This is a genomic window from Novilysobacter viscosus (assembly GCF_046600715.1).
Classification (GTDB): Bacteria; Pseudomonadota; Gammaproteobacteria; order Xanthomonadales; family Xanthomonadaceae; genus Lysobacter_C; species Lysobacter_C viscosus.
Genome location: NZ_JBJMAV010000004.1, coordinates 164,963 through 221,674, shown reverse-complemented (window position 1 = coordinate 221,674; position 56,712 = coordinate 164,963). Strand labels below are relative to the sequence as shown.

53 protein-coding genes (2 of these 53 only partly in view) are annotated in these 56,712 nt (G+C 67.5%); 42 read left to right on the top strand and 11 right to left on the bottom strand.

Annotation, left to right across the window (positions count from 1 at the left end):
• On the bottom strand, positions 1-668 hold the 5' portion of the coding sequence (locus ACJQWL_RS08570; protein WP_411300835.1) for a FecR family protein. Its footprint begins 322 nt before the window's first position; only the first 668 of its 990 coding nucleotides appear in the window; it begins with the start codon at positions 666-668; its stop codon lies off the left edge, out of view.
• Positions 665-1,210, bottom strand: coding sequence for an RNA polymerase sigma factor (locus tag ACJQWL_RS08565; RefSeq protein WP_411300834.1), 546 nt, complete (start codon positions 1,208-1,210; stop codon positions 665-667). The genes ACJQWL_RS08570 and ACJQWL_RS08565 overlap by 4 nt, the downstream gene beginning before the upstream one ends.
• A gap of 331 nt (positions 1,211-1,541) precedes the next feature.
• Here ACJQWL_RS08565 and pyrH point away from each other — a divergent pair, with 331 nt between their 5' ends.
• The 13 genes from pyrH (at position 1,542) to rnhB (ending at position 15,117) form a co-directional block, all read left to right on the top strand.
• Positions 1,542-2,264, top strand: coding sequence for a UMP kinase (pyrH, locus tag ACJQWL_RS08560; protein ID WP_330969669.1), 723 nt, complete (start codon positions 1,542-1,544; stop codon positions 2,262-2,264).
• Between the two features lie 55 nt (positions 2,265-2,319).
• Positions 2,320-3,225 (top strand): cation diffusion facilitator family transporter, encoded by a 906-nt coding sequence (locus ACJQWL_RS08555; protein WP_411300833.1) that lies wholly within the window; start codon positions 2,320-2,322, stop codon positions 3,223-3,225.
• Between the two features lie 138 nt (positions 3,226-3,363).
• Positions 3,364-3,921: a ribosome recycling factor gene (frr, locus tag ACJQWL_RS08550; RefSeq protein WP_330969671.1), complete on the top strand. Its 558-nt coding sequence runs from the start codon at positions 3,364-3,366 to the stop codon at positions 3,919-3,921.
• A 16-nt stretch (positions 3,922-3,937) separates the two neighbouring features.
• Entirely contained in the window at positions 3,938-4,705 is a 768-nt protein-coding gene (uppS, locus tag ACJQWL_RS08545) for a polyprenyl diphosphate synthase (protein WP_330969672.1), read from the top strand.
• Complete coding sequence (locus tag ACJQWL_RS08540) at positions 4,702-5,538, top strand: phosphatidate cytidylyltransferase (RefSeq protein ID WP_330969673.1); 837 nt, start codon at positions 4,702-4,704, stop codon at positions 5,536-5,538. The genes uppS and ACJQWL_RS08540 overlap by 4 nt, the downstream gene beginning before the upstream one ends.
• A 16-nt stretch (positions 5,539-5,554) precedes the next feature.
• Entirely contained in the window at positions 5,555-6,733 is a 1,179-nt protein-coding gene (locus tag ACJQWL_RS08535; protein ID WP_411300832.1) for a 1-deoxy-D-xylulose-5-phosphate reductoisomerase, read from the top strand.
• Between the two features lie 21 nt (positions 6,734-6,754).
• Complete coding sequence (gene rseP, locus ACJQWL_RS08530) at positions 6,755-8,116, top strand: RIP metalloprotease RseP (RefSeq protein ID WP_330969674.1); 1,362 nt, start codon at positions 6,755-6,757, stop codon at positions 8,114-8,116.
• 59 nt (positions 8,117-8,175) lie between these two features.
• Positions 8,176-10,707 carry an outer membrane protein assembly factor BamA gene (gene bamA, locus ACJQWL_RS08525; RefSeq protein ID WP_330969675.1) on the top strand — a complete coding sequence of 844 codons (2,532 nt, stop codon included), beginning with the start codon at positions 8,176-8,178 and terminating at the stop codon, positions 10,705-10,707.
• Positions 10,708-10,747: 40 nt separating this feature from the next.
• Positions 10,748-11,764 carry a UDP-3-O-(3-hydroxymyristoyl)glucosamine N-acyltransferase gene (gene lpxD, locus ACJQWL_RS08520; protein WP_330969676.1) on the top strand — a complete coding sequence of 339 codons (1,017 nt, stop codon included), beginning with the start codon at positions 10,748-10,750 and terminating at the stop codon, positions 11,762-11,764.
• 2 nt (positions 11,765-11,766) lie between these two features.
• Positions 11,767-12,222 carry a 3-hydroxyacyl-ACP dehydratase FabZ gene (gene fabZ, locus ACJQWL_RS08515; RefSeq protein WP_330969677.1) on the top strand — a complete coding sequence of 152 codons (456 nt, stop codon included), beginning with the start codon at positions 11,767-11,769 and terminating at the stop codon, positions 12,220-12,222.
• Positions 12,223-12,224: 2 nt separating this feature from the next.
• Entirely contained in the window at positions 12,225-13,016 is a 792-nt protein-coding gene (lpxA, locus tag ACJQWL_RS08510; protein WP_330969678.1) for an acyl-ACP--UDP-N-acetylglucosamine O-acyltransferase, read from the top strand.
• Between the two features lie 246 nt (positions 13,017-13,262).
• Positions 13,263-14,483: a lipid-A-disaccharide synthase gene (gene lpxB / locus ACJQWL_RS08505; RefSeq protein ID WP_330969679.1), complete on the top strand. Its 1,221-nt coding sequence runs from the start codon at positions 13,263-13,265 to the stop codon at positions 14,481-14,483.
• Positions 14,476-15,117 (top strand): ribonuclease HII, encoded by a 642-nt coding sequence (gene rnhB / locus ACJQWL_RS08500; protein WP_330969680.1) that lies wholly within the window; start codon positions 14,476-14,478, stop codon positions 15,115-15,117. Before lpxB ends, rnhB begins: the two co-directional genes overlap by 8 nt.
• Before the next feature lie 35 nt (positions 15,118-15,152).
• On the opposite strand, the gene ACJQWL_RS08495 is transcribed toward rnhB, so the two are convergent.
• Together ACJQWL_RS08495 and ACJQWL_RS08490 are read right to left on the bottom strand one after the other, a co-directional pair.
• Positions 15,153-15,392, bottom strand: a complete 240-nt coding sequence (locus ACJQWL_RS08495; protein ID WP_330969681.1) for a hypothetical protein — start codon at positions 15,390-15,392, stop codon at positions 15,153-15,155.
• 49 nt (positions 15,393-15,441) lie between these two features.
• A complete protein-coding gene (locus ACJQWL_RS08490) occupies positions 15,442-17,661 on the bottom strand; it encodes a winged helix-turn-helix domain-containing protein (protein WP_411300831.1) in 2,220 nt (739 codons plus the stop codon).
• A 139-nt stretch (positions 17,662-17,800) separates the two neighbouring features.
• Here ACJQWL_RS08490 and ACJQWL_RS08485 point away from each other — a divergent pair, with 139 nt between their 5' ends.
• The 4 genes from ACJQWL_RS08485 to ACJQWL_RS08470 all read left to right on the top strand — a co-directional run bounded on the left by ACJQWL_RS08485 (position 17,801) and on the right by ACJQWL_RS08470 (position 26,363).
• Entirely contained in the window at positions 17,801-18,454 is a 654-nt protein-coding gene (locus tag ACJQWL_RS08485; RefSeq protein ID WP_411300830.1) for a hypothetical protein, read from the top strand.
• 836 nt (positions 18,455-19,290) lie between these two features.
• Positions 19,291-22,827, top strand: a complete 3,537-nt coding sequence (gene dnaE / locus ACJQWL_RS08480) for a DNA polymerase III subunit alpha (protein ID WP_411300829.1) — start codon at positions 19,291-19,293, stop codon at positions 22,825-22,827.
• A gap of 19 nt (positions 22,828-22,846) precedes the next feature.
• Positions 22,847-24,643 (top strand): ATP-dependent nuclease, encoded by a 1,797-nt coding sequence (locus tag ACJQWL_RS08475; protein WP_330968843.1) that lies wholly within the window; start codon positions 22,847-22,849, stop codon positions 24,641-24,643.
• Positions 24,644-25,907: 1,264 nt separating this feature from the next.
• The gene (locus ACJQWL_RS08470) at positions 25,908-26,363 is read left to right on the top strand and encodes a DUF4410 domain-containing protein (protein WP_330968842.1); all 456 of its coding nucleotides are present in this window, start codon (positions 25,908-25,910) and stop codon (positions 26,361-26,363) included.
• Between the two features lie 64 nt (positions 26,364-26,427).
• Here the strand turns inward: ACJQWL_RS08470 and ACJQWL_RS08465 are convergent, their stop codons facing one another.
• Entirely contained in the window at positions 26,428-26,745 is a 318-nt protein-coding gene (locus ACJQWL_RS08465) for an HNH endonuclease (RefSeq protein ID WP_411300849.1), read from the bottom strand.
• A gap of 823 nt (positions 26,746-27,568) precedes the next feature.
• Here ACJQWL_RS08465 and ACJQWL_RS08460 point away from each other — a divergent pair.
• The 5 genes from ACJQWL_RS08460 to ACJQWL_RS08440 all read left to right on the top strand — a co-directional run bounded on the left by ACJQWL_RS08460 (position 27,569) and on the right by ACJQWL_RS08440 (position 30,386).
• Positions 27,569-27,871: a hypothetical protein gene (locus ACJQWL_RS08460; RefSeq protein WP_330968841.1), complete on the top strand. Its 303-nt coding sequence runs from the start codon at positions 27,569-27,571 to the stop codon at positions 27,869-27,871.
• A 208-nt stretch (positions 27,872-28,079) separates the two neighbouring features.
• Positions 28,080-28,481 (top strand): TonB family protein, encoded by a 402-nt coding sequence (locus tag ACJQWL_RS08455; protein WP_411300828.1) that lies wholly within the window; start codon positions 28,080-28,082, stop codon positions 28,479-28,481.
• A 114-nt stretch (positions 28,482-28,595) separates the two neighbouring features.
• Entirely contained in the window at positions 28,596-29,246 is a 651-nt protein-coding gene (locus tag ACJQWL_RS08450; RefSeq protein WP_330968840.1) for an alpha/beta hydrolase, read from the top strand.
• Between the two features lie 184 nt (positions 29,247-29,430).
• Positions 29,431-29,802 (top strand): DUF6404 family protein, encoded by a 372-nt coding sequence (locus ACJQWL_RS08445; protein ID WP_411300827.1) that lies wholly within the window; start codon positions 29,431-29,433, stop codon positions 29,800-29,802.
• 128 nt (positions 29,803-29,930) lie between these two features.
• Positions 29,931-30,386, top strand: coding sequence for a thioesterase family protein (locus ACJQWL_RS08440; RefSeq protein ID WP_330968838.1), 456 nt, complete (start codon positions 29,931-29,933; stop codon positions 30,384-30,386).
• Between the two features lie 112 nt (positions 30,387-30,498).
• Here the strand turns inward: ACJQWL_RS08440 and ACJQWL_RS08435 are convergent, their stop codons facing one another.
• A complete protein-coding gene (locus tag ACJQWL_RS08435) occupies positions 30,499-30,786 on the bottom strand; it encodes a hypothetical protein (RefSeq protein ID WP_330968837.1) in 288 nt (95 codons plus the stop codon).
• 239 nt (positions 30,787-31,025) lie between these two features.
• On the opposite strand from ACJQWL_RS08435, the gene ACJQWL_RS08430 reads away from it, so the two are divergent.
• The 3 genes from ACJQWL_RS08430 to ACJQWL_RS08420 all read left to right on the top strand — a co-directional run bounded on the left by ACJQWL_RS08430 (position 31,026) and on the right by ACJQWL_RS08420 (position 35,036).
• Positions 31,026-31,814, top strand: coding sequence for a hypothetical protein (locus tag ACJQWL_RS08430; protein WP_411300826.1), 789 nt, complete (start codon positions 31,026-31,028; stop codon positions 31,812-31,814).
• Between the two features lie 349 nt (positions 31,815-32,163).
• The gene (chrA, locus tag ACJQWL_RS08425) at positions 32,164-33,417 is read left to right on the top strand and encodes a chromate efflux transporter (protein ID WP_411300825.1); all 1,254 of its coding nucleotides are present in this window, start codon (positions 32,164-32,166) and stop codon (positions 33,415-33,417) included.
• Between the two features lie 245 nt (positions 33,418-33,662).
• Positions 33,663-35,036, top strand: a complete 1,374-nt coding sequence (locus ACJQWL_RS08420; protein WP_330968834.1) for an alpha/beta hydrolase family protein — start codon at positions 33,663-33,665, stop codon at positions 35,034-35,036.
• An 84-nt stretch (positions 35,037-35,120) separates the two neighbouring features.
• Here the strand turns inward: ACJQWL_RS08420 and ACJQWL_RS08415 are convergent, their stop codons facing one another.
• Positions 35,121-36,503 (bottom strand): endonuclease, encoded by a 1,383-nt coding sequence (locus ACJQWL_RS08415; protein WP_330968833.1) that lies wholly within the window; start codon positions 36,501-36,503, stop codon positions 35,121-35,123.
• A gap of 587 nt (positions 36,504-37,090) precedes the next feature.
• Between ACJQWL_RS08415 and ACJQWL_RS08410 the strand changes: the two genes are divergently transcribed.
• The 9 genes from ACJQWL_RS08410 to ACJQWL_RS08370 all read left to right on the top strand — a co-directional run bounded on the left by ACJQWL_RS08410 (position 37,091) and on the right by ACJQWL_RS08370 (position 45,402).
• Positions 37,091-37,636, top strand: coding sequence for a DUF3833 family protein (locus ACJQWL_RS08410; RefSeq protein WP_330968832.1), 546 nt, complete (start codon positions 37,091-37,093; stop codon positions 37,634-37,636).
• 91 nt (positions 37,637-37,727) lie between these two features.
• Positions 37,728-38,105, top strand: coding sequence for a GNAT family N-acetyltransferase (locus ACJQWL_RS08405; protein WP_330968831.1), 378 nt, complete (start codon positions 37,728-37,730; stop codon positions 38,103-38,105).
• Between the two features lie 431 nt (positions 38,106-38,536).
• On the top strand, positions 38,537-39,040 hold the full coding sequence (locus ACJQWL_RS08400; RefSeq protein WP_330968830.1) for a hypothetical protein: 504 nt from the start codon (positions 38,537-38,539) through the stop codon (positions 39,038-39,040).
• A 319-nt stretch (positions 39,041-39,359) separates the two neighbouring features.
• Positions 39,360-39,728 (top strand): DUF1622 domain-containing protein, encoded by a 369-nt coding sequence (locus tag ACJQWL_RS08395; protein WP_411300824.1) that lies wholly within the window; start codon positions 39,360-39,362, stop codon positions 39,726-39,728.
• Positions 39,729-40,239: 511 nt separating this feature from the next.
• The gene (locus tag ACJQWL_RS08390) at positions 40,240-41,157 is read left to right on the top strand and encodes a porin PorA family protein (protein ID WP_330968828.1); all 918 of its coding nucleotides are present in this window, start codon (positions 40,240-40,242) and stop codon (positions 41,155-41,157) included.
• The gene (locus ACJQWL_RS08385; RefSeq protein WP_330968827.1) at positions 41,154-42,965 is read left to right on the top strand and encodes a diguanylate cyclase; all 1,812 of its coding nucleotides are present in this window, start codon (positions 41,154-41,156) and stop codon (positions 42,963-42,965) included. Before ACJQWL_RS08390 ends, ACJQWL_RS08385 begins: the two co-directional genes overlap by 4 nt.
• Before the next feature lie 553 nt (positions 42,966-43,518).
• Positions 43,519-44,496 carry a hypothetical protein gene (locus tag ACJQWL_RS08380; RefSeq protein WP_330968826.1) on the top strand — a complete coding sequence of 326 codons (978 nt, stop codon included), beginning with the start codon at positions 43,519-43,521 and terminating at the stop codon, positions 44,494-44,496.
• 76 nt (positions 44,497-44,572) lie between these two features.
• The gene (locus ACJQWL_RS08375) at positions 44,573-45,019 is read left to right on the top strand and encodes a hypothetical protein (RefSeq protein WP_330968825.1); all 447 of its coding nucleotides are present in this window, start codon (positions 44,573-44,575) and stop codon (positions 45,017-45,019) included.
• Between the two features lie 116 nt (positions 45,020-45,135).
• The gene (locus ACJQWL_RS08370; RefSeq protein ID WP_330968824.1) at positions 45,136-45,402 is read left to right on the top strand and encodes a hypothetical protein; all 267 of its coding nucleotides are present in this window, start codon (positions 45,136-45,138) and stop codon (positions 45,400-45,402) included.
• A gap of 58 nt (positions 45,403-45,460) precedes the next feature.
• Here the strand turns inward: ACJQWL_RS08370 and ACJQWL_RS08365 are convergent, their stop codons facing one another.
• On the bottom strand, positions 45,461-46,021 hold the full coding sequence (locus ACJQWL_RS08365) for an outer membrane beta-barrel protein (RefSeq protein ID WP_330968823.1): 561 nt from the start codon (positions 46,019-46,021) through the stop codon (positions 45,461-45,463).
• A 377-nt stretch (positions 46,022-46,398) separates the two neighbouring features.
• Between ACJQWL_RS08365 and ACJQWL_RS08360 the strand changes: the two genes are divergently transcribed.
• Positions 46,399-46,941, top strand: a complete 543-nt coding sequence (locus tag ACJQWL_RS08360) for a DUF4426 domain-containing protein (RefSeq protein ID WP_330968822.1) — start codon at positions 46,399-46,401, stop codon at positions 46,939-46,941.
• A gap of 40 nt (positions 46,942-46,981) precedes the next feature.
• On the opposite strand, the gene ACJQWL_RS08355 is transcribed toward ACJQWL_RS08360, so the two are convergent.
• Positions 46,982-47,452 carry an Lrp/AsnC family transcriptional regulator gene (locus tag ACJQWL_RS08355; RefSeq protein WP_330968821.1) on the bottom strand — a complete coding sequence of 157 codons (471 nt, stop codon included), beginning with the start codon at positions 47,450-47,452 and terminating at the stop codon, positions 46,982-46,984.
• Between the two features lie 122 nt (positions 47,453-47,574).
• Between ACJQWL_RS08355 and ACJQWL_RS08350 the strand changes: the two genes are divergently transcribed.
• The 5 genes from ACJQWL_RS08350 (at position 47,575) to ACJQWL_RS08330 (ending at position 53,435) form a co-directional block, all read left to right on the top strand.
• Positions 47,575-48,717 carry a serine hydrolase domain-containing protein gene (locus ACJQWL_RS08350; RefSeq protein ID WP_330968820.1) on the top strand — a complete coding sequence of 381 codons (1,143 nt, stop codon included), beginning with the start codon at positions 47,575-47,577 and terminating at the stop codon, positions 48,715-48,717.
• A 155-nt stretch (positions 48,718-48,872) separates the two neighbouring features.
• Complete coding sequence (locus ACJQWL_RS08345; RefSeq protein WP_330968819.1) at positions 48,873-49,394, top strand: DUF421 domain-containing protein; 522 nt, start codon at positions 48,873-48,875, stop codon at positions 49,392-49,394.
• Positions 49,395-50,211: 817 nt separating this feature from the next.
• A complete protein-coding gene (locus tag ACJQWL_RS08340) occupies positions 50,212-52,290 on the top strand; it encodes a S8 family serine peptidase (RefSeq protein WP_330968818.1) in 2,079 nt (692 codons plus the stop codon).
• Between the two features lie 122 nt (positions 52,291-52,412).
• Positions 52,413-52,814, top strand: coding sequence for a group III truncated hemoglobin (locus ACJQWL_RS08335; RefSeq protein ID WP_330968817.1), 402 nt, complete (start codon positions 52,413-52,415; stop codon positions 52,812-52,814).
• Between the two features lie 69 nt (positions 52,815-52,883).
• The gene (locus tag ACJQWL_RS08330; protein ID WP_330968816.1) at positions 52,884-53,435 is read left to right on the top strand and encodes a YdeI/OmpD-associated family protein; all 552 of its coding nucleotides are present in this window, start codon (positions 52,884-52,886) and stop codon (positions 53,433-53,435) included.
• A 9-nt stretch (positions 53,436-53,444) separates the two neighbouring features.
• Here the strand turns inward: ACJQWL_RS08330 and ACJQWL_RS08325 are convergent, their stop codons facing one another.
• Positions 53,445-54,599 (bottom strand): GGDEF domain-containing protein, encoded by a 1,155-nt coding sequence (locus ACJQWL_RS08325; protein ID WP_330968815.1) that lies wholly within the window; start codon positions 54,597-54,599, stop codon positions 53,445-53,447.
• A 258-nt stretch (positions 54,600-54,857) separates the two neighbouring features.
• On the opposite strand from ACJQWL_RS08325, the gene ACJQWL_RS08320 reads away from it, so the two are divergent.
• Positions 54,858-55,427, top strand: a complete 570-nt coding sequence (locus ACJQWL_RS08320) for an ankyrin repeat domain-containing protein (RefSeq protein WP_411300823.1) — start codon at positions 54,858-54,860, stop codon at positions 55,425-55,427.
• Positions 55,428-55,581: 154 nt separating this feature from the next.
• Here ACJQWL_RS08320 and ACJQWL_RS08315 read toward each other — a convergent pair whose 3' ends face one another.
• Complete coding sequence (locus tag ACJQWL_RS08315) at positions 55,582-56,196, bottom strand: DUF892 family protein (RefSeq protein ID WP_330968813.1); 615 nt, start codon at positions 56,194-56,196, stop codon at positions 55,582-55,584.
• 207 nt (positions 56,197-56,403) lie between these two features.
• On the opposite strand from ACJQWL_RS08315, the gene ACJQWL_RS08310 reads away from it, so the two are divergent.
• Positions 56,404-56,712, top strand: partial view of a DUF421 domain-containing protein gene (locus ACJQWL_RS08310; protein ID WP_330968812.1) — the 5' portion only. 285 nt of this gene lie beyond the right edge of the window; only the first 309 of its 594 coding nucleotides appear in the window; its start codon is at positions 56,404-56,406; its stop codon lies off the right edge, out of view.

Genomic DNA, 56,712 nt, shown 5'->3' with positions numbered 1-56,712 from the left:
AGGGTGATGCTGTCGCGACCGGTGCCGCTGACCACGACTACGCCGTCCACCAGCGCGACCTGGCTCGCGTCCCCGCGACGGGCGACCTGGAAGGTGGTGCCGATGTCGCGCACCACGCCTGCACCCACTTCAACCCGGAACGGCCGCGCGGGATCGCGTCCGACCTCGAACTGCACCCGCCCCTGCTCGACCACCACCGCCCTGGCATCCACGCCGAAGCGGACCCGTACCCGGGAATCGGTGTCCAGCACCATGCGGGTGCCGTCCTCCAGCACCACCTGCCGCTGCTCGCCCACCGCGGTGGCATGTGCGACGGATTCCTCGACGGGCGCCGCGACCGGGCGCAGGGTCCACCAGGCCGCGCCGGCGGCAATCGCCAGGGTGGCCGCGACGGCCGCCAGCCGGCCCACGATCCCCGCACTGCGGGGCGCTGCGGCACTGCGACGCGCCCGGCGCGCGGCGGCGCGCAGCAGCTCGTCGCCCTCCAGAGCGGCTGCCTCCCGGTGCAGCCGCTCCATTTCCAGGTACGCCGACAGGTGCGACGGCGACTCGGCAAGCCAGTCCTCGAACGCAGCGCGCTCGGCCGGCTCACACTCGGGGGACTCCAACCGGGCCAGCCAGTGCGCGGCGTCATTCGCGACCCGATCGGGCGCGGACATGGGGTTCATCGGTCGCCTCCTTGGCGGTGGTGCTGGGCCAGGCGCTCGCGCAACAGACGCAGCGCACGGCCGATGTTCTTCTCGACCGCCTTGACGGAAATGCCGCAGTGCCGGGCGATGGCCGGGTAACTCATGCCCTCGATCCGGTTGAGCAGGTACACCTCGCGGCAGCGATCGGGCAGTTGCAGGATCGCGGCCCTGACGTCTTCCAGCGCCTGCTGGGATGCCAGGCGCTCTTCGTGCGGGGGCTCGTCCGAGGGCATGGCATCGTGCTCGCCGTCCAGGCTCACGTGCAGCGGCGCACCCCGGCTGCGCTCGCGACGCGCGCGGTCCAGCATCACGTTGGTGGCAATCCGGTACATCAAGGCCTTGAGCTGGTCCTGCGGGTAGGCGCGGTAGCGCAGCATCCGCACCAAAGCCTCCTGGGCGATGTCCTTGGCATCCTCCTCGGGCACGCGCCGGCACAGGTAACCGACCAGGATCGGGCGCTGGGCCTGCACGAAGGCCTCGAACCCGTCGCCGGCGGCCTCGCCTGCCGCGTAGGGCCTCACGCGCCCCGCCCCGGGACCGATATGGCCGGGACGATGGCGACAAAGCGCAAGGGCATGCAGGTCGACAGCAGCAGGAACTCCCGGCTCGGGCCGCGCCCGGAGCGCGAAGGTGGAGGACATCGCGGGGCTCATGGCCGCCAACCCGGCCGGCGCGACCCGGGCGTCTTGTAACACGTGCGCAACCACTCCCGCGCAACCACCGGCCTTGCCGCTGCGCGATTGCCGGAGTGGATGCAGCGTGCGATGCCTGACATGGACAGTGGAACGCAACTCGTGGCCGCCCCCCTACCTCGGCTAGACTTCCGGGGTTTGCCCACGCCAGAGAATCGCCATGTCCCAGCTCGCCTACCGCCGCGTCCTGTTGAAGCTGTCCGGCGAGGCATTGATGGGCCAGGAGGACTACGGCATCGATCCCAAGGTGATCGAACGCCTGGCGCACGAGGTGATCGAAGCCCAGCAGGCCGGTGCCGAGATCGCGCTGGTGGTGGGCGGTGGCAACATCTTCCGCGGCGCGGGGCTGGCCGCCGGCGGCATGGACCGCGTCACCGGCGACCACATGGGCATGCTGGCCACGGTCATCAACGCGCTGGCGATGCAGGACGCGCTCGAAAAACTGGGCGGCAAGGCCCGGGTGATGAGCGCGATCAAGATCAACGACGTGTGCGAGGACTACATCCGCCGCCGGGCCATCCGCCACCTGGAGAAAGGCCGGCTGGTGGTGTTTGCCGCCGGCACCGGCAATCCGTTCTTCACCACCGACTCGGGCGCCGCGCTGCGGGCGATCGAGATCGGCGCGGACCTGCTGCTGAAGGCCACCAAGGTCGATGGCATCTACGACCGCGACCCCAAGAAGCATCCCGACGCGGTCCGCTACGACCGCCTGAGCTACGACGAGGTGCTGGCACGCAATCTCCAGGTCATGGACACCGCGGCCTTCGCGCTGGCCCGCGACAGCGAGCTGCCGCTTCGGATCTTCGACATGGGCCAGCCGGGCGTCCTGCTGCGCATCCTGCGCGGCGAGGAAATCGGCACGCTGGTGCGCGGACGCGGCTGAGCCCCGCCGGGGAGGCACGCGTCGCGTCCACGCGGGGCATGCCAGCATGCGCCCCATGCATCTCCACCATGGTCCCCCCGGCCACCATTCGCATGGCCACGACGGCGGCACCCGCGCTTTCGCAGCGGTGACCCTGCTCAACCTGGCATTCACCGCGGTAGAGGCCGGGTACGGCTTCGCGACCGGTTCGCTGGCACTGCTCACCGATGCCCTGCACAACCTGGGCGACGTGCTGGGACTGGCGCTGGCATGGGCCGCAGCGGTGCTGGCCCGGCGGCCGCCACGCGGACGCCACACCTACGGCTGGCGCCGCGCCACGTTGCTGTCGCCGCTGGCCAATGCATTGCTGCTGGTCGCGTTTTCCGGTGCGCTGGGGTGGGAAGCGATCCGCCGGATCGGCGATCCCCCCGAGATCCCGGCGCTGACGGTCGTGGTGGTGGCCGCGCTCGGCATCGGGGTCAACCTGGGAGCGGCGTGGCTGGTGCGCGGTGGAGAAGCCCACGACCTCAACCGCCGTGGCGCGTTCCTCCACCTGATGGCCGATGCGGCCGTCTCGGCAGCCGCTGTGGTCGCCGGCCTGGGGATGTGGTGGCTGGGCTGGGCATGGCTGGATCCGGCGGTGGCACTGCTGATCGGCGCCGTCGTGGCGTTCAGCGCCTTCGGCCTGCTGCGCGAGAGCCTGGCCGCGACCATGGATGCAGTCCCGCGCGGGATCGACGCCGGGGACGTGCGCGCCTTCCTTGGACGGCAGCCGGGCGTCGCGGCGGTCCACCACGTCCACATCTGGCCGCTGGGTGCCGGTGACATCGCGCTGACCGCGCACGTCGTGCGCCATTGCGACAGCGGGCACGACGCCTTCATCGCCCGGACCGTGGGCGAACTGTCGGAACGCTTCGGCATCACCCACCCCACGCTGCAGGTCGAACACGGGGACGGCTGCGGGGACGCGTCGCAGGACTGAGGCCGCCGCGGGCCACGGTGGAGGCAGGGAGGCTGCAGTGGGGTCGTTCCGAAGTGCCGTCGCCGGCCCGCTGCGGGTCCCGGGCCGGGAGCCGCCGGCTATAATCCCGCGATTACCGTCATTGGACCGGAGCCGGCGATGCTCAACGAGATCAAGAAAGATGCCCAGACGCGCATGGCCAAGAGCGTGGAGGCCTTCCGCCACGACCTGACCAAGGTACGCACCGGGCGCGCGTCCACCGCCCTGGTCGAACACCTGAAGGTCAATTACTACGGCTCCGACATGCCGCTGTCGCAGGTCGCCAGCGTGGCCGTCACCGACGCGCGCTCGCTGACCATCACGCCGTGGGAAAAGCCGATGGTCTCCGCGGTGGAGAAGGCGATCCTGGCCTCCGACCTGGGCCTGACGCCCAACACCGCCGGCACGGTGATCCGAATCAACCTGCCCGCGCTCACCGAGGAGCGCCGCAAGGAGCTCTCCAAGCACGTCCACGCCGGTGGCGAGGACGCGAAGGTGGCCATCCGCAACATCCGCCGCGACGCCAACCACCAGGTCAAGGAACTGCTCAAGGACAAGCAGGTGACCGAGGACGACGTGCGCCGCACCGAGGACGACATCCAGAAGCTGACCGACTCGGCCATCAAGGACGTGGACGAGGTGGTGAAAGCCAAGGAGCAGGAACTGCTGGCGGTCTGAGGGTCGACCAGGCCCCATGCCCGCTTCCGGTCCAACCCCCGGCACGCCACGCATCCCCCGCCACGTCGCCGTCATCATGGATGGCAACGGCCGCTGGGCCGAGCGCCGGCACCGGCCGCGTGCCATCGGCCACCGCGCGGGCGCACGGGCGGTCAACACCTGCATCGACTTCTGCCTGGCGCATGGCATTGGTGCGCTGACCCTGTTCGCCTTCTCCAGCGAGAACTGGGGGCGGCCTGAAGACGAGGTCGGGGCCCTGATGAAGCTGTTCCTGAACGCGCTGGACCGCGAGGTCGAGGAACTCCACCGGCGCGGCGTGCGCGTGCGCTTCATCGGCCAGCGCGACCGCTTCGGTCCCGCCCTGGTCGAGCGCATGCGGGCGGCCGAGGAGCTGACCGGCGGCAACACACAGCTGGCCCTCAACATCGCGGCCAGCTACGGCGGCCACTGGGACATCGCCCAGGCGGCGCGATCGCTGGCCCGCGAGGTCGCGGCGGGACGGCTGGACCCGGAGGCGATCGACGAGGCCCTGCTGGGCGAGCGTGTCTGCCTGGCCGACCTGCCCGCCCCCGACCTGTTCATCCGCACCGGGGGCGAGCAGCGCATCAGCAATTTCCTGTTGTGGCAGCTGGCGTATTCCGAATTGTGGTTCACCGATGCCTTGTGGCCCGAGCTGGATGCCGCCACCCTGCAACGCGCGCTGGATGATTTCGCCTCGCGCGAGCGCCGTTACGGCCTGACCGGCGCACAGGTGGCCGGCCGCCCCGAAGAGACTCCCGAATGACCCGAACCCGCGTCCTCGCCGCCCTGGTCATGGCCCCCGTGGCCATCCTGGGCATCCTGTTCCTGCCCACCGAATGGATGGTGCTGCTGGCGGCGCTGATGTTCCTGGCGGGGCTGTGGGAGTGGCTCGAACTGGCGGAAATCGATGACGCGCTGGCGCGCACCGTGCTGCTGGTGGCCAACCTGGCGATGATGGTCGCGATCGTCTGGGGCTCGCGCGGCCCCTCGGGCTTCAGCCTCGTGCTGCTGCAGGTGGCCACGCTGGTCGGCGTGGTGTGGTGGCTGCTGGCACTGTTCTGGCTCGGGCGTCCGCGCTTCGCCAGCGACCACGACACCCACGCGCGGGTGTTCAAGCTGGCAGCCGGCTCGTTGGCGGTGGTGCCGGCGTGGTGCGCGCTGGCATGGATCCACGCCGAGGAGCCCAACGGCCACTACTGGCTGCTGGCTGCGCTGGGCGTGGTCTGGGCCGCCGATACCGGCGCGTACTTCACCGGCCGAAAGTTAGGGCGACACAAGCTGGCGCCCAACATCAGCCCCAACAAGACCGTAGAGGGCATGGCCGGTGGCGTCATCGCCGGTGTCGCCGCGGGCACGCTGCTGGGCCTGCTGGCTGGCGCCACCCCGGACCAGCTGCCCTGGGTGGCGCTGGTGGCCATGGCCGCGGCGCTGGCATCGGTGGTCGGCGACCTGTTCGAGAGCCTGCTCAAGCGGCATGCCGGGGTGAAGGACTCCGGTAACCTGATCCCCGGCCACGGCGGCATCCTGGACCGCATCGACGGCGTGCTCGCCGCGCTTCCGGTGTTCGCGCTCGGCAAAGCCGTCGTCGGCTTCTGATGCGGCGGGACGGGTGATGCGCACTATCGCCGTGCTGGGTGCGACCGGCTCCATCGGGGCTTCCGCGCTGGATGTCATCGCCCGCCACCCCGATCGCCTGCGTGCGGACGTGCTGGTCGCCGGCAGCAACGTCGAGGCGCTGCTTGCCCTGTGCCGCGCGCACCGTCCCCGGCATGCCGCCGTGGCCGATGCGTCGGGATACGCGGCCCTGCGCGACGGCCTGCTCGATGCCGGCCTCGACACCGAGCCCCATGCCGGCGCCGATGCGATCTGTGAACTGGCGGCGGGCGATGCCTGCGACACGGTGGTGGCCGCCATCGTCGGCGCGGCGGGCCTGCCGTCCACGCTCGCCGCGGCCCGCGCCGGCAAGCGCCTGCTGCTGGCCAACAAGGAGTCGCTGGTGCTGGCCGGCGAACTGCTGATGCGCGCCGCGCGCGACGGCGGCGCGACCATCGTCCCGATCGACAGCGAGCACAATGCGATCTTCCAGTGCCTGCCCGACGCCGCCGCCCGGGCCGGGCTGGCACGCATCACCCTGACCGCATCGGGTGGTCCGTTCCGCGGCTGGGGCCGGGATGCGCTCGGCCCGGTGACCCCCGAGCAGGCCGTCGCCCATCCCAAGTGGTCGATGGGCCCGAAGATCTCGGTCGACTCGGCCACGCTGATGAACAAGGGCCTGGAAGTGATCGAGGCCCACCACCTTTTCGGCGTGGAGCGCGCGCGGATCGACGTGCTGGTGCACCCGCAGAGCCTGGTGCACTCGCTGGTCGCATTCCGTGACGGCTCCACCCTGGCCCAGCTTGGCCTGCCTGACATGCGCACCGCGCTGGCGGTGGGCTTTGGCTGGCCCGAGCGCCTGGACTCGGGCGTGTCGGTGCTGGACCTGCTGGCCGAGGGCGGCCGGCTGGAGTTCGAGGCCCCGGACCTGCAGGCCTTCCCCTGCCTGGGGCTGGCTTTCGACGCTCTGGAGGCCGGCGGTTCGGCCCCCGCGGTGCTCAATGCCGCCAACGAGGTCGCGGTTTCAGCCTTTCTTCAGCGACGGGTGGGTTTCCTTGCGATCCCCCGGTTGGTCGAGGCCGCCCTGTCGCGATGCACGGGGGCAGCGGCCGATTCGCTCGACGCCCTGCACCACGCCGACGCGGCTGCCCGCCGCCACGTCGAACGCGAGATCGCCCAGATGAGCCCCAGCCGATGACCCCCTCCGCGAGCCACCGACATGGGTGAACTGTTCGGCTCCATCTGGTGGCTGCTGGTCAGTCTCGGCGTGTTGGTGACCTTCCACGAGTTCGGCCACTACTGGGTGGCGCGGCGCTGCGGGGTCAAGGTTCTGCGCTTCTCGGTCGGCTTCGGCAAGCCGCTGTGGATGCGACGGGGCCGCGACGGCACCGAGTACGCCATCGCCGCGATCCCGCTGGGCGGCTACGTCAAGATGCTCGACGAACGGGAGGGCGACGTTGCCCCCGGCGAGGCGGACCAGGCCTTCAACCGGCAGTCGGTGTTGCGGCGCATCGCCATCGTCGCCGCCGGTCCGGTCGCCAACCTGCTGCTGTGCGTGGCACTGCTCTGGGCCATGTTCGTGGTCGGCCGGCCCGATTACGCGCCGGTGCTGGGTGCGGTCGGCGGGTTGGCAGCCGAGGCGGGCCTGCAACGGGGCGACACGGTACTGGCGGTGGGCGAGCGCGCCACCCCGACCTGGAGCGAGGTGCAGATGGCGCTGCTGCCCGCGGCGCTGGACCGCGTCGAGGTCCCCGTGTCCCTGCGCGACGCCGCCGGCGGCGAGCGCACCGTGGCGCTTGCGCTGGACCGCCTGCCGCCGCAGTTCGACGAGCGCCGGGCGATCGAGGTCATCGGCCTGTCGCCGCGCCACATGGACGTCCCGGCCGTCGTCGGCCGGGTGGTCCCGGACTCCGCCGCCTGGGGGGTATTGGCCGAAGGTGATCGCATTACCGCGCTGGACGGCACCCGGATCGATGGCTGGGAGGAGATCGGGCCGTTGGCGCAGGCCATTGGCGAGCGCGGCGAGCCGGCGATGGTGGAAGTTGAACGCAACGGCGAGCGGCTGGCGCTGGAGATCCTGCCCCGGCGGACGCAGGACGCCACCGGCGGGGACTACTGGGCGCTGGGCATTGCGTCCGCGCGCCCTGCGCTGCCCGAAAAGGACGCGCTGCTGCGCCACGGACCCGTCGAGGCGGTCCCTGCGGCGCTCAACGAGGCGCTCCACCAGGCCGGCGAACTGCTGGACATGATCGGCCGCGCATTCACCGGCCGGGTGGCGGTGGAGAACACCGTCGCCGGGCCCGTCACCATTGCCCGGGCGGCCAACGCCTACGCCGACCAGGGCCTCGCCTGGTACCTGTCGCTGCTGGCGCTGCTCTCGCTCAGCCTGGGCATCCTGAACCTGCTGCCGATCCCGATCTTGGACGGCGGTCACCTGCTGTATTACCTTATCGAGCTGGTCAAGGGCAGCCCGGTCAGCGAACGAGTCATGGCCGCCGGGCAATACGTGGGCCTGGCACTGATCGCCAGCCTGATGGGCCTGGCGTTCTACAACGACATCGTGAACAACCTGGTGCGCTGATGCCGCCTGCCCTGCCCTCCGCCTCCCGCGGCGACCCTGCTTCCCAACCGGACCTCCTGATGACGCGACTGCCTTCCCGCCGCCTGCTTGCCCTTGCCCTCGCCACGGCCCTGGCGCCGGCATTGCCCGCGACGGCCCAGACCGGCGTCCCGTCCGCGACCGACCCCTTCGCCGCCCCCGCCGCGCCCCAGCCCGCGTACGCGCCGGCACCGGATGCGTTCCGGGTCAGCGACATCCGCGTGGACGGGCTCCAGCGGATCGCCGCCGGCACCGTGTTCACCTACCTGCCGATCGAGCGCGGCGACACCGTCGACCGCGCGCGCGCCGGCGCTGCGGTACGCGCGCTGTACGCCACCGGGTTCTTCGAGGATGTCCAGATCGGCCGCCAGGGCGACATCCTGGTGGTGACGGTCACCGAGCGCCCGGCCATCAACAAGCTGACGCTGGTCGGCAACAAGGACATCAAGACCGAAGACCTGCAGACCGGCCTGAACGAGATCGGCCTGACCGAAGGCAACACCTTCGACCGGCTCGCCCTGGACCGCGTGACCCAGGAACTGACCCGCCAGTACAACAACCGCGGCAAGTACAACGTCCAGATCACCCCGACCGTGGCCCGGCTGGACCGCAACCGCGTCGACGTCACCATCGACATCGACGAGGGCGACGCGGCCAAGATCCGCCACATCAACCTGGTGGGCAACGAAAGCTACGAGCAGGACGAGATCCTGGAGAGCTGGGAGTCGGCCGAAAGCAACTGGCTGAGCTGGTACCGCCGCGATGACCAGTACTCGCGCGAGAAGCTCTCCGGCGACCTGGAGAAGCTCAACTCCTATTACCTGGACCGGGGCTACATCGATTTCAGCGTGGACTCCACGCAGGTCGCGATCAGTCCCGACAAGCAGGACATGTTCATCACCGCCGGCGTGAGCGAAGGCGAGGTCTACACCGTCTCGGACGTGCAGGTTTCCGGCGACACCGTGCTGCCGAAGGAGCAGATCGAGGCGCTGGTGCTGGTCAAGCCCGAGCAGACCTTCTCCCGCCGGCTGCTGGAAGTCAGCTCCGACTCGATCATCGCCGCGCTGGGCAACGTGGGCTATGCATTCGCCCAGGTGAACCCGATCCCGGCGGTCGACCGCGACGACAACACCGTTGCGATCAACATGCAGGTCGTGCCCGGCCCGCGCGTCAACGTGCGCCGCGTCGTGTTCAAGGGCAACACCCGCACCAGCGACGAGGTGCTGCGTCGGCAGATGCGCCAGTTCGAGGGCGCGTGGTACTCGCAGGCCGCCATCGACCGCTCCAAGATCCGCCTGCAGGGACTGGGCTACTTCGAGAGCGTCGACGTGGAAAGCCAGCCCGTGCCCGGCACCAACGACCAGGTCGACGTGGTCTACAACGTCAAGGAAACCACCTCCGGCAGCTTCGTGTTCGGCCTGGGCTTCTCGCAGCTCACCGGCCTGACCACGCAGATCCAGCTGTCGCAGGACAACTTCCTGGGCAGTGGCAACCGCATCTCGGTGCAGGCCCAGCGCAACGACTACCTGCAGCGCTACGACTTCTCGTTCATCAACCCGTACTTCACCGACAACGGCGTGTCGCTGGGCTACAACCTGTGGTGGCGCGAGTTCGACAACTCCGACTTCAACACCGCGCGTTACTCCAGCACCAGCGGAGCGGCGCAGACGGTGCTGGGCATCCCGATCACCGAGACCGATACGGTCACCGCCCTGTTCGGCATCGACAGCAACCAGATCTTCGCCCTCCGCGGGTCCACCCCGGAGCCGATCGTCGACTACATCGACGCCGTCGGGCAGCGTACGTTCCACGCCTGGCGGGGCGAGGTGGGCTGGGCCCGCAACACGCTCAACAATGCGCTGACCCCGACCACCGGCACCTACCAGCGCGTGTGGCTGGAAGCGACCCTGCCCGGCTCGACGGTCGAGTACTACAAGCTCAACTACAACTTCTCCAAGTTCTGGCCGCTGTCGCGCCACCTCGTGCTCAACACCCGCGCCGAGCTGGGTTATGGCGACAGCTACAGCGACCCGATCAGCCGCAACATCTGCTTCACCCCCGGGTCCGTGGTCGACACCGACGGCGATCCGGCAACCCCGCCGGTGTTCGTGCCCGGCCCGGATCCGACCGAGCCGTGCCTGCCCGGCTCGCCGGACTACAACAAGACCGTCGTCGCCGACGGCCTGCCGTTCTTCGAGAACTTCTACGCCGGCGGCAGCCGTTCGGTGCGCGGCTTCACCGACAACACCCTGGGCCCCCGCGCGTCACCGGTGGCGGGCAGCACCTTCACCCAGCCGGTGGGTGGCTCGCTCAAGACGGTCGGCTCGCTGGAGATGTACTTCCCCACCCTGCTCGATACCCCGGCCGCGCGCGTCTCGGCGTTCGTCGACTTCGGCAACGTGTTCGACGGCGCTGACAACTTCGACGCCGGCCAGCTGCGTGCGTCCACCGGTGTGTCGCTGATGTGGCGCTCGCCGATGGGCCCGATCTCGATCAGCTACGCCTACCCGCTCAAGAAGGAAGAGGGCGACGACATCGAGCGCCTGCAGTTCACCTTCGGTGGGCAGTTCTGACGACGGCCGCGCGCCTGCGTCCCCGCCACCCACGCCGCTGATGCAACCCGCGACGTACACCGCCGCCGCGCTGGCCGAGCACTTCGGGCTCGGCCTGCACGGCGACGGGGGCTGCGTCGTTCGCGGCGTGGGCACGCTGGCCTCCGGGGCCGGCGACCAGGTCGCGTTCCTGGCCAACCCGCGGTATCGCGCCCAGCTCCCCGGCAGCCGCGCCGGCGTGGTAGTGATGCGCCAGGACGATGCAGAAGGCTACGCGGGCACCGCGCTGATCGCGCGCGACCCGTACGTGGCCTTCGCCAGGATCGCCGCCCTGTTCGAGCCACGCGGCGAGGCGCCCGCGGGGATCCACCCTTCGGCGGTGATCGACGACGACGCGCAGGTCGATCCGGATGCGAGCATCGGCCCATTCACCACGGTTGGCGCGCGCAGCCGCGTCGCTGCCGGCGCGGTGGTCGGCCCGGGCTGCGTGATCGGCGAGGACTGCATCGTCGGCGCCGGCAGCCACCTCGTGGCCCGGGTCACCCTGGTCGGTCGGGTGCGCCTGGGCGAGCGCGTGCGCATCCATCCCGGTGCGGTGCTGGGCGCGGACGGCTTCGGCCTGGCCATGGACGGTGGCCACTGGGTCAAGGTGCCGCAACTGGGGGGCGTGGTGGTCGGCGATGATTGCGAGATCGGCGCCAACACCACCATCGACCGCGGCGCCATAGAGGACACCGTGCTGGAGGAGGACGTGCGCCTCGACAACCAGATCCAGATCGGCCACAACGTGCGCATCGGCGCGCATACCGCGATGGCCGGCTGCGCGGCCGTTGCCGGCAGCGCGCGCATCGGCCGGCACTGCCTGATCGGCGGCGCGGCCGGCGTGCTGGGCCACCTTGAAATCTGCGACCGGGTCGTCGTCACCGCGATGAGCCTGGTCACCCGCTCCATCCGCGAGCCCGGCGAGTACTCCTCGGGGACCCCGCTGATGGACAATCGCAGCTGGCGCAAGAACGCCGCCCGCTTCAGGCAGCTCGACGCCCTGGCCCGACGCGTCAACGCCGCCGACAAGGAATGATGATGAGCTCGACCCTGCAACTGCCTATCGACACCAATACGATCCAGACCCTGCTGCCGCATCGCTACCCGTTCCTGCTGGTCGACCGCGTGGTCGAGTTCGAGGCCCACAAGCGCGTGCTGGCCTACAAGAACGTGTCGTGCAACGAACCCTTCTTCAACGGCCATTTCCCCGGCCGTCCGGTCATGCCCGGGGTGCTGGTGGTGGAGGCGCTGGCCCAGGCCGGCGGCCTGCTGACCCAGCTCAGCCAGCAGAGCACCAGCGAGGGGAAACTCTTCTACCTGGTGAAGATCGACGGGGCGAAGTTCTCGCGCATGGTCGTGCCGGGCGACCGGCTTGAACTGGAGGTCACCCTCAAGCGGGTGATCCGCAACATGGCGATGTACAGCGGCGTGGCCCGCGTCGATGGCGAGCAGGCCGCGTGCGCCGACATCCTGTGTGCAGAGGTCCAGGCCTGACCGTGGACGGCGCCGCGCCCGGTATCCACCCCAGCGCCGTGGTCGAACCCGGCGCACGGCTGGCGCGGGGCGTGCAGGTGGGCGCCTTCTGCCATGTCGCCGGGGACGTCGAGGTCGGCGAAGGCACCACCTTCGGCCCGCACTGCAGCGTCAAGGGCCCGACCCGGATCGGCCGCGACAACACCTTCCACGGCCACTGCGCCATCGGCGGCGACCCGCAGGACAAGAAGTTCGCCGGGGAACGCGCCGAACTTGAAATCGGCGACCGCAACACCTTCCGCGAATTCACCACCGTCAACCGCGGTACCGGCGGCGGCGGCGGCATCACCCGCATCGGCCACGACAACTGGCTGCTGGCCTATACCCACGTCGCCCACGATTGCTTCGTCGGCAGCCATTGCGTGTTCTCCAACAACGCCACCCTGGCCGGCCACGTCACCATCGGCGACCACGTCATCCTCAGCGGGTTCGCCGGCATCCACCAGTTCTGCCGCATCGGCGACCACGCCTTCATCGGCATGGGGGCGTTCGTCAACGGCGACGTGCCGCCATTCGTGATGGTGGCCCAGGAAGGCTACGGCCGGCCGCGTGGCATCAACAGCGAAGGCCTCAAGCGCCGCGGGTTCGACAGCGAGCGCATCGGCGCGATCAAGCGCGCCTACCGCGCCATCTACATGGCTGGCGCGTCGTTGGACGACGCCCGCGCCAAGCTGGCCGCGCTCGCCGACGAGAGCGATGACGTGCGTGCCCTGCTGGCCTTCATCGAGAGCGGCGACCGCCCCCTGCTGCGCTGATTGCACGGGTCCTCCTGCAGGAGCCCTGTCACCGGCAAATACCTTTGCAGGAGCGACGCAAGTCGCGATCGCAAGCACCTCGAAGCCCCGCGGTCGCGACTTGCGTCGCTCCTACAACGCTTGCGATGCACTCCGGTGACCGTGATCGCGGCCGGAGTGGCTCCTACAGGAAGCGCAGCCGCCCCGCAGGTCGGAACGACGCCGGCTTTCGGCCACAATGCGGGCTTGCGCATCGATCCCGGACCCATGAACCCGAACGCCGCGTCCCGCCCCCTCCGCATCGCACTGGTCGCCGGCGAGGCCTCCGGCGACCTGCTGGGCGCGGGGCTGATCGCGGAACTGCGCAGCCGCCACCCGCACGCGGCGTTCGCCGGCATAGGCGGGCCGCAGATGCGCGACGCGGGCATGGAGACGTGGTTCGACGCCGACGCGCTGGCGGTGATGGGCCTGGCCGAGGTGCTGCGCCACCTGCCGCGCCTGCTGCGGCTGCGGCGCGGGCTGCGCGAGCGCCTGCTCGCCTGGCAACCCGACGTGTTCGTCGGCATCGATGCGCCGGACTTCAACCTCGGCCTCGAGCGCGCTTTGAAGGCGCGCGGCATCCGCACCGTGCACTACGTCAGCCCGTCGGTGTGGGCGTGGCGCGAGACGCGCGCGGCGAAGATCGGCCGGAGCGCCGACCTGGTGCTGTGCCTGTTCCCGATGGAGCCGCCGATCTACGCCGCCCACGGGGTCGATGCGCGCTTCGTCGGCCATCCGCTGGCCGATGAAATGCCGCTGCTGCCCGAACGCGGCGCCGCACGCGCCCAGCTCCAGGTCGACAGCGCCCGCCCCATGCTGGCGCTGCTGCCCGGTTCGCGCACGGGCGAGGTCGAACGCCTGGCGCCGGATTTCCTGGCCGCCGCCGCCCGCGTAGTGGCCGAAATACCCGGCATCCAGGTCGTTGCGCCGATGGCCGGGCCGCAAGCCCGGGCCGCGTTCGACCGCGTGCTTGCCGCGCACCCGGACGCCGCCGTGCTGCGCCCGGCGCTGCGCGTGGTCGATGGCCACGCCCGCACGGTGATGGCTGCCAGCGACGCGATCCTGCTGGCCTCGGGCACGGCCACCCTGGAAGCCCTGCTGGCCAAGCGTCCGATGGTGGTGGGGTACAAGGTCGCGCCGCTCACCCACGCGCTGGTCAAGGGGCTGGGCATGCTCAAGGTCGACCACTACAGCCTGCCCAACGTCCTGGCCGGGGAGGCGCTGGTCCCGGAGCTGATGCAACGCGATTGCACCCCCGGGAAGCTGGCCGACGCGACGCTTGCCGCGCTGCGCGACCCCTCCGTGGCGGCCCGGCTCGAGCCCCGCTTCACGGCCCTGCACGAGACCCTGCGGCAGGACGCCTCCGCCCGCGCCGCCGACGCCGTCATCGGCCTGCTCGCCGCCCCGGGACAGCGGCCTTCGGGCGATGCAGAATCACCCCATGGCTGACGGCTCCCAGCTCGCGTTCGACCTTCCGGTGGCACCCGGCGCGCGCCGTGTCGCCGGCGTCGACGAAGCCGGTCGCGGCCCCCTGGCGGGCCCGGTGGTGGTTGCCGCGGTGGTCCTGCGACCCGGGCGCACGCCGGTCAACGGGCTGGCCGACTCCAAACAACTCAACGCCCGGCGGCGCGAGCAGCTGTACGAGCGAATCATCGAGCGTGCCATCGCATGGCACGTCGTAAGCATCGAAGTCGGCGACATCGACCGGCTCAACATCTACCAGGCCACGATGCTGGGCATGCGCCTGGCGGTGGAAGGCGTGGCCCATGCCGCCGAGCTTGCGCGCATCGACGGCAACGCGCTCCCGCGCGGCCTGCCCTGCCCGGCCGAAGCGCTGATCGGTGGCGACGCCCGCGACCGCGCGATCATGGCCGCGTCGATCCTGGCCAAGGTCACCCGGGACCGGCTGATGCGACAGCTGCACGCGCAGTGGCCGCAGTACGGTTTCGACCTGCACAAGGGCTATGGCACGCCTGCGCACCTGGCCGCACTGCGTACGCATGGACCGTGCCCGCACCATCGGCGCAGCTTCGCGCCGGTATCGGCGTGCATGCAGGCCGCCGCGCCGATGCTCCCGGCCTGACGTGTCCGCCCGCGGTCCGCTGCGGCCGGGGGCGCCTACTTCGGGCGGGGCGGGGACACCTCCACGTTGCTGGTTGCCAACAGCGCCACTTCCCAATTGATCTCCAGGATCGACTGCCCGTCGATCGCGAGCAGTGCCAGGCCGTCGCCGGGACGCTGCGGGTAGGGCGATGGCACCCTGGGGTCGCCGCTGTCGCTGATCGCGAGTCGCACCACGACCTGCTCGCCACTGGGGGTTTGCAACGTCACCTCACGGGCACTCGGGGAGTCGCTCATCTCATTACTCCGGTTGGATCGGCGCCACGCAGCGCCGTGCTGCAAGCGGCTAGGGGCCGCGGGTCGCCGCCCCGTCGATGCGGGCCAGCAGGGGATTGGCGGTGATGCGGACCTCCGGGATGCCATCGGCGCGCGCAGCCGCGAGCATGCGGCGCGCCTCACCGGGCCGATCCAGCCAGGCGAAGGCCTCGGCCAGGTAGTAGGCGACGTCCTCGGGTACGTCGCCTGCCGACTGCGCACGGGCGGCGTGCTCCAGCGCCGCGTCGCGATCACCCTGGATGGCCCGGTAGTAGGCCATCGCCGCCTGCGCCCGCGCGTCGCCGGGCTTGTGCTTGAGGTAGGCCGCCGCCCCGGCGGCCGCCCGGCCGTAGGCCTCCCGGGTCTCGACATCCGTGCGCAACCCCGCCTGCGCCAGCAACGCATCGCCCAGGTTGCCCCACAGCTCGAAGCTGCCGGGGTTGAGGTGCACCGCGCGCCGGTAGTGGCCGGCCGCGGCGGCGTAGTCGCGATCCTGGTAGGCCAACGTGCCGAGGTTGTTGAGCACCGACTCCACCGGCTCGATCGCCAGCGATTGCTCCAGCGCCGCCGCCGCCTCCCCACGGCGACCGGCCGTCAGCAGCAGGCCGCCGTAGGTGCTCCAGTGGTAGGCATCGCCGGGCTCCAGCTGCGTGGCCTTGCGCAGCGAATCGATGGCCGGCTCCAGCTGGCCGGCGAGGAACTGCTGGTAGCCGCGCTCGGCATACAGCTGCGCATCGCCCGGTCGCGCCGCCAGGGCGGCATCGAAGCGCGCCAGCGCCTCCGCCGGGCGCTCCCGGGCGATGTCCAGCTTGGCCAGCCCGACCAGTGCCTGCGGCCGCAGCGCGGGATCGGCTTCGATGCTGGCGTAGTAGCTGGCCGCCCGCTCCAGTTCGCCCTGGGCGCGGTAGAGATCGCCCAGCGCCAGCGCGACTTCGCCCAGCGTGGGGTCCATGTTGTTCGCGCGCAGGCACGCCACCCGCGCGGCTTCGAACGCCGATGTGTCGCCGTGGTTTTCAAACCGCCACACGCCCAGCCGGCACAGACCGGCTTGCGCGCGCGCGAAGCCGGCGTCGATCTCCAGCGCGCGGGTGAAATGCGCCTCCGCCCCGTCACGGGCCGCGCCTCCCTTCAGCAGCGCCTGGACGCCCTGCAGGTAGGCATCGAAGGCGGCCACGTTGCGGGTGGGGACGAGGCGTCGACGCAGGCCCTCGCCGCCGTCGGGCATCACCCCGACCAGCGCGTGCACCACCTCCCCGGCGATCTCGGCCTGGGTTGCGAAAATCTGGGAGCTGTCGCGGTCGAAGGTCTCGCTCCACAGCGTGTAGCCGCTGCGCGTGTCCGACAGCCGCGCGTTGATGCGCACCCGGCCACCATCCCGGCGCACGCTCGCATCGAGCACCGTGGCGACCCCGCGGCGGCGGCCGAACTCCGCCGGGTCCTGGCTCGAGGCAACCGGCGACCACGCCGCCACCTTGAGGCCCGGCACGCCCGCCAGGGCGCCGTGCAGCTCCACTGCCAGTCCCTCGGCGAAATAGCGGTCGCCGGCGGCGTCGCTGAGCGTGGCGAACGGGAGCACCGCGATCGACGCCTCGGTGGCCGGTGGCACGCCGTCGCGCGATAGCCAGGCCACCGCCCCGGCCGCCACCAGCACCAGCGCCGCGCCCCAACCCCAGGTGCCGTGCGCCTGCGGCGCCCGCCGGTCAGCCACGACCGGGGGCACCGCCTCGCCCGGGCCCGCGGGCACCGCGACCGCTGCAGACAGCGGGGGGGCGGCCGCCGCAGGCGCGTCGTCCGGTTCCGGTTCCGTTTCGGGTTCGCGCGGCCGACCCTGCTCCGGTCCGTCGGCGGCTCCACTCACGGCCCCGACCGGTGTCGCGGCGGGCGCGGCCGGTGCCGGGTCGGCCCCCTCCAGCGCCGCGATGAACCGGTAGCCCAACGCGTGCTGCGTCTGGATGTAGCGCGGGTGGTGGGCATCGTCGCCCAGCGCCGTGCGCAGCTGGCCGATGGCCCGGGTCAGTACGCCCGGCGTGACGTGGCGATGCCCCCAGACCCGGTCCAGCAGATCGTCGCGGTGGATCAACTCGCCCGGGCGCGCCAGCAGCGCCAGCAGCACGGCAAACGCCTTGGGCTCCACGGCGATGGGATGGCCGTCGCGGGTGAGGGTGTGCGCGGCCGGATCGACCACCACCGGCCCGAACCGGTAGCGCTCTCCCCCCCAACCCCCCTCCCCGGCGTGCCCTGACGGTTCCATCGCAAAAACCTCATGACCGCCTTAAGAACCTATGACAACGCGGACGGAAAACACCTGCGGCCATCATGACCCCGCACCCGGCGAGGAGGACGCTGTGGCCACGCCGGAACCGCCGGCGTCCCACAACCGGAGAACCGCGATGAACGCCATTGCCCAGACCCTGACGGCCCGCCTCTCGCCGCTGGTGGCCGCCGCCCCCGCCGACCGTCCACACCGCCGCCGCCGCGTCCACTGCTACCAGCCCTCGGACACCGCGCTGGACCGTTTCAACGGGCTGATCACCCGACTCGACCCCGCCACCTCTGCGCTGGAATACGACGCCCTGGCCACCGCCGCCCGGCGCGTGTGTGAACCGAGCGAGGCCGGCGCTGCGGCGCTCCGCGCCATCCATCAGCGCCTGCGCCGCGCGGTCGTACTGACCCGGCTGCTGGCCGACGCCGGTTGGACCCCGGCCAACGACGCGTACGACATCGCCATTGAAGTGGTCGACTACGTGCGCGGCGACCACGACCTGATTCCCGACGCGCTGCGACAGGTCGGCCGGCTGGACGATGCCATCGTCGTCGACGCCGCCTGGCCGCGGCTGTCCGACGAAGTGGCCGAGTACCTGGACTACTGCCGCCTGCGCCGGGTCGAGGCAGCCCTGCGCGGCGCGGCCACGGGCGGGTTCCACTTCGACCGCGGCGACTGGCAGGATGCCGCCCGCGCCGAAGCCGCCCTGGCCGCCCATTGCCGCGCGGTGCGCGACGGCTGCTACGTGAGGTCCTCGGCACCGTTGTTCCGCGTGCACTGAGGCCGGCGCATCACGGCTCAAGCATCTCCTGCAGACGCCCCTGTAGGAGCGGCTTTCCGCGTCAACCCGCGCCCCCGCCCCTCTGTAGGAGCGACGTAAGTCGCGACCGCGCAACCCCGGATACTCGCGCCACCCCCGACGTGCGCCGCACGCCGGGATCCGGTCGCGACTCACGTCGCTCCTACAACACCTCCCGGAAAGGGCATCGCGGCTCACCCCCCGCACGCCGGCTGTGGGAACGGCTTCAGCCGCGACCGCGAAACCGCCCCCCTCGAGCCCGCCTTACCGACGCCCCCACCACCCCCTTGTAGGAGCGACGTAAGTCGCCACCGCGCAACCCGGATACCCGCGCCACCCCCGACGTGCGCCGCACACCGGGATCCGGTCGCGACTTACGTCGCTCCTACAACACCTTCGGGAAAGGGCATCGCGGCTCACCCCCCGCACGCCGGCTGTGGGAGCGGACCGCGAAGCCGCCCCACCCTCGAGCCCGCCTTACCGACGACCCACCACCCCCTTGTAGGAGCGACGTAAGTCGCGACCGCGCAACCCCGGATACCCGCGCCACCCTCGACGTGCGCCGCACACCGGGATCCGGTCGCGACTTACGTCGCTCCTACAGACAACCCACCCGGCGCGCCCGACGCGGGGCATCGCGGCTGAAGCCGCTCCTGCAAGCGCCGGCAACCTTCGGGAAACACCGGCCCCGCGGGCGTGGCCCAACCCGCCCAGCTGTCAAGCCTTGTACCCCCGGACCGGGCTGCTAACCTGCCCGCTCGCACGCCGCCTGCCGCCGTCCCGGGCCCGGCATCGGCCGGCCGCATCGCAAGGCAGGCATGTCCGCACCCTTCGTCCACCTCCACCTGCACAGCGAGTTCTCGCTGGCCGACTCCACCATCCGCGTCGGCGAGCTGGTCAAGCGCTGCGTGGCGCTGGGCCAGCCGGCCGTGGCGCTGACCGACATCAACAACCTGTTCGCGGCGGTGCAGTTCTACAAGAAGGCCGAGGGCGCCGGCATCAAGCCGATCCTCGGCGCCGACCTGGCGCTGGCCGACGGCAACGAATCGCCCACCCGCCTGACCGTGCTGTGCCGCGACCACGAGGGCTACCTCACCCTGTCGCGCCTGCTCACGCGGATGTGGATGGAGGGCCACCGCCACGACGGCGTGATCCTGCGCCCGGACTGGCTGCGCGAGGACAACGACGGCCTGTTCGCGCTGGCCGGCGTGCACAGCCTGCCCGGGCGCCTGGCCCAGGGCGGCCGGCACGAGCTGGCCGAGGCCGCCGTCGCCGACTGGCAGGGCGTGTTCGACGACCGCCTGTTCCTGGAACTCACCCGCACCGGGCGCGATGGCGAAGACGCCTACAACAGCCTCGCCCTGCACCTGTCGGCCAAGCGCGGGCTGCCGGTGGTGGCGACCAACGACACCCGGTTCCTCGACCGCGAAGGCTTCGACGCTCACGAAGCACGCGTGTGCATTGCCTCCGGCCGGGTGCTGGACGACCCCAAGCGCCCCAAGGACTACACGCCCGAGCAGTACCTGAAGTCCTGCGACGAGATGCGCGCGCTCTTCGGCGATGTGCCCGACGCGGTCGACAACGCACTGGCGCTGGCCACGCGCTGCAACGTCGAGATGAAGCTGGGCACCTACTACCTGCCCGCCTTCCCGGTGCCCGACGACCACACCATCGAATCGTGGCTGCGCAGCCAGGCGCACGAGGGCCTGGACAAGCGGCTGCTAAAGGCCCCGCTGGCGGAAGGCCACACCCGCGAGGACTACACCGCGCGGCTGGACACCGAGCTGGACGTCATCATCTCGATGGGGTTCCCCGGCTACTTCCTGATCGTTGCGGACTTCATCAACTGGGGTAAGGCGCAGGGCATTCCGGTGGGCCCCGGGCGCGGCTCGGGCGCGGGCTCGCTGGTGGCGTGGGCGCTGGGCATCACCGACCTGGACCCGCTGCCCTATGACCTGCTGTTCGAGCGCTTCCTCAATCCCGAACGCGTGTCGATGCCCGACTTCGACATCGACTTCTGCATGGACCGCCGCGACGAGGTCATCGACTACGTCGCGCGCACCTACGGCCGCGACCGCGTCAGCCAGATCATCACCTACGGCACCATGGCGGCCAAGGCCGTGGTGCGCGACACCGGGCGCGTGCTGGGCCACCCGTACGGCTTCGTCGACGGCATCGCCAAGCTCATCCCCAACACCCTGGGCATCTGCCTGGACGACGCGCTGGGCGAATCGGAGGCCGCGCGCAAGAACACCGAGCTGGCATCGGGCGACCTCATCGCCCGCTACCACAGCGAGGAAGATGTCCGCGACCTGCTCGACCTGGCCCGGCAGCTGGAAGACCTCACCCGCAACGCCGGCAAGCACGCCGGCGGCGTGGTCATCGCGCCCAGCCCGCTGAGCGACTTCTGCCCGCTGTTCGCCGAACACGACGGCGAAGGCCGCGGCAAGAGCCCGGTCACCCAGTTCGACAAGGACGACGTGGAAGCCGTAGGGCTGGTGAAGTTCGACTTCCTCGGCCTGCGCACGCTGACGATCATCGACTGGGCGGTGAAGGCCATCAACCAACGCCGCGCCGCCGCCGCCGAGGCCCCGCTCGACATCACCGCGCTGCCGCTGGACGACGTCGCCAGCTACGAGCTGTTCGCCCGCGGCGACACCGTCGCCGTGTTCCAGTTCGAATCGCGCGGCATGCGCGAGTTGCTCAAGCGCGCCCGGCCCGATGTCTTCGAGGACATCATCGCGCTGGCGGCGCTGTTCCGCCCCGGCCCGCTGGGCAGCGGGATGGACCGCGAATGGGTCGACCGCAAGCACGGCGACACCCGGGTCAGCTACCCGCACCCGCTGCTGGAGCCGGTGCTCAGCCCGACCTACGGCGTGATCGTCTACCAGGAACAGGTGATGCAGATCGCCCAGGTCCTGGCCGGCTACACGCTGGGCGGCGCGGACATGCTGCGCCGTGCGATGGGCAAGAAGAAGCCCGAGGAGATGGCCAAGGAGCGCGCCAAGTTCGAGGCCGGCTGCGCAGAGCGCGGCATCGGCCCCAACGTGGCCACGCCCATCTTCGATTTGATGGAGAAGTTCGCCGAGTACGGCTTCAACAAGTCGCACTCGGCCGCCTACGCACTGGTCGCCTACCAGACCGCGTGGCTGAAGGTGCACTACCCGGCCGAGTTCATGGCCGCCGTGCTGTCCTCGGACATGGACAACACCGACAAGGTCACCGGCTTCCTGGACGAGTGCCGGGTGATGGGCCTGACCGTGCTGCCGCCGGACGTGGACGTCTCGGCGTACATGTTCGAAGCCACCTCCCCGGACACCATCCGCTACGGCCTGGGCGCGGTGAAGGGCGTGGGCCGCGGCGCCTGCGAGGCCATCGTGGAAGCGCGCGGCGGTCCATCCAAGGACGGCGCCGGCCGCTTCGGCGACCTGCTGGAATTCTGCAAGCGCGTGGACAACGGCAAGCTCAACCGCCGCGCCCTGGAAGCACTGACCCTGGCCGGCGCGCTGGACGCGCTGGGGAAGAACCGCGCCAGCCTGATGCTGCAGCTGCCCGAAGTGCTGCGCGCCACCGACCAGCTGGCACGCGAGCGCGCCGCCGGCCAGGTGTCACTGTTCGGCGGTGGGGAAACCGCCGCGCCGGCGCTGCACATCGAGCTGCCGGAAACCGACGAATACCCGCTGGCCCAGGTGCTCAACGGCGAGCGCGACACCCTGGGCCACTACCTCAGCGGCCACCCGTTCGACCCCTGCCGTGACGAACTGCACGCCCTCACCGGCCATGACCTGGGCGACCTGGAAAAGATCTGGGCCACCCGCCCCGACAGCGCCCGCGGCGGCTGGCGCCCGGAAGTGGACACCGTCGTCGCCGGCCAGGTGGTCGCCCTGCGCAAGAAGGGCGACAGCCAGATGTTCGTGCAGATCGAGGACGGCCGCGGCCGCCTGGAATGCGCCTTCTTCGGCGAGACCTACGCCGAGTTCGCCCCCCTGCTGACCCGCGACCGCCTGCTGGTCATCCAGGGCGGCCTGCGCGAGGACGCCTTCAGTGGCGGCTTCGCCCTCAAAGCGATGCGCTGCTGGGACTACAGCCACATCTGCTCCCAGCACGCCAAGCGGTTGTCGCTGCGGTTGGACCTGCGGGTGCCGGGGATCTGGGACCGGGTGGATGCGCTGCTTTCGAAACACCGCCCCGGGGGGACGCCGCTGCGGCTGGACCTGCTGCGGCCGGGGGCGGCGGGTATGCTCGATCTCAATGGCACCAGTTCCGTACGGGTGGATGCGGAATTGATGGACGTGTTGCGGGCGGTGCCGGGGGTGATGGCGGTTAAGTTGGCTTTGGGGCGGCCTTGGGGGTAAGGAAAAGGGGAAGGGGCAAGTGAAACTAATCGAACGAGTAGAAGTTGCATATTTCCGTTCTATCTATAAAGAGAGCATTTCAGACCTCGAAGGCTTAACTGTCTTCTTTGGACGAAATGATAGTGGAAAGAGCAACTTTCTTCGTGCTCTGAATCTGTTCTTTGAAGGGCACACTAACCCAGAGCTTGCCTTTAACTTTGATCGCGACTTCAATCATTGCCGGGCGGAAGAAGCGGCTGGCAGTCAAGGGGCTCGAAAATTCGTCTACATAAAAATTCATTTCATTTCGCCGTCAAATTGGCGCAACTCTCTGGGGGACACCTTTTGGGTAAAGAAGCAATGGAGTGTTCACAAACAATCCGAGCCCGGTTTCGAAAATTCGGTTGACGCCACTAAACAGCACTATTTAACCCGCTTTTTTAATAAAGTAAAGTTTCACTACGTTCCCGCCATCAAAGATAGAACCATCTTCGAGAGACTTTTGGGCAAGGTTTACTCGGTTCTCTCAAGCCAGCAGGAATTCAACGATTCTCTCGACTCCTTCTCTGGCGAACTCAAGGACAAGACTGCTCAGCTGAGCCAAGGTATTCTGGGAACGCTGGGTATCGCAAGTACGATCGCACCCCCAACAGATCTCACTGAGCTTTTTCGCTCATTGGATTTTGAGACCACAAGTGAGCAGGGGGATTCCTACTCATTGACGCTGCAGCGCGGTGACGGCGTACAAGTCAGGCACATCCCAGAAATCCTAGCCTTCCTCTCAGACAGGGGCAGCGAGGACTATCATATTTGGGGTTTCGAGGAGCCCGAGAATTCATTAGAGCTTGCGGCCGCGATACATGAGGCGAACCGGTTTCTTGAATTCAGCAAGTCCTCAAACAAGCAGATTTTCCTCACAAGCCACAGCCCTGCATTCTTCAGGCTTGATCAGGACGGGCTTAAGAAGTACTTCGTCAGTAAGAAGTCGCCCGAAGGATACACCAAGCCTATTTCGACCTTAAAGCAAATTAGCGGCCTAGACGCCGCCTCTCTGCCAGCTGACCTGATGGGGGAAACACCTCACCTCGCAGTCATTAGCTCCTACTTGGATGAAGCATCTCAAAAGATTCAACACTTGGAGAACGAGTCATCCGCCCTTGTCGAAAAGGCAAAAGAATCTGGCACTCCGATATTGTTTGTGGAGGGCGAAACAGACGCGAGGCTTTTGCTGGCGGCCTGGAAGGTCTTTGTGGGTGAGGAGCACCCCCTTCGCTTGGTGCCGTGCGCGGGCACTACAAAAATGCAAAGCCTGGAAGCCAATGGAACTGTGCTACGAACACTAGCCCCCGCCCGAAGGTTGTATGTACTTGTTGATAACGATGGCGAGGGGAGGAGTCTTCGCAAGGACGGAAAGCTCACTGCTCGGGGTGGAAAGTGGGTTGTCCACAACTCCAACAAGACTTGGTGGTGCAGATTGTGGCTTCCCGACGAATTCTTAGAAGAGATGACGAGTCTAGGCATCCCTCAAAGCGCTTGGCCTGGAACCATGGAGAACATATTTTCTAGAGAGACTCGTCTTCAAGCGCTGAGTGAGGGAGCATATGAACTCGGTGAATCCCCTTTTACTGATTTGCTTACACCCGAGCTGTATCCGCGCTTTTCATCGCGACTGGCTGGCGACGAGGCGCAGAGGCTATACATATTCGCGCCCACTCCGGAGGCAAAAGATTCATTCTCCGATTGGCTAATCGAAAAATCAGAGCACCAACCTGACATCTTGCTTCCGTTGCGACAAACAGTTCTTGAACTGTATGGCTTGCTCAGCGCGGACAGTTGAGGGCTCGTAGCGCAAGGAGGTAGCTGTGGCAGATCCCTACCCGTCGCTCGAGAAGCTTGAAAGAAGACGATACCCTCCGTACGGCAGTTGCATATACTGCGACTCACTGGAGGGCCTCACCACTGAGCACATTGTGCCTTTCGGACTTGGTGGCACCCTAGAACTACCGGACGCAAGCTGCCTTCGTTGCGCTACCGAAACAAGTCGCGTTGAACGAGCAATATTGCGTGGCGAGCTAAGGCCAGTGCGCGTCTTCCGGGCACTGCAGTCCCGGCGCAAGCACAAGGATGCGCCGGCGACCTATCCACTGGTGATCGTTCGGGGAGGCGGTGAAGTAACGGTTGAGCTGCCGTTAGATAGGTATCCAATCCTTGTACCGTTCCCCGACTTCGCGCCCGCTAGGCTAGCGACTGGACAACCATCCAAGCCAGGCATTGATGTAGTTGGAATCGCCACCGTTTCTTTCGGCGCGGATCCTGCTTCTGTACTACGAGAACTTAGCGCGTCCGCCATCAAGCCTTCTGTCAGTACTCATCCCGCGCAATTCGCACGCATGGTGGCCAAGATCGGCTTGGGAATGGCAGCCGCAACGGGGGCCTTGTCTTTGATAAAGGGGCCTTCGCCAATCCGAGATGTAATACTGGGCACAAATACTCATATTGGCGACTACGTCGGCACACTTACGTATCCACCAGACGCGCATGATGGGCAGCTTCATCGAGTAGTTCTTTTGCCGGACGTAAATAGCGGACAGCTGGTTGCTGACGTCCAGCTTTTCTGTGACTCATACGCTCCGCGTTACGGCGTACTCCTCGGCGAGCTTTCTGATCGCGCGAAAGGATAAAAAAAACAACGAGCCAGGTTAGACTGCCCGCGTTTGGAAACAGGGGAAACAGGGGTCAGAGTAGACTTTCTCTGACGTGACCGAGACTGGCATTTTTAATAGCCGCATCCACAAAATAGGATGCGAGTTGAGTAGCGAGTACAGAGCCGACGACCGGCCAAGCCCGGGTAAAAGCAAAACAGCAAAAACAGGGGTCAGAGTGCACATTCCCGTGCATGAGTGAGAAAGGCCACTCTGACCCGAGCTTTTACCCCGCTCTTCTTCGCGCTGCGGGTCGGCTTAATTCAGGCGTTAGGCCGCTCTGACATGCCTGCACAATCTGATAGGAGCAACGCTATGAGTTCTACCCCTTCGAATCCAAAACAGGGGTCAGAGTCGATTTTTCGCAGTAGTCGTTGTTACTTCAACAGGGGGATTCACATGTTTCGATCTGTGGCCATTACGGTCGGCATTCTGCTGCTCGCCGCCTGCTCCACCACCAGCACCGTGCACCAGGCGCACCGCGCGCCGGCGGACCAGGTGTATGCGTATGCGTTCTCCAACCAGGGCGGGGACGACCACGAGGGGATCGCACGGCTGGACGGGGTCATCCAGTCGCACCTGCGCCAGGCGGGCTTGATCGATGCCGGCACCGCCAATCCGAAGATCGAGGTGGTGGTGAAGCACTACTACGTGCGCTCCAACGGCGCGCGGTTCTGGGCCGGCATCATGGCCGGCCGTGACAAGATCGTCAGCAGCGTCCGCGTTACGGACGCGGGCGGCGCGCAGGTCGGCAACTTCGACGTCGAGACATTCAACTCCACCGCGTGGGGCACCACCGACGGGCTAATGCAGAAGCACGCCGAGGAACTGGTCGCCCGCCTCAAGGCGTCCTGACGGCAATAAAGGTCTGGTGCCGCACTGGATAGGTAGGGCCGCCTGTTGGGCGGCCCTCTTTTCTTCAGGCGTCCTTGCGGTTACGCGCTTCTTCAAGGAGTGACAAGTCGACCAGGCCCTTACTCGCAGCGTCGAAGCCATGCCACCGCCCCTGCTTCACTCGCCACGCGACATGGTCTCTGTACTTGTCCACCGGCATTGCCTTCGGTCGAGCATGTCGCCTCCGGTTGCACCACCGGCAGGCCGCAACGACGTTCTCGCGGCAGTCAGTGCCCCCGTCCTGACGTGCCACGAGATGCTCCGCGGTGCATTGAAGCGCGAGCACCTGCCCGGACCTAAGGCGGAATTGAGTACAGAACGTGTCGGCACTGCCTAGCCACATGAAGCAGCGGCAGTAAAAGCAGCGATGTCCTTGCGCACTGTATGCGCGGGCGCGGAGTCTGGATAAGGATTTGCTCATCGGCGAGGTCTCGATCGATAGGGCTCAATCGCCTTCCGAAATGGAAGGCAGCGGAACCCGACGAGAGGCATCTCACCGGTACGTGTCCAGGCGCTGATAAGCGATTACAGGACTGGCTGCCAGGTAGACCCGAGCAGTTGCAGAGCCTTATACCGAGGTCGTGGCGCTCCGACAAGCAAATGGTGAAACAGGGGTCAGAGTGCCCTTTCCCGCCAACGAGAGAGAAAGACCACGCTGGCCCCGGTTTTGTAGCGCCCCCGGTTCTGTAGCACCCTGACTGCACATCGTGGACGGAAGGAGCAGGCGAATGAACGAGTCCAACGCGCCGTGGCCCGAACTGCCGCCGCTCGACGACTGGGCCGACACGTTTGCAACCGTGCACATGTGGACGTCTCGCGGTCACGCGCTTCTCGGGGCGCGGTGCACCGATGCATCCAGGCGGTACTTCGCGCCCGCGCACCGGCTGTACGCGTCACACGGCTTCGTCACCTGCCCGCCCTTCGGCGACTACGAGGCGGACCCCAACCGCGTTTTCCTGACCCGCATGGTGGATAGCCCCTCGGACTGCCCTCAATGTGGGCCTTGTTCAAGTTCGCCCCCCGCCTGCCGACACCGTAGATAGCCAGGGACCGACCCCAAAACAGGAGTCAAAACAGGGGTCAGAGTCGACTTTTTGTGGCGCTCATACGCACTACGTTGCTGAAACAGGCAAAACAGGGGTCAGAGTGCACATTCCCGTGCATGAGTGAAAAAGGCCACTCTGACCCGAGCTTTTACCCTGCTCTTCTTCGCGCTGCGGGTCGGCTTAATTCAGCCGTTAGACCGCTCTGACATGCCTGCACAATCTGATAGGAGCAACGCTATGAGTTCTACCGCTTCGACTCGATATGCCCGGGCTCTGTTCGGGGCCGCCCCCGGCATCCTGTTTCTGATTGCGGGATACATCGGAAACGACATTGCCTTCTATGGAATCGGCGCTATGTTTTGCATTTTTGGCGTAAGCGAGCTACTTAAGAAGAAGACCGAAAGCGCAGAGAACGTGGAATGAGCAGTTGCAAAGATCGCTGCGCATCCCCTTCAACAAAGTTCATCAGATTCTTTCCGCCTTAATTTCTGGCTTCGCGCCTAACGAGAACAAGGGTCAGAGTGCGCTTTCCCGTGCATGAGTGGAAAGCCCCTCTGGAGTGCACTTTCGCGTGCATGAGAAAGGACACTCTGAAACCGGCTTCGTTAATAGATGACAATGGAGATTACACGTGAACTGGAAAGCCTTTGCACTGCCCCTTTTCGCTGCTGCTTCGGGCTGCGTAGCCACTGGGCACCCACCGAGCACGAGAGCCAACACGAGCCTTGATACCAGTCGTATAGTCGGCTCGGAAAGCTCCGATTGGGACACGCCGCCGAAGCTCCTGAAAGGCAAAGCTCCTATCTATCCAGTATCCCTAGTGCTCTCTAAGAAGTCCGGGACCTCCGTAATCACCTACACCATTGGCGAGGACGGCCGACCCAAAGATTTCGAAATACAAAGCGCCACAGACGAGAAGTACGCCAACCACGCAATCATTACGATGAAGGAATGGGTTTACCAGCCTGCTACGAAGGGCGGCGTACCCATAGCTGCCCGTGTACGACAGACGTTCGAATTTAAGGTCAGGTAGGGAAACCAAGGGTCAAGTGCACTTTCCTGTGCACGGGTGAGAACGGCCACTCTGACCCCCGTTCTCCTGACCCCCGTTCTCGTCTGCTGAGCGTTATCCGCCGTGGAGAAATCGATGAAAGCCTGGCCTTTGATTTTGCTCACGTTCTTCATGCCGGCACATGCGAGCGTCGTCTATACCGACGTACCTGAATCTACTGAGCCCACGAAGATCTACCTGATCTACCTGCACGGGCGAATCATCGAGAATTCCGGGCCTCGCCCCACCGATATACGCTACGGGCTCTACGACTATCCCGCCGTACTGGAGGCTCTTTCATCCCGGGGAGCAGTGGTCATTTCGGCCCAGCGACCGCGTGGAACAGATATGAACAAGTATGCCGGCGCTGTTGTCTCTCAGGTCGAAGATTTGATTGATCGCGGCGTTCCACCCGGAAACATCGTTGTCGCTGGCTTCTCGAAGGGCGGCGGGATCGCAACGCGCGTTTCCAGCTTTCTGCGGCGGCCGCAAGTCCGCTTCGTGCTGCTCGCAGCTTGCCCTGGCGGGTCCACCCCGCCGAATATCCGACTCACCGGCCGCATACTTTCAGTCTATGAGGCAAGCGACACGTTAGCGGGGAGTTGCATGCCCCTCGCGGACCAGCCCGAACAGCCGCGGTCCTTCAAGGAGATCAAGATTTCGACCGGCAAATGGCATGGTGCGTTTTATATGCCGCTCCCCGCGTGGGTGGACCCAGTACTGAATTGGGTGCACGGCGGCGACTAACGGAAAAAAGGGTGGGAGGCACGTTCCCGTGCATGAGTGAGAATAGCCACCCTGACCTCAGTTCTCAGCCAGTTTTTGGTCGGGGTTGAAGCAACCCAGCAGGTCCGTCTCGCTTCCGGTGGAACCTCACCCCGCTCTTCCGATGCCGCCTCGCGGTACGGCCCAACCCAACTTCCAGGTGCACATGACACACGCTCGCAAGATTGAAGCCTACAAGCGCCTGATGGATGAGAAGGGCATTGGGCCGGGCACTGCGTCGCCTCCCCTCTGGGAGCTGCTCTGGTCGTGGGGCGTTGAGCTCCCACCCCCGCTCTACATGCGCTTCCTGTCGCTCGCGCTTTTCAGTGGCACGGTCTTCGGCGTGCTGTTCGGGTCTTTCGCCTGGTACATGGGCAACAGGGGCGTACGCACCATGTCGCTCGATGAGGCAGGTGTGGTAGCCATGGCAACGGGCGCTTTCTTCGGCCTCATCGTGGCAGGGTTCACCCGCCGCCTTGCCCGCAAGCATGGGCTGGGCGCCTGGTCGGCGTTCGGGGCGAGCCGGCTGCGCACCTGACGATTCGTTCCAGCGGAACCGCTTCGTCGGGTTGTGTTGCTGACGTTGTTCCTCTCCCACTCCCGGTTCCCACATGGCGGTCGCTTGACCCAGGCATCAGCCGCCAGACCATCTAAGGAGGGCGTCGAATGTTCGAAAAACAGTTCATTGCCGGCTGGGGAGACATGGATTTCAACTCCCACATGCGCAACACGGCGTTTCTCGATAGATCTGCCGATACCCGAATGATGTTTTTCGCCGAGCACGGATTCCCCATGGATGAATTCGTGCGACAGCAGATTGGCCCGGTCGTGCGCAAAGACGAGATCGAGTACTTCCGCGAGATCCGGTTGCTTGAAGCCTTCCGGGTCACCCTGGCCCTGGCGGGACTCTCGGACGACGGCAGTCGCTTCCTCCTGAGGAACGAGTTCTGGCGGGTCGGTGGGCAGTTGGCGGCAGGAGTGACCAGTGCAGGAGGTTGGCTGGACCTTTCCCTGCGCAAGCTGGTCACGCCTCCCGGCCCCCTGCTAACCGCTTTGCGCTCATTGCCGGAGACCCCGGATTTCCAGGCCCTGCCTTCAAGCATCAGGCCTGCTGACGGCTGACAGTTCATTGAAGCCGATCCCGCTTCGCGAGCCGGCTGGGTTCGGGCGCTAGCGAACACAGTGGGCTCCCTGCTTAGTCCTCAAGGCGCCCTGGCGGCGGCAGGTTCAACGCTCAAGGCGAGCCCCTCAGCTGGGTCACTGTGCCGCAATCGTCAAGGAATACCGCGAAGGCATCATCGACCCGGTCGTCCGTGTTTACGAACCCAACGACCCAGTACGATGCTTCGGGGTGCGTGACGTTGATCCTCCAGTTCCCGGGGTCCACGTTTGCATGGGCAAGCGCCAGTTCCCGCGCCCGGTCTTCGTCGATCGCCTCGCACCGCGTGGTAGCGCAACCGGAAATTGTGAGCATCATCAGCAGAAGGCCAGGCGTCACATATGCATGGGTCGAGGGGGTCATTGGGATTCCTCAGTTCTGCCGGGGCTGTCCGCCGACTGTCGGTCGAAGGGGTACTCGGGAAGGAAGTCAGGGGGCAGAGTGCACTTTCCCGCGTTGGAGTGAGAAAGGCCACTCTGACCCCCAGTTTCCCCAGCAATCCAAACCCGAGAGTGTCCGCTCATGTGCAGCAAGTCCCGACCGCCGTCGATGCAAGGCCCTCGTTGAACAGCCCACGACGACGCGCGTGGATCGGCAGGGTGTTGATCTATCTGGTCGGCATCCCGCTTGCCGCCTTTGCGATCGCACCGGATGCGGTGGTCCATATGGTGTCCGAGCCCCGGGATTCCCTGCGGTTGCCTGCGTGGGGGATGCCGCGCGTAGCCGAGCGCGATGATCCGGGCCAGCGGAACGAGCATGTCGACCGCAACGGTGCGGGTCCCGCCACGAACGGCGCGAAAGAGTCGTTGCCACCTGTGCCCGCCGAGGCCGGGCCCAGTCGGGCGACAGTCGGCGTGGCACCGTCCCCACCGGCCGGGCCGGACGCCGAGCCGGACCCGTTGCAGCGCGTCTACGAGCGACAGCAGGGCCTGAAGCTGGTTGAGTGCGACGGCAGCCGCCCCTCGCTGCCGGGTGGCTTCGCCCGCTACGCGTCCATCGTCTGCTCGAACGCCGGCGACCTGCTGACCGGGGGCGCTCAGACGAAATGGGTGTATGCCAGCAGCATCACCATGTACACCCACACGATCGCCCTCCTGTTTGCGGCGGTCGACGGTGATCCGGATCCCGCGGAGGCCCGCTTCACCACCGCGGTTGCGGACACGCTCGACCCGGCAGCAGTACGCGCGCTGCTCGATGACGGCACGCCGGCCGGGCACACGCTTCGGCCGGAAATACTGGCCATGATCGGGCCCGACACGCAGCGCCTGCGCATGCAGTCCGACGATGGCCGATGGCAGTCGATCCTGCTGCTGGCCGGGCCGGAACCAAGCGCCCAGGCTTACTGTTCCTGTGCACACCGCGCTGCGTGCTGGACCAGCCGGTCCTGCTGATACCTGCACTCTGACCAGGCAGTGCTTCCAACCGAACGGGGTGAGGTGGAAAGATGCCTCCCCTCCTCTCTCCGCCCGGGTGACCTTGCCCTGACGGGGGCGACTGCTTGCCCGGTGTTTTCATTGGCGGCTTTTACGCCGCGCCGCATGCCGCACTTCCGAAGATGGCTTTCTCTCTCTTGCAACTCCTGCGTTGCAAGCCGACGTCGCTTCGCAGTGCGACTCATCCGTGACAGCCCTCCGAGGAGTTGCGCGAACGCCACTGCGGCGGAGTTGGCCAGGTGCGATACCCTGATCGGCGCCGAGCGACGCACTACAGGGCGGTATTGCCATGTCTTCGCAGCCTCAAGTGCCCACGTCTGACCAAGGAGTCACTGGTGGCCAGTACACGGTGCCGCGAGAACCTTGGTTAAAGCTGTTCCTGCGTTTCCTGCGCTTCGGGGCGTTGGCGTGGGGTGGCCCGGTCGCCCAGATTGGAATGATTCGGCACGAGTTGGTGGAGCTGGACCGCTGGATCAGCAGTGGGCACTTCAATCGGGTGCTCGCGGTCTACCAGATCCTGCCCGGCCCCGAGGCACACGAACTGTGCGTCTACTTCGGCATGCGCTCGCGCGGCCGCTGGGGCGGCATCGTGGCCGGTCTCGGCTTCATGCTACCGGGCTTCCTGTTGATGTTTGCGCTCTCGTGGGCGTATGTGCGCTACGGGCTCAAGACCGAGGGCGTGCAGGCGGTGTTCGCAGCGGTACAGGTCGCAGTGGCGGCACTGATCGTCCGCGCCGTCTTCCGCATCGGCGGCCACGTGGTCACGGACCGGTGGTTGTGGACGATCGCGATCCTGGCAGCCGGCGCACACTTGACCGGCATTCATTTCGCGATCGTCCTGTCGGTCACAGGGGGCATCTACCTGCTGTCGCAGCGCAAACTGCGGGCCGGCGCGGTCGGTCTGGCCGTGCTTGCGGCGGCGGCCGTCATTGCAGTCTCGTGGAATGCGGGCGGGTTGGCCGGTTTCGATGCGCTAAGCCGCACGTCGGATTCAGGCGGCGATGTGCTCGGCTCGCCAACGATGCCGCTGTGGGCGCTCTTCTGGTCCGGCCTGAAGGCGGGGCTGCTGACGTTCGGTGGCGCCTACACCGTGATCCCGTTCCTCCAGCGCGACGCGGTGACACAGGGCGCGTGGATGAGCAATGCGCAGTTCCTGGACGGTCTTGCCCTGTCGGGGCTACTGCCGGCACCCCTGATCATCTTCTCCACCTTCGTGGGCTATCTCGGCGGAGGGCCGTGGGGCGCAGTGGCCATGACGGTCGGAATCTTCCTGCCGGCGTTTGCCTTCACCCTGGTCGGCCACGACGCCCTCGAGCGCCTCGTGCACCGCCCCTCTATCCGCGTATTCCTGGAAGGCGTGGCAGCCGGCGTGATCGGGCTCATCGCCGCGACGACGCTGGCACTGCTGAGCGTGAGTCTGACCGGGCTGGAGACTCTCATCCTGTTCGCGATCGTGCTTGGCATCCTGTTCGCGTCAAACGCGCGATTGGTGATTCCCGCAGTTATTGCCGGCGCTGCCCTGTGGGGCTGGGGTTCCATGGCCCTACAGGGTTGGCCATGACGAGCCCTTCCGGCCTGGATCGCCGCTGGCCTTCGCGGTGAGGCGGGCTCCCACAATTCGTTCAAGCCGAACCCCGATCGCAGCTTCACTCGAATGTCGTTGTTCATTGCAACAACCCGCCGGCTGGCCCGTTGCGGGTCGGCCCGATGCAAGCGGTAGACCCCTCCCATACCGGACCCTCGGCTCGGCCTTGCTGGGTCGTGCCCGGCCAGACACTGATCTCTCACCAAAAGGAAAATCGCGACATGCGTAGTCAGGCATACAGCATTGTCTTGGCGCTGGCCGCATCGATAACGCCGTGCACTGCACTCGCGGGCGGCAATGCCGGCACCGAGCCGGCCTGCCACGTGGGGGCCTACCGGCTGGCCGATGGCGAGGTCATCGACATCAATGCCAGCAGCGTGCCGGGCGTGGTGCGCTGGCACCGCGTGGATGGCCGCACCGGCTCCCTCGCCCGGTCCGCCGATGGCATGTGGCGCGGGCAGGCGGGGTGGACCCCGCTGGAGGATCCGCTTGCGGTGCGGTTCGGCGGTTGCGGGGAGGGCTGGATCACTTTCGATAACCGCGACGGCACGCGGGTGGCGCTGGACGTCACCGACACGCGTTTCGCTGCCGAGGGCGTCACCCTGCGCGGTCGCCTGGTCATGCCGGAGGGCGGCGGCGCTGCGCCGGTGGTCGTCCTCGTCCATGGTTCTGAGCGTTACTCCGGCGTCGACTACTACCACCTGCAGCACCTGTTCCCGGCCAAGGGAATAGGTGTGTTCGTGTATGACAAGCGCGGAACGGGCGGATCGGACGGCAAGTACACGCAGGACTTCGACGTGCTTGCGGGCGATGCCGTCTCCGCGATGTCCGAAGCCCGTCGTCTTGGCGGCGCCCGCGTGGCGCGCATCGGCCTGCATGGCAGCAGCCAGGGTGGGTGGGTGGCACCGCTCGCGGCAACCCGGACGCCCACCGACTTCCTGGTGGTGGCCTACGGTCTTGCCGAGAGCCCGGCTGCCGAGGACCGCGGGCAGGTCATGCAGGAGCTCGCCGCAGCCGGTTACGGGGCGCCGGCGCTCGCGGCGGCGCGGGAAGTGACCGACGCGACCGCCCGGGTGATGGCAACGCGGTCGGCAGTGGCCTTCGCCGACCTCCGGGACGTGCGGCGCAGGCACCGCAAGGCGCCCTGGTGGCCGGTGATGCAGGGCGAATACACCGGAAGCCTGCTTCGTTACCCGACCTGGGTGTCCCGCCTGGCACTGCCGTGGATGGACAAGGGGACCCCGTGGGACCACGACCCGATGCCCGTGCTGCGCGCGGTCACCGCGCCGCAAATGTGGATCATCGCCGAGCACGATACCGAGGCGCCCCCCGCCGAAACGCTGCGTCGCCTGGCCGTGCTGGCTTCGGAGGGCAAGCCCATCACCACCGTGGTGTTTCCCGATACCGAACACGGGATCGCCGAGTTCACCACGGCGGCCGACGGCACCCGCACGCGGACCCGGTACGCGGACGGCTACCTCTCGCTATCGATGGACTTCATCCGGGACGGTACCGTGGAGCCCCACGGCCATGGGCGGGCCCGGGTCACCTCGGCCAAGCAGCGGCCGGACCCTACCTTCCACGCAACCCGATAATCGGTACCTGCGTCGGTGCGGGGCGGCGCGTCGGCTGGCCCCGCCGCTTTGGCGGAAGGGCCAGCCGGGGGTTTTGGATACGCCTCAGTTGCAGACGTTCTGGTACACGCACGCCACCCATTCGGGGTGGTCGATGAAGGGGTTGCGGTTGCCCTGGTAGCTGTAGATCGCGTCGTTGCGCATGCGTTCGGCCTCGGTCACCGGGTCGGCCGCATGCCACTGCAGCAGGACCGACAGCAGGCCCATGTAGGCGATGCTGGCATTGCCGCTGGTGGTCTTGATCAGGCCCAGGTCGTTGGTCAGGCGCAGGTCCGGCTCGTTCACACCGGTGACGTTGTGCTTGCCGCCCTCGTAGCGCACGTCCATGTACAGCAGTGCGCGCGCAACGTTGCCCTTCAGCTTGCCCCACGTCTGCCAGATGCTGCTGTTGGCCCAGTTGGAATTGCCGGGAAACACCCCGCTGCCGCCGCCCTGTCCCGCATAGGACTGGGTCGGATACTCGGTGCAGCTGGAGGTGCAGTTGCCGTAGGGCTTGTTGCCGCGCGAGCTGTTGTAGCTGCTGTCGGACAGCATCAGCATGTGCATGTCGGTGTACGGGTAGTTGGCCGCGCCATCGGTGGGGAAGCCGTACGACTTGGGCCAGGTGTGCTCGCGGTTGTAATACGTGTTGCCGCCACCGACCTCGGCGTACGACGCGTTCTTGTAGATGTCGAGGATGCGGTTGGCGTTGAGCGGGTCTTCGTCGGCGAACTCCAGCACGTCCCAGGTGTCGGTCGCGGTGGACGTGTAGGGGAAGCGCTTGTGGTCGTCGATCACCGCGTGCAGCGTGGCACGCAGGTTGGCAGCGCTGGAGGTGTTGACGCCGCTGTAGTAGCCCGTCGGCGCGGGGGATGGCGGGGGCGTGCTGCCGCCACTGAAGCTCTGCCCGGCATTGCAGGCGCCAAACGAATGCGCGCGCGGCGATTGCCAGCTGAAGTCGGCATACGCGGCGCCGCTGCCAGACAACTGCAGCGAGTAGCCGACCGGCGTAGTGCTGGTTTCCGACGGCAATATCATGGTGCTGGTCCGGCCCGCGGCCGGGCCATCGCTGGCGGTGAAGCTGCCCTCATAGCTCAGGAACTGCACGAGCGTGCCGTTGGCATCGATGAGGGCGAGGCCATCGGGTGCCCCGTTCTGCATGCCCGGCGCGGCGACCACCGCGGTGCCATAGCCGCCGCACTGGTCGGCAACCGTTCCCGACAGGCTCAAGGTGGCGTAGCGCGCACGGTTGCTGCCGTTGTAGAGGGCGATCTTCCAGCCGGTCATGCTGGTGCCGGCGGGCGCGATCACCTCGATCTTCTCGTTGGTGTCGGTGCCGTTGTTGTCGTAGTGGAACTCGTTGATGAAAACGCCGGCGTTCGCCGTCGACGTCGCCAATGCCACCAGCCCGAACAGGCCGGCGCGCAGCCGTGTGCCGATCTTCCCCATGGTGCTCCCCGATATGCCGCTCAGCGGCGAAACCCATGGCCGTCGCATCCATGGGAGCGGCCAGACCGGGCGAGGCTATGCAGGGTTTGTTACAAAATGAGCAGAGGAGAACGCGGTCAAAGTCCGGTCAACCGGGACAGGGGACCACCGATCCCCCCCGGACCCAGGAGGCAGGTTCTTTAGCCAACGCGCGCGGCGTGGCCGCGGGGCATGGGGCCGTCGGCCAGGGGCACCCTGCCCACGACGGCGTCGACGCCTGGTCGCGGTGCGCCATGTGACTACGGGCGGGGCGCCCGGTGCATGTGCATCCCGACCCGGGGCGCCTGGCGGGTGCCATGGCGCGGCGACAGTGGCAACATCGGCCTGGAAGCGGAGCAGATGTAACCGGGGAGCCAGGCATGACAGAAGGGCAGGTCCCGAAGCGCTGATGCAAGGCGCGGAGGTTGGCCCAGCGCCTGGCAAGGGCTCCCGATCGATTTTCTCGCCCCGGCGGGTGAGCTCGCCGGGGCGGGCGTACAGTCGAGGTGGCTGGATGAGCCAGCCACTCGCGATTCGACCAGGCCGACGCCGCTTCCCGGCGCGGCCCAATGCAGGTGACAGGTGTGACTGAATTTCGATTCCTGCTGGCCGTTGCGGGCGCTGCCCTGCTGATGGGCGCCCCCTCGCTGGCCGAGGTGAAGCCCATCGAGTTCACTCCCCGGACCGGTTTCAGTGGGGAAAGCGAGGGCAACGGGACCCTGACGTTCCTGCTTGGAAAGCCACGTCCCTTTCGCGTGGAAAGCCTTGGAAGGACACAGGCAGACGGCACCTTCCGCCTCGAACAGAGAATTTTCTTCCAGGGAAAACCGCCCCGGGATCGGGTCTGGGTGATCACCAGCGTCGGCCCCGGTCGCTACTCCGCCACGCTCAGTGACGCGGCCGGTCCTGTCACGGGAGTGACGTCCGGCTCGCGCTTGACCCTGCACTATCGGGCCAAGGGCCCGCTCTTCGTGCGCCAGGACCTGAGGTTGCTGCCGGACGGAAGAACCATCGACAACGTCGGCGTCATCACGCTGTTCGGCATCCCGGTGGGCCACCTGAAGGAAACCATCATCCGGAAGAGTGCCGGCCGCGAATCCGGCAATCCACTGTAGCCAGCGCCGCGTCGCGGCGGTGCCTAGTCCGTTGCCAGGACCCGTGATACCGCGGCCCGCCACTGCAACGGATATCCCCGCGACGCAACGCGTGCGCCAGGCCGTGCGCGAGAACGTTCTCTCCGACCCCTCTCGCATCACCGAGGCTGATTACATGGCCGCCCTGGGTGCGTTGGGCCGCACATGGGTCATCGAAGTAGACGGCCGGGTCCTCGCGTTTGCGACCGATTATCGGACCGGCACTGTGTGGGCGATGTTTGTCGACCCCGCTCATGAGGGACGCGGTTTCGGCCAGGCGCTCCATGCCGCGATGGTCAACTGGCTCTGGTCACTGGGTCACGTAAGCCTCTGGCTGACCACTGATCCCGGCACACGTGCCGAGCGCTTCTACCTTTCCCAGGGCTGGGTGCCGCGTGGCATGGCGCCGGGTGGGGAGATCCGGCTTGAGCTCGTCGGCCCCGGCAAGTGACCCGACCCCGGGCCGGTTCGCGGCGCGGTTAAGCTCAGGCGCTAGCGCCCAGGCAGCGATATGTGACCTCTCGTAGTCGCCATTGCCCCGCGCATTGCAACGGCGTGCAGTACTGCACCTGTCACCGCGATGCAGACCAGCACATCCACCGGCGCCGCGTGGGGGCGAGAGACCGTCACGCTGCCCGGGAACAAAGGCCCAAAGGTCCATCCCCTTCCCAGGCGGGATCCAATTGAGGTATTCACCGGAGGCAACATCAATGCGGAGTCGACCACGAATGAGATGATGGCGCGCATCCTTCTGCCCGCACCAGCGCACGCGAGCCCCTGAGCGACCTGGGAGTTGCCGCGCCGCGCAAGCCGTGAACCGAGGCGCCGAGCCTCCTTGGGAGTACATCTCGAATGTCATCAATTTCCAACCTTGTCGCACGCATGAAATACCTCGGCACGTCGGAAGCGGTCATCGCCGCCGTCGCGCTGGCCGTCCTGCCGGCCTATTGGATGAGCGCCGGTGCAGAAGTGGCCTGGTCCGTTCGCCTGCCGCCGCTGCTTCTGGTGTGCTACATCCTCGTCCAGGGCGCCCTGTACTGGGCACTGAAGTACCGCCAGTACGCGCGCGGCGTAGCGCTGCCCCTTTGGCTTGCCGGCCTGTTCCGGTTCTTTCGGTTGTCCAATGTCATCGCATTGGCGGTGGCGGCGGTCGCGCTCGTTTTCACATTCCAGCGCGGAGCCGCCGCCACCGATCTCGCGTGGGGAGCGGGTCTCTGGGCATTCGCGATGCTGGAGCACATCAATTACTACCACTGGCAATTGATGTATGACACGCGCGGCGCGCTTCGTCGCCTGCGGCAAACCCGGCGTCTCCGGAGACCCATGCTGGCGGAGGACATCCTGTCAGCAGGCAAGATCGACCAGGTTTCGGCGCAACAGGCCTAACGGCCCGTTCGGGCCCGGAACACCACGTGTGGCACGGCTTTGTCCTCTGTGTGGCGGTTCGGCTGCCATCGCCGTGCGCCAACGCAGCGGTGCGGGTGCGCGGTTCACTCGGACCGGAGGTCCCTACTAGCCCAGCCAGGTCGTACGGCTGGGCGTGGTGCCGGGCATATTCGCCGGTGTCGACGCTGCGTTGCCTGCTGGTGCCAGGCTGTGGCCCTCGCCCCGGCAGCAAGGCACGATGGTTTCTAGGGTGCGCGTTATCGCGTAACGTCGCAGCTGCGCGGGTTGTAGTGCGATCACTCGGACTCACGGCGGAACCTTGCAGACATTCACTGACGTAATCGATGGGGTGGCAACAGTCCTGGACGGCATCGGAGTGGCCGCCGTCGTGCTGGGTTTGGCGGTTGCGGCCGTCCGGGCGGTCCGTTTCTGGGGGAGCTCGTCCGATCCGTACCGCCAGTTCCGGCAGGACATCGGACGCGGGATCCTGCTGGGGCTGGAGTTCCTGGTGGCCGCCGACATCATTCGTACGGTCGCCGTGCGCCCGACCCTCGACGGCGTACTGGTGCTGGGCCTCATCGTGCTGATCCGCACCTTCCTGAGCATGGCGCTGCAGGTGGAGCTGGAGGGCCGGTGGCCCTGGCAATCCCGCGATGCGGCCCCCGCACAACAGGTACCACGCGACTAGCGGCCACCCAAGGCACTGCAGGCATCTCCGAGTCCGACCCCGGCACAAGGCGCAGGCGGCTCGCCGTCCCGACCCCTTTCCACCGGGTCGACCCGCATTGCACTGTTCGCGGCGCTGACCCGGAAGCCTCCTTGAAACTCCGCGTCGTGTCCCGGTTCCATAAAGAAGTTTCCAGAACAGGGCATCGAGCGCCCTGCCATCACCGCTCGCCCGGGTCGCCGTTCAGTCTGCAGGTGCCGTCGGTGTGGCACTTACTTTTCTTTCACCCGGGGCGCCTAACATTTCGCCGATACCACTGCGCGGCACGACTTAACCCAGCAAGCGCCAGGGGGAAACAGGTCACGGCTTGGCACCATACTGACCCCGTCGCTTCCATTGCGGCCGGATTCAATACACCTTGGGCCCCTAGGTCGGCCCGAGAAGCCTCAATTAAGGATGTCTAGCTAAAGCTTTCCGCCACCATTCCCGTTTCTGCACATTGGCCCATGCGGCCATGTAAAGAACTTTCTCGATGACAGAGCTGCACTCCCATCGAACTGCCAGGAACCTTGTCCTCGCCGGCGTGGCCTCGCTGGTGCTGGGCGGCGTCGTGCACTTGCTCGCCACGGCCCACTGGTCGGTGCGTATCCCCCGCGGCTGGAGTTCGGATTCGGTTTTCGTGGGTGCGACCACCCAACCCGATGCAGCAACCGGCCTCTTTCCCGAGGCCGACACGACCGCGATCTACGAGCGCCACGCGCGGGTCATCGACGAGACGGGCCGCCCACACCGGGTCGTGCTCACCGATTCGTACGTCAATCGCGACCCGCGTACCGGCGAGGAGATCTACGACTACACGCTCCAGGTGCCGGTCGATCCCCGAACCGGGCGCCATGCCACCCCTGCCTATTCCAGCGACTATTTCGTTTTCCCGCGCAACACCCAGCGCCGGACGTATCGCCTGCGCAACACCTACCTCAGGGGGGTTCCGTTCCGGTTCCAGGGCGAGGAACTGGTGGAGGGTCTGCCGGCCTATCGCTTCGGGTATTCCGGGGCGATGGAGTACACCGATTTCTACCGTGGCACGGGGGACGAGCCGGCCATGGACATTCCCGCCGGACAGGAGATCCGTTGCTGGCAGGACCAGTATGGGATCACCTTCTGGGTTGAGCCGGTGACCGGTGTCGTGCTGAAGCTCGCGGAAGGCTGCCAGTCCTGGGACGCGCTGGTGGACACGCGCACCGGTGCATTCCGCGGCAATGTCCTGCGCTGGGCGGCAGAGTCATCCGGCAACGACGTGGTGCGGCGCGTCGAGGAGGCGTGGGGGCTGCGCATCGCTATTCTCTCAAGCACCCGCTACATCCCGATAGGCCTTCTGCTTCTGGGAGGACTGCTACTGGGCGCGGGGCTCATGGCCCTGCGCGCCCGACCTGCGGGAACGGCACCATGAAGCCCTGGCTGCACAGCCTTAATGCCAGGTCGTTCATCGTGCAGCTGCTCGGGCTGGCGGTGGTGCTGGGCGCGGTCGGATTGTTCCATCTGCAAACGCTGCGCCAAAGCGTTCATGGCGAAGCCGCCCGGGTGGGTGAAACCGCCGCCGCCATCTTCCGCGAGGAGCTTGGGCAGCACCCGGAGCGGCTGCAGCCGGGCGTGCTGCAGGGCGTGGCGGATCGGCTGTCGGGCAAGCTGGTGAACGTTTCCCGATTGCGGTTCCTGGACGCGTCTGGAACGGTGGTAGCCGACTCGCGGCCGCTGCAGCAGGATGCGCCCCAGCAGACAGTCGGCGGCACCAGGAAGGGAACCATCCAGATCACGGCACCCATCCTCGGCCGCTACGATCCCGTGCGCCGCAGCAATCAGATCGGCACCGTCGTGGTCGAGGTGGACCTCGCTCTGGCCGAGCGCCGCGTGCGCCGCTCCTTCCTGCAATCGATGCTGTTGCTGCTGGCGCTGATTCCACTTTATTGGCTCATCGAGTATTTCGCGCTGGGTCGATCCACGAGCCGCCGGCTGCGAACCACGGCCAGCGCGGCGACCGCCTTGGCGGCCGGGGATTACTCGGCCCGCGCGCGGGTCAGGGGACGCGACGAGATCGGCCAGCTGGGCAGCGCTTTCGACGCCATGGCCGCGGAACTCCAATCGACCCATGAGCGGCTGCAGCTCGAGATCCACGAGCGGCATGAGATCCAGCAGAGGATCGGCGAACTCAACCGCATACTCGAGGCCGGCGTGGAGCTCGCGCAGACGCAGAACCGCGTGCTCGGCGTGCTCAACGAGCTGAGCCGGATGCTGCAGGCCAGTAGCTCGCTGACCGAGGCACTGGAGATCCTCCCCGGCTACTGCAAGACCCTTCTCCAGGATTCATCCGGCATGATCTACCTGCTGCACCCCTCACGCGACCACCTCGAGCGCGTGGCCGAATTCGGGGCTCCGCAGGGAGATGACGACTTCTTCAACCCGGCCAATTGCTGGGCGCTGCGGCTGGGCAAGACGCACGCGGCCCGGGCTGGCTCGCCGCTGTTGTGCGCGCACATCGGCGATGCCCTACCGGGCGTGGAGTACCAGTGTGCGCCGCTGCAGGCGCAGTCCGATGCGCTGGGAATGCTGCACCTGCAGTTCAACGATGGCGAGGGCGAGGTCGAGGGCGCCGCCCAGGCGACGCGCAACCTGCTGGTCGCCGCGCTGTCCGAGCAGGTCGGCATCGCACTTGCCAACCTCAAGCTGCGCGAAACCCTGCGGCAGCAGTCGATCAAGGATCCATTGACCGGACTGTTCAACCGCCGTTACCTTGAGGAGACGCTGCAGCGGGAGATCGACCGCGCGCAACGCATCGACGACAGGCTGGTCGTAGTGATGCTTGACGTGGACCACTTCAAGCGTTTCAACGACACGTTCGGTCACGATGCCGGCGACCACGTGCTGAAGCAGGTGGGTCGGATCCTCTCCACCAGTACCCGCTCCAGCGATATCGCCTGCCGCCACGGCGGCGAGGAATTCGTACTGGTCTTGCCTCAGGCTGGAATCCGGGACGGCATCGCGCGCGCGGAACAAATCCGGCAGCTGGTCGCGGAGCTTTCGCTGAATTTCGGCGGGCGTCCGCTTGGGCCGCTCACGGTCTCCCTCGGGGTGGCGTCGATAGATGCCCAAACGCGTTCGGCCGATGCGCTGCTCAAGCGTGCCGACGAGCTGTTGTTCGACGCCAAGCGGCAAGGGCGCGACCGGGTCGTGGCCGAGAGCGACCCTGACGCGGTGGAGTGACGGTCGGTATGCCGAGCGTGCGCCAGGACACCCCGGGGGCAACGGGCGGCCTGGCCCCGCCGCAGGAAGGGGGCCTCCGCGGAACCTGTTTTTGCCCGCGCGCGGGTCGGGCTTGGGAATGCCTGGCCGCGAGCGACGAACGTCCCCATTCCGATGCTGAACCACCGCCAAACGCGTGGCATACGCGGGTGACCTTCGGCCTTGTCCGGTGGGGCCCGACCTCCGCTAGTTTCCTCCGGCGGATATGGGCGCGCATCGATCGCCTCGCTGCGTGTCCGCTGTTCGCCGCTCTGCTGGCTTCCTGCTGCCCTCGGGTGGCGACGCCCGTGTTTGCCCCCGACCCGTGCCTCGCGCACGTGTCTCCCTATCCACGCCCGGCCGCCCTGTCGCTCATCCCCGTGCGGTGGCCGGGGCCCCCATCCGGCTTGATGGAATGTCGCAGCTGCCTCCATCCCCCACCCTCCCGCATGCCGCGGCAGACGAGCTGCGGCATAGGCTCCTTGACGCGCACTGGTTTCCGGTTGATTTGGATGTCCATGGTCGGCGTGTGGCGATGCTCCACCTTGAAACGGATGTGCTGGAGCAGTCCACCTTCCTGGACAATCGCATCGCGGCGGCGCTGTCGCAGGCCAGCCCGATTCCGCTGGACGTGGCAGCGACCACGGCTCTGCCGCAGGCCAACATCGGCTGGATCTTCCATACCTCGTTTTGCTGCTCCACCCTGCTGGCGCGCGCGCTGCACCTGCCGCCCTACCAGGTCGCGCTGAAGGAGCCCCTGGTGCTGCGCCGGCTGGCCGACGCGCGTCACGGTGGCGCGTCCATCGACGGGTTGGTGGAACCGGTGACCCGGCTGCTGGCCCGCCCCTGGCATCCGTCAGGCAGCGTGGTGGTCAAGCCCACCCATGCCGCGTTGAATATCGCGGGCGACCTGCTCGAGGCCACGCCGGGCAGCCGGGGGGTGATTGTCACGTCCTCGCTGGAGGACTTCCTGGTGTCGAACATCAAGAAGTCGGCCGAAACCCAGGCCAAGATCCCGACGCTGGTCGAGCGCGCTTTCGCTGCCAGCACGCTGCACTCGCGACTCCCGCGCGTGGCGTTCGAGCCGCCTGACATCCTGGCCGCAGCGGCCCTGCAATGGGCCGCGCAGCGTGAAATCTGCCTGGACCTGATCGATATGCACGGTAAGGACCGGCTGCGGGTGCTGCACGCCGAGGCGATGCTCGACGACCTGCCCGGGACCACATGGCGATGCGCGCAGTGGCTCTGCCTGCCGGTGGAGCGCGAGCCCCTCGTCCGGCGCGCGGAGGCGGTGGCCGGGCGCAACGCCAAGGTGCAGGACGTCGCCTACAGCCGCGCGCGCCGCGATGCCGAGGCACGCCAGTTGCGTGACCGATACGCGCCGGCTGTCGAGCGTGCGCTGCAGTGGTTTGACCGGATCGTCCGCCCGTCCATGCGTCCGCGCGCGATCCCGTTGGCAACAACTTCGGAGGGTGCGTCGATCGCCTTGGCCGCTACGGTGCCGGAGTGCTGAACTGCTCGCCGGGATGGCCTGCCACCCCTACAATGCGCCCGCATCCGGCCCGGATTCGTCCTGAGCTTCCATAGAAGTGGATATCACGCGCGCTGCCCTTGCAGCCCTGCTCGCCGCAACACCGTACGCGGCCTCTTTCGCATGCAGCCCGCCGGCGCCGTTGCCCCTGGTCGCAGGGCCGGCCGGCGCCACCCTTCCGTACTTCGACGCGTCCTTCGTCGCCTTCGTCGGGAGGGTCGTCGGCCACTCGGAAAGCGCCGATGGATTCCCCCAGGTGGAGGTAGAGGTGCTGGATCCGTGGACGCCCCGGCAAGCTTCGGGGGAAATCGTCCGGATCAGTGTTTCGACCTGGAACGGCTGTGACAGGCCGGCATCGCCGGCGGCCGCCTTCATTCCGACGACGTATCCGGTCGGCACCCGGCTGAGGGTGGTCGGCCGCACAGCGCGAATCTTCGACTGGGACATCGAAACCTCGGTCCTTGTGCTCGGCGGCGTTCAATCCGATGCACAGCGCGCCGAGTAGGGGGTTGGGGCATCCGCCCCTTGAACGACATCCCGCGTGTTCACCTGACCCGGGGACTGCGCTGTTCGAGGACCCGTCATTTCCCGAGCCCGCCTTCCATCCTGGAGTTGAACCCCATGTCTCCCAATGGCCTACGCCTGCTCGGTGACCTCTCGAACGTCCTGGAAGCCGGGCTGCTGGAGTACAACCGTGAGCTCAAGTCGAGCTTGAGGCGGCTGTGCGGCGACATCGCCCAGGCCTCCGACCTGGATGTACCGCGTCGCCAATTGGTCCGGGCGGAACTGGACAAGGCGCTGGCGCTTTATGAAAGCGGCGATTACCGAGGTGGCGCGAGCATGCTTTCGCGGTCCAGCCGGCTCTGGTGGGACGGGGTTGCTCCCTGATCCCCCAGAAAAAAGGGCTGCCACTGGGCAGCCCTCCGGTCAACTGCCGCGGCCGGGATCAGAAGCGCAGTTCTGCGCCCAGGGTCAGCGTGTCCACGTCCACATCGAAGCCGTCACCGTCGGCTTGCATGCGGTCGTAGTTCAGGCTCAGGCCGAAGCGCTCGCTGAAGTCGTAGCCGGCGTTCACGCCGAAGTACGGCTTGGCAGAGCTGGCCTCGGCGTCTTCCACGTCGCCATCGATATCGAACGTGGCGACGCCACGCGCGATGCCGGCGCGACCGCCGATGAAGAAGCCCTGGTGGTTGCCACCGAAGTTCTTCTTGCCCACGACGCCCAGGCCCACGCCGTGCAGCTTGGCGCTGTAGGTGTCGAAGCCGTCGTCGTAGGAGGTGCTGTAAACCTGGCTGTAGAAACCTTCAACCGCGAAGTTCGGGTTGAACCAGTAACCGCCACGCACGCCCCAGGTGGTGTCCGACTCGCTGCCATCCTCACCGTCGATGCTGAGGTTCACGTCGCTGCGGCCCACTTCGCCACGGATGAATCCGTTGCCCTGCGCAAGAGCCGGGGCGGACAGTGCTGCCAGAAGCAGGGCAGCGGTTGCGATCAGAGTCTTCTTCATTCTTGTTATCCCTGTTCCACTCATGTCCCGGCAGGCTGCCGGGATCCACGCGATGTTATCCGTACGTGAAGGCTTTGTGAATATGCCGTACGACGGCCCAACATCCTGTTTTCGTCGGCCGGCATGCGCCTGGAACAGCCCGGTCGCGCTCTCCCCGATATCCGCGCGGATACGCATCGGGATCCGCTGCCATGACGGTCGGTGATTGGTCTTCCGGCACTCTCCCGATGTTCGCGCTTGCGTAATGCCGCTACCGGTAGCCTGAGGCTCGCCCATTGCAGGACGCCGGAAGGGGCAACTCGGCCCCGCGTGCCCTGCACCGCGTGTTAAATCGCGCCCCCCCGCGGCCGTCGCCGCCTACCGACAGGGAGAGTGAAATGCGCCAACACACCCGCACCCCAACGGCCGGATTGCTCGGCTCGCACAATGCAACCGTATCGATACGCCTTCTCGCACTGGCTGCCGTCGCGCTCTCAACCGCCTGCGGAAACGACGACCCCGCGGTCAACCCGGCAGCCGTGCCCATTACCGCGCCAGGCAGCGCCAGCCAGGTAACGGCGCAGGTGGGCGAAGCCTCGGTCACCGCGGTGGCAATCCAGACCTCGCAGATGCCGGCCGAAGTGGCGGCCGAGCACGGGATCGAACAGCGCGACGACCTGGTGATGCTGCGGGTCTCGCCACGCCAAGGCGAAATGGGAAGCCTCTCCACGGCGCCCATGCAGGTACGGGCGACGATGACCGGCCTGCGTGGCACCCCCCGGGACATCGTGCTGGAAGAGCGGCGGGTGGCCGGACTGGTGGACCACGTAGGCACCGTGGAGGTCACGCTCCCGGACACGCTGCGCTTCGATGTCACCGTGGTGTCGCCGCAGGGCCAGAGCGGGACACTGGAGTTCTCACGCGAGTTCCGCACCCGCTGACTGCCGGCGCGGGCCGCTGCGGGCCTTCTAGGTGCGCGGGTCAGGGCAAAGGGACCGACGGGTCGAACTTCACCGTGGACCAGACCACCATGCTGTCGTATCGGCGCACGGCGGGGTCCTTCATCAGTTCCCGCTGCCCCCACTGCTCGTACGCGGCCAGGTCGCCGGCATGGACCAGCAGCACGAAATCCACCGGCCCGGAGACCGAATAGCACTGCGCTACCTGGGGCAGCGCGCACATGCGCTTGTGGAAGGCGTGCACGGAGTCCAGCGATTCGCGCTCGAAGCTGACCTGCACGATGACCTGGATGCCTTCAACGCGCTCCCGATCCAGCAGGGCCACCTCGCGCTGGATCACCCCCTCTCGGCGCAGCGCCTCGATGCGCCGGCGCACGCTGGACTCGGACATGTGGGTTCGCGATGCCAGACTCGCATGGCCCTGTCGCGCGTCCTCCTGCAACAGGGTGAGCAGCGCCTTGTCTTTGGCGTCCAGTGGTCGGGCGGCACCCATGGGCGGATCCGTGCATGTGGGGGCGCAGATTGGCGTTTTCCGCCTGGAGCGTCAACGCGATCGCGCGGACTGCGCCGGCTCGCCTGCCTAGAATCTAAGCATTGCCTTTGAAGGAAAACACCATGCCGAAGTGGCCCTGGTCCTACGCCCCCGCCGCCGTATTCGTGCTTCTGCTGATTGCCGCGTCGGCGCTGGCAGGCGACGACGAAGAAGCGCTTCCCGGCTACTGCGCAATGGCGCGTATCGACGACGCTGCCGGGCTGGAGCTTGCAGGCGGGCATGCCGACCTCGTCCGCGGGGTCGCGTTCACCACGCGCACGCCGATGCCGGTGGGCTCGGTCAGCAAGACCCTGATCGGCGTGGCACTGGCGCAACTCGCGCGCGACGGCCAGCTGGACCTGGATGCCCCGCTGGAGGCCGCCCTGGGATGGCCGGTCGAAAACCCCGCCCACCCCGGGCGCCCGGTCACGCTGCGGCAGCTCGCCACCCATAGCAGCGGCATGTATGACGACGAGACCGATTATCGCGCCGCGTACGTGCCGCTCGCGACGCAGCCGATGGCGTTGGAGGCATACCTCAAGGCGTACCTGGGGGCGGGGTCCGACACCCGGCGGCCGAACCGGTTCCGCGAATGGGCACCGGGAACGCGGTACGAGTACAGCAACATCGGCGCCGCGCTGGCGGCACTGGCAGTGGAACAGCAGACCGGCATGGCGTTTGCCGACTACGTGCGAAGCCGCATCCTGCAGCCGCTGGGCATGGACGACAGTGGCTACCCGGGCTTTGCGCATGGTCCGGCAGCCGTACCGAGGGCCACCCTGTACGAGGGTGGCGACCCGGTCCCGCCGTACCAGCTGGTCACCTATCCCGATGGCGGGCTGGTTTCGACCTGCAGCGACATGCAGCGATTCGCCGAGGCGGTGCTGAAGGCAAGGCTCGGTGCGCCGTCATCGCTGGACCCGGCGGTGGTGGCGCTGATGCTGGAGCCGCAGTGGACCAAGCCCCTGCGTGGCGCGCCGGCACGGGTGGAGAACCACGGGCTGTTCTGGGAGATGCGGGCCAGCGGGTCGATCGGGCACACCGGGGGCGACCCCGGGCTGACGACGGTACTGGCCATCGACCCCAGCCTTCGCCTGGCGCGGGTGCAACTGACCAACACGGGCCTGGACGACAACGCCGCGGCGGTGGCGGAATTCAAGTCCCTTTGGAGCGCGCTTGAGGAGGACGCACCCCGTGCACACGCCTCGGCGGACCACGCGGACTGAGGTTACGAACCCCGGCTCGGAAGCGATGCGGCACCATCGGGCCAACGCCCCGGGCCCGGTGCCGGTGCAGGCCCGCCCACGCGTCACGCGTCACGTTGCATGGCCACCGCACGGCCCATGATCGACCTCCCGACAGGTTGAAGTCCGGAGGCGCGATGTTTTTCGACAGTGGGTCCACCCTGCTCCGCACGCTGGTCGTTGGCGTCCTGGCCTACGTGGCACTGGTCGCACTGTTGCGCCTGTCGGGCAAACGCACCTTGTCGAAGTGGAATGCGTTCGACCTGGTGGTGACAGTGGCCTTCGGCTCCGTGCTGGCCACCTCGCTGCTGTCCAGGGACACGTCGCTGGCGCAGGGCGTGATGTCCTTCGCGGTGCTGGTGGGGCTGCAATGGTGCATCACCCGGTTGTCGGTACGCTTCCCGACGGTCGAACGCTGGGTGAAGGCCGAGCCGCGGTTGCTGCTTGTGAATGGCCGGGTGCTTGAAGACGCGCTGCGCAGGGAGCGGGTCACGGAAACCGAGCTGCGCGCCGCCGTGCGCAGCCAGGGCTTCACCGCGATGGAGGACATCGAGGCAATCGTGCTGGAAACCGACGGCGCCTTCAGCGTGATCCGGCAACACGGCAGCACCGTGTCAGCACTGTGCGACGTCAAGGGCCACGAGGCGACCGGGCAGTGACCGGGTGTTGCCCGCAAGGCAACCAGGCGGAGGGATACGCCGCCGAGCCCCACACGCAGGGGCGTCCGCGAAACCCCGGTACACGCCAGTGAAGCGCACCAGACTGCATCACCCGCGACAGCGGCTGAAGCCGGTCCGACCGCGGCCACCGTGCGCCGGTGCCGACGCTGGGCCGCCACGCGCGTCCAGGTAGCCGCATGGCGATGCGTTTGCGAATGGGGTTGCGCTGCTCGCCGCCAGCCTGGCGGCGCCGGCAGTGGCCAGCGAGGACGCGATCACCCGGCCGGATGGCAGCGCCATGCACGCCGCCTACCTGATGGCGGCACGCCGCAATGCCGCGGATGCGGCGCTGCAGGCCGCGCATGCGCGGCTGCTGGCAAGCGTGCAAGCGAACGACATGGGTTACATGGGCGACTGCCCTGCGCGCTGGCAGACGAACATGTCGCATGGCGCGCGTACCGCACGGGGGCCTGCGAGCTGGCCGGGGCCGCCACCGGTGCCGGCGGGACCTGGCCCACGGTGCACGCACTGGCGTGCGAAGGCGGGATAACGCGCCGTCGGGAGGCCGAAGTGGCGGCCGCGCTGGCGTGCATCGAGGCGCAGGCGCTCCAGCACCGCGCACACACCCTGGGCGGGTGCCTTGCACCCCTGGCGCCCACGCTCGAGTACGGCGAGGACGGGGACGAGGGCTGGCGTTCACCGCCCACCGGACGGGCGGCGTGGGTGGTTTCCCCTCCCCTGCACGGGGGCACTGCCGGATGGGATCCCGCGCAGCGCGCGCGGATGCTGGGGTCCAACTTCCCTCCTGGACCCGACCATGCGCATCCACCGCCCCTCCCGCGCCCTCCTTGCCCTGGCCATCTCCGCCGGCCTGGCCTGCCCGCTGGCCGCGCAGGCCGAAGCGCTCATCTCCAGTGACCTCAAGCAGCGCCTCGACACCGCGCCGCTGCACGAGGTGGTGGTGACCTTCAGCGACCGCAGCCAGATCGCCCGGCTGGCCAACCTGGCCGCCACCACCCGCCCGCTGCAGGTGCTGCCGATGGCCGGCGCGGTGCTGACCTCGTCGCAGGTCCAGCAGGTGGCGCAGTGGGAAGGCGTGGAGAGCATCTACTTCAATGCACCGCTGGAGTACTTCAACTACGAGGCCGGCGAGATTACCGGTGGCCATGCCGTGCAGGACCAGATCGGGCTGAAGGGCGCGGGAGTGACAGTGGCAGTGCTCGACTCGGGCATCGATGCCAACCACCCCGACCTGCAGTTCGGCAGCAAGACCATCCAGAACGTCAAGATCGTGGGCGACCTGGGCCTGACCGGCACCACCGCCTACCTGGAGAACCAGGTCAACACCGACACCTCCAGCGGGCACGGCACCCACGTGGCCGGCACCGTCGGCGGTACCGGTTTTGCGTCGGCCGGCGACCCGCGCCGCCCGAACTACTACGACGGCATCGCACCGGAAGCCAACCTGATCGGCCTGGGCACTGGCGAGGGATTGAACATCCTGTTCGCGCTGCAGGGCTTCGATTACGCACTGGCCAACCAGGAGCGCTACGGGATCGACGTGATCACCAATTCCTGGGGCAGCTCGGTCAGCGTCTACGACCCCAACAACCCCATCAACCAGGCCAGCTTCGAGGCCTACAAGCGCGGCATGGTGGTGGCGTTCGCCGCCGGCAACGACGGCCCCGACGAGGACACCCTCAATCCGTACGCGATCGTGCCGTGGGTCATCAACGTCGGCTCGGGCACCAAGGCCGGCGACCTCTCGGACTTCTCCAGCCGCGGCGTTGCCGGTGACCCGTACAAGCACATCGACGTGGTCGCCCCGGGCTCGGGCATCTGCTCGACCCGCGCACCGGGCACCGCGATCGGCGCGCTCGGCCCGGTGGTGGATCCGACCAACCCCACCTACACCGCGTACTACCACTGCATCAGCGGCACCAGCATGGCCACCCCGTTCGTGGCCGGCACCGCTGCGCTGCTGCTGGAAGCCAACCCGGAGCTGTCACCGGACCAGATCGAACAGATCCTGATGGACAGCGCCACCCCGATGCCGGGCTACGCGTTCCACCAGGTAGGCGGCGGCTACATCAACGTGCTCCAGGCGGTGGACCTGGCCTCGCGTACGGAAGGCAACCGCCAGGCATTCCTCGACGGCGTCACCGCGTGGTCCAGCCAGGGCATGTGGAACACCACGCCCGACAACCACGCGCTGCTGGACTACAGCGGCAACTGGAAGACGGTCTCCAGCACCACCAGCACCGATGGCCGCCACGTCGCCGCGTCGGTGACCCGCAAGTCCGTGCCGCGGCTCAACCTGGCGTTCCAGGGCGAGGCCATGCAGCTGCTGTACCCCCGCAACCCCAAGGGTGGGCTGGCCGACGTGTACGTCGACTCGGTGTTCCGCGGGCGGATCAGCTTCTATGACGCCACCGGCGCCTCCAACGGCCGGTTTGCCCTGAACAACCTGTCCAGCGGGCTGCACCGTGTGGAGCTGCGGGGCGTGCAGGGCGCGGTCTATTTCGACGGCGCCTTGCTCGACGGCGGGCTGTTCGCCACCAGCACCCAACTGGTCCGCGAGACGCAGACCTTCACCGGCACCATGGGACCGTCGGCGGAGAACCTGGAGATCGACGAGTTCCAGTTCGAGGTCGGCCTGGACGTGACCACCATCCAGGCCACGCTGGGCTGGGACGGCGGCGTGGACATCGACTTCAGCCTGCTCGACCCCGCCGGGGTGGAAGTCGCCTCCGGCGCCACCCTCGCCAACCCCGAGACACTGGAGTTCGCGGTGACCGAGCCGGGCACCTACACCTACCAGGTGAAGGGCTATGCCACGGTGCTGGCCAACTACACGCTGGAAAGCACCCTGACCCGCGCGGTGGAAACGCCGTAACAGGATGTCGCGCGCGTCGGCGGGACCGCCCCGCCGCCGCTGCGCGCTCGATGACCTGGGTCAACGCAGGGGGGAGCGGGTCGGCGACAATGTCGGCCCGCTTTTTTGCTTTTCCCGTGCCCATGCCCGACCACGCACCGCTGGACGAACACGCCATCGCCACCCTGGTGGCCCGGTTCTACGACCGCGTGCGGCGCGATCCCGAGCTGGGGCCGGTGTTCAATGCCGCGGTCCACGACTGGGACGCACACAAGGCCACCCTGGTCGACTTCTGGTGTTCGGTCGCGCTGCGTGCCGCGCGTTATCGCGGCAACCCGATGGCAGCACATCGCGGTCATCACATCCACGCCGAACACTTCACCACCTGGCTGGCGCTGTGGGAACGCACCGCGATGGAGACCGTCGGCCCGGACAACACCCGGATACTGATGGACATCGCCGAGCGCATCAGCGGCAGCCTGCAGTACGGGCTCGGCCTGGACCCGAAGCGGCGGCCGCTGGGGTTGTCGGTAATCGGACGCTGACCCGCGCCGCACGTTGGAGCGGAACGATCCGGGCGTGTTCTGTGCACTGGATGGTTTACGGTGCACGCCATGAGCACAGCAAACGCCCCCGTCCGGTTCAAGGCCCGCCTGCTTCGGCCCGCCAAGCCCGCCAATGCGACGTGGACCTTCCTTGTGGTGCCCAAGGCAGCCAGCGCGAAACTGCCCTCGCGTGGCCAGGTCGGGGTTGAAGGAACGCTGGCCGGCCAGGCCTTCACCGCGGTGATGGAACCCGACGGCCAGGGCAACCATTGGATGAAGGTGGGGCGGACACTCCGGGAAGCCACCGGAGCGGAGGCCGGTGATACGGTCCAGCTGGAAATCACCCCGTCGGGAACGATGCCCGAACCGCGCCTGCCAGCCGGGCTGCGCAAGGCACTGGCCGATTCGCCCGACGCCCGGGCGACATGGGATGACATCACCCCCGCCGCGCGCCACGACTGGATCGCCTGGATCGCCTCGGCCAAGCGCGAGGACACGCGCGTGCGGCGGATCGGCAACGCCTGCGACATGCTGGCGACGGGCAAGCGCCGGGTGTGCTGCTTCGACCGCTCCGGCATGTACGGCAAGGGCGTTTCGGCCCCCGAGGCGGCGTCCACCTAGGCCAGGCCCTCAGTCGCCACCGCTGCGGTCGGTCACGACTACGCGGTCGCGGCCACCGTCCTTGGCGCGGTACATGGCGTTGTCGGCCGCGGTCATCAGGTCGGCAAGCGAGTCGCCGCGGCGTGCCACCACCAGCCCGCCACTGAAGCTCACCGCCGGCGAGCCCTGCGCGAGGTCGCCGCGGACGTGGCGGGTAAACGCCAATGCCTGCGGCGCGCCCGCGCCGGGCAGGACGCAGGCGAACTCTTCACCGCCCAGGCGGGCCGCCACCCCATCGGCGATCCGTGCCTCCAGCACGCGTCCGACCAGGCCCAGCACGCGATCGCCCACGACATGGCCATGGGTGTCGTTGAGTTGCTTGAAGTGGTCCAGGTCCAGGAACACCAGCGCCACCGGGGTGCGCATTTCGTAGCAACGGCGCAGCACATCGCTGGCATGCACCTGCCAGCCGCGCCGGTTGTGCAGGCCGGTCAGCGGATCCATGCGCGATTGCCGCGTGGCCTCTTCCACCATCCGCCGGTAGCGGATGGTCATGTCGGAGCGCAGCCTTCGCAACAGCAGGCCGGCCCCGATGCCGATGGCCAGGTACAGGGCCACGGCCCACGAGGCGACCGGGTCCGGGGGAGACAACACCAGGTACGCGGTCACGCCCAGTACGCACAGGGCCGCCAAGGTCAGTGCGCTGCCCAGCCGCGCCAACAGTGGAATGCCGATGGGAGGAAGCAGCCAGGCGCCCCCCAGCGACACCACCCCCTCGTCGGCCCAGCGCACGCCGGGGGTGGAGATCACCGTCATCACCGCGGCCACGTAGACGAGGGCCGATGCGGCTTCGGTCGTAAGGTTGCGCGAGCGCCGGCTCAGCCACAGTGCGGCGCACGCCACGGCCAGCGCACCCGCGTGGACGGCCAACGGCCGTTGCACCGGCCAGACTCCCGCCAGCGCCAGGCCGACCTTGGCCGCGGCCAACCCCAGCAGCAGCACGAACAGGGCATCGAGCGCGGCGCGCGTCTGCACTTCCTGCCAGTTCACGACCGCCTGCCGCTCCGCGGGATCCATGAGGGCCAGATCGCCCTCCAGCCACACATGCAGTCGCGAACGCCATCGTGCATGACCGGCCGCAGCCGCGGCCCGGCTGGGAATCTCAGGTTTGGGCGCCTTGGACATGGGCGGACTCTAAAGGCCCCGGGCGCACCGGCACCGTGAACCGGCGGGTTGATCGGTCACGCTGCCGAGGTAGAGTGGGATCACGCCAACGCAACGCCGCTTAAGAGCAGCTGAGCCGAAACCGCCAAAGCGCCGATCCATGCAGTCGTCTTTCCGCTCGCGGGTCCATGGTGCAACGATTCCCCCGAATTGCCGCCCATGAAGTCCCCCTGCCCCGTTCCACCGCCAGAGCCTTCCAGCCCCGCCGACCACGCGTTGGTGGCAGCGGTGCTGGCCGGTCGCGCGCCCCAGGTTTGGGAGGCGATACAGGCAGGCGCGTGCGTGGATTGCGCAGGGCCCGACGGGCGCGCACTGGCATTCCACGCCCTGCGACACGTCAACGCCGAATGCCTGCGGATGTTGCTGGTGACGGGTGCCTGCAATGAGATCCAGTGTCCGCAGGGCGGCGGCCTGCTGCACTGGGCACTGCACGCCGCACCCGTCCGTGCGCTGTTGGCCGCGGGTTTGAAGGCGACGGCCAGGGACAACCATGGCGCCACCCCGCTTCACTATCCCAAGTCCCGTGACGCGGCCGAGCTGCTGGTGAATTCGGGGGTCGACCTGGGGGCCATGGACGCGGGGTGGCGAACGCCTCGGCAGGCGCTGATGGCCCATCTGGACGAGGCTCACCTTGCTGGCGACCGAACACTGGCATCGCAGCTCGACAAGAGCGTCGCATGGTTGGCGCACATGGCCGACACCGGTGGTGCAGCCCCACGCCAGCCACCACCTCCCACCACGGAAGGTTTGTGGGCGACATGGAGGGCGCATGCCCTGACGAGGCGGTGAGCGGTTTCGACCGCTCGGGCCGCGCCCTCCAGGGCCTAGCCCTCTTCAACACGGCGTAGCGCTGGGGGCGGGCGCACGGCAAACGGACGCCGCCCGCAAGCTATGGACCCCGCAGCCGCCCGGTATCGCGTGGCACCGGGCGGACGCGGTCGGATCAGTGCTTGAGCATCTCGTCGCGCGCATGCTCGGCGCGCGATGCACCGATCGCGGTTTCGACGTTCTTGACCTCTTCCGGCGGCGGCAGCACCGCGGGCAGGCCCAGCGACTGGATCCACAGCTCCCGGGTCCATCCGGTGGTGTGGTAGAGGTGGTGGTCCTCGTCCTCTTCCACTGCGTCGTACGCCGCCTTCAGCACCTTGGTCGCATCGCCCTGGCCTTTCTCGGCGATCAGGCCGATCAGCTCCCAGTTCATGTGGTCCTTGGTCTCTGCCAGTACCACGCATTCGCCGGCGACCAGCTCCGCGGCGGCCGGGTCGCCGGCCTTCTTGGCCATGTCCATGGCCATGATCAGCGATTGACCCAGGTGCGCGACGACTTCACGGCCGGGGGTACGCTTCTCCGGATCCAGGCCCAGCTGCTCGAACACGTTGAGTAGCACGGTGCGGTGGGTGCGGGTCTGCTCCAGGTATTCCTTCCATTCCTTCTTCAGGTCCGGATTGACCGCGCAGGAGATCGCGGTCTCATAGATTTTCACGCCGCCCATTTCGGTTTCCAGGGCCTGGTACAGCAGCTCGTTCAACTGGGCGGGGTCATATGCCTTGCGTGCCATCGGGTGCTCCTTGTTGGGGCTTCCGCGCGGGGCGCGCGGAACGTGGGGGGGAAGCCCACACGCTAGGTGGCCCACCGCTATCGCGCCGTGACGGCACCGATGGTCCCGGTGAACGCTTCAGCAGGCCCTGCCGCCCGTGTTTTCACCGCGGCCTTGCGCGCGCGCGCCGACACTTGGCCCATCCAGCCCACCGCGCAGGGAGTGCCCATGACGTCCGACTTCACCGTGTTCGACTGGGAGCGCCTGCTGCTGGGAATACCGCCCAAGCTGTACATGCTGGAGATCGGCCTGAAGGTGCTGATCATCTTCGCGATCCTGCTGCTGGTGTTGCGGTTGTTGGGCAAGCACGGCCAGCAGAACCTCAGCCCCATGCAGCAGCTGCTGATGATCGCGCTGGGTTCGGCCGCCGGCGATGCACTGCTCTACCCGGAGGTCCCGATCGCCTACGCTGCGGTCATCCTGCTGGGCGTGACCGCCTTGACCGTGGGCCTGGAGAAGCTCAGCGGACGTTTCCGC

What these genes read in the sequence shown, in the direction of transcription:
- ACJQWL_RS08340 (WP_330968818.1), top strand. Translation starts at nt 50,212, where the DNA reads ATGCGCATCCACCGCCCCTCCCGCGCCCTCCTTGCCCTGGCCATCTCC.
- ACJQWL_RS08470 (WP_330968842.1), top strand. Translation starts at nt 25,908, where the DNA reads ATGTTTCGATCTGTGGCCATTACGGTCGGCATTCTGCTGCTCGCCGCC.
- ACJQWL_RS08495 (WP_330969681.1), bottom strand. Translation starts at nt 15,392, where the DNA reads ATGAGCGACTCCCCGAGTGCCCGTGAGGTGACGTTGCAAACCCCCAGT.
- lpxD (WP_330969676.1), top strand. Translation starts at nt 10,748, where the DNA reads ATGCAACCCGCGACGTACACCGCCGCCGCGCTGGCCGAGCACTTCGGG.
- fabZ (WP_330969677.1), top strand. Translation starts at nt 11,767, where the DNA reads ATGAGCTCGACCCTGCAACTGCCTATCGACACCAATACGATCCAGACC.
- ACJQWL_RS08365 (WP_330968823.1), bottom strand. Translation starts at nt 46,021, where the DNA reads ATGAAGAAGACTCTGATCGCAACCGCTGCCCTGCTTCTGGCAGCACTG.
- ACJQWL_RS08350 (WP_330968820.1), top strand. Translation starts at nt 47,575, where the DNA reads ATGCCGAAGTGGCCCTGGTCCTACGCCCCCGCCGCCGTATTCGTGCTT.
- ACJQWL_RS08370 (WP_330968824.1), top strand. Translation starts at nt 45,136, where the DNA reads ATGTCTCCCAATGGCCTACGCCTGCTCGGTGACCTCTCGAACGTCCTG.
- lpxB (WP_330969679.1), top strand. Translation starts at nt 13,263, where the DNA reads ATGAACCCGAACGCCGCGTCCCGCCCCCTCCGCATCGCACTGGTCGCC.
- ACJQWL_RS08400 (WP_330968830.1), top strand. Translation starts at nt 38,537, where the DNA reads ATGAAATACCTCGGCACGTCGGAAGCGGTCATCGCCGCCGTCGCGCTG.
- ACJQWL_RS08555 (WP_411300833.1), top strand. Translation starts at nt 2,320, where the DNA reads ATGCATCTCCACCATGGTCCCCCCGGCCACCATTCGCATGGCCACGAC.
- ACJQWL_RS08315 (WP_330968813.1), bottom strand. Translation starts at nt 56,196, where the DNA reads ATGGCACGCAAGGCATATGACCCCGCCCAGTTGAACGAGCTGCTGTAC.
- rseP (WP_330969674.1), top strand. Translation starts at nt 6,755, where the DNA reads ATGGGTGAACTGTTCGGCTCCATCTGGTGGCTGCTGGTCAGTCTCGGC.
- ACJQWL_RS08325 (WP_330968815.1), bottom strand. Translation starts at nt 54,599, where the DNA reads ATGTCCAAGGCGCCCAAACCTGAGATTCCCAGCCGGGCCGCGGCTGCG.
- ACJQWL_RS08360 (WP_330968822.1), top strand. Translation starts at nt 46,399, where the DNA reads ATGCGCCAACACACCCGCACCCCAACGGCCGGATTGCTCGGCTCGCAC.
- ACJQWL_RS08385 (WP_330968827.1), top strand. Translation starts at nt 41,154, where the DNA reads ATGAAGCCCTGGCTGCACAGCCTTAATGCCAGGTCGTTCATCGTGCAG.
- ACJQWL_RS08450 (WP_330968840.1), top strand. Translation starts at nt 28,596, where the DNA reads ATGAAAGCCTGGCCTTTGATTTTGCTCACGTTCTTCATGCCGGCACAT.
- ACJQWL_RS08420 (WP_330968834.1), top strand. Translation starts at nt 33,663, where the DNA reads ATGCGTAGTCAGGCATACAGCATTGTCTTGGCGCTGGCCGCATCGATA.
- ACJQWL_RS08390 (WP_330968828.1), top strand. Translation starts at nt 40,240, where the DNA reads ATGACAGAGCTGCACTCCCATCGAACTGCCAGGAACCTTGTCCTCGCC.
- ACJQWL_RS08330 (WP_330968816.1), top strand. Translation starts at nt 52,884, where the DNA reads ATGAGCACAGCAAACGCCCCCGTCCGGTTCAAGGCCCGCCTGCTTCGG.
- ACJQWL_RS08435 (WP_330968837.1), bottom strand. Translation starts at nt 30,786, where the DNA reads ATGACCCCCTCGACCCATGCATATGTGACGCCTGGCCTTCTGCTGATG.
- ACJQWL_RS08535 (WP_411300832.1), top strand. Translation starts at nt 5,555, where the DNA reads ATGCGCACTATCGCCGTGCTGGGTGCGACCGGCTCCATCGGGGCTTCC.
- ACJQWL_RS08465 (WP_411300849.1), bottom strand. Translation starts at nt 26,745, where the DNA reads ATGTGGCTAGGCAGTGCCGACACGTTCTGTACTCAATTCCGCCTTAGG.
- ACJQWL_RS08355 (WP_330968821.1), bottom strand. Translation starts at nt 47,452, where the DNA reads ATGGGTGCCGCCCGACCACTGGACGCCAAAGACAAGGCGCTGCTCACC.
- dnaE (WP_411300829.1), top strand. Translation starts at nt 19,291, where the DNA reads ATGTCCGCACCCTTCGTCCACCTCCACCTGCACAGCGAGTTCTCGCTG.
- ACJQWL_RS08410 (WP_330968832.1), top strand. Translation starts at nt 37,091, where the DNA reads ATGCAGGTGACAGGTGTGACTGAATTTCGATTCCTGCTGGCCGTTGCG.
- uppS (WP_330969672.1), top strand. Translation starts at nt 3,938, where the DNA reads ATGCCCGCTTCCGGTCCAACCCCCGGCACGCCACGCATCCCCCGCCAC.
- bamA (WP_330969675.1), top strand. Translation starts at nt 8,176, where the DNA reads ATGACGCGACTGCCTTCCCGCCGCCTGCTTGCCCTTGCCCTCGCCACG.
- ACJQWL_RS08345 (WP_330968819.1), top strand. Translation starts at nt 48,873, where the DNA reads ATGTTTTTCGACAGTGGGTCCACCCTGCTCCGCACGCTGGTCGTTGGC.
- ACJQWL_RS08415 (WP_330968833.1), bottom strand. Translation starts at nt 36,503, where the DNA reads ATGGGGAAGATCGGCACACGGCTGCGCGCCGGCCTGTTCGGGCTGGTG.
- ACJQWL_RS08440 (WP_330968838.1), top strand. Translation starts at nt 29,931, where the DNA reads ATGTTCGAAAAACAGTTCATTGCCGGCTGGGGAGACATGGATTTCAAC.
- pyrH (WP_330969669.1), top strand. Translation starts at nt 1,542, where the DNA reads ATGTCCCAGCTCGCCTACCGCCGCGTCCTGTTGAAGCTGTCCGGCGAG.
- frr (WP_330969671.1), top strand. Translation starts at nt 3,364, where the DNA reads ATGCTCAACGAGATCAAGAAAGATGCCCAGACGCGCATGGCCAAGAGC.
- ACJQWL_RS08380 (WP_330968826.1), top strand. Translation starts at nt 43,519, where the DNA reads ATGCTCCACCTTGAAACGGATGTGCTGGAGCAGTCCACCTTCCTGGAC.
- ACJQWL_RS08540 (WP_330969673.1), top strand. Translation starts at nt 4,702, where the DNA reads ATGACCCGAACCCGCGTCCTCGCCGCCCTGGTCATGGCCCCCGTGGCC.
- ACJQWL_RS08445 (WP_411300827.1), top strand. Translation starts at nt 29,431, where the DNA reads ATGACACACGCTCGCAAGATTGAAGCCTACAAGCGCCTGATGGATGAG.
- ACJQWL_RS08485 (WP_411300830.1), top strand. Translation starts at nt 17,801, where the DNA reads ATGAACGCCATTGCCCAGACCCTGACGGCCCGCCTCTCGCCGCTGGTG.
- ACJQWL_RS08490 (WP_411300831.1), bottom strand. Translation starts at nt 17,661, where the DNA reads ATGGAACCGTCAGGGCACGCCGGGGAGGGGGGTTGGGGGGGAGAGCGC.
- rnhB (WP_330969680.1), top strand. Translation starts at nt 14,476, where the DNA reads ATGGCTGACGGCTCCCAGCTCGCGTTCGACCTTCCGGTGGCACCCGGC.
- ACJQWL_RS08335 (WP_330968817.1), top strand. Translation starts at nt 52,413, where the DNA reads ATGCCCGACCACGCACCGCTGGACGAACACGCCATCGCCACCCTGGTG.